The sequence below is a fragment of the Virgibacillus oceani genome (assembly GCF_014638995.1).
GTDB lineage: Bacteria > Bacillota > Bacilli > Bacillales > Amphibacillaceae > Virgibacillus_E > Virgibacillus_E oceani.
In genome coordinates, this window is the sequence record NZ_BMFR01000002.1 from 217,217 (window position 1) to 274,887 (window position 57,671).

The following is a 57,671-nucleotide window of genomic DNA, read 5'->3' on the forward strand; positions in this document are numbered from 1 at the left end:
AGTACCGATTCGCGGATAGCCCCCTGTTGTTTGCCGATCTGCCATCAATATGATTGGCTGTCCATTTTGGGGGATTTGTATGCCGCCAAACGGAATAGCATCTGACCAAACCTGTCCAGATGTTTGTATACCGCAAGTTTCAGATTTCAAACGATAGCCCATTCGATTTGAATTTGCATCTACGGTAAAGCTTGTACTAAAAAACATATTACGTGCTTCCTCGGTAAAATTAGCTTGGTGCGGCCCTTCAATCATCGCTGCATCAATTGATTTATCATAGGTTGGGATTAACTGCTTGGACAGTCCAATCTTTTTCCTATTACATGCTGGATGACCGCAGATGGTATCTTCCTTCTCAATAAGTCTCCCAAACCCACTGTTTACATCAGTAGATTTGCTCCCAAGCATTTCTGGAAAATCATATCCACCAGCTAAAGATATATACGCACGCACGCCTGTTTGAAGTTTTCCAAAATGAAGGATATCCCCTGGTTCGAGTCGTATAGACTGCCACATTGGTATAGACTTCCCATTAACTTGCGGCTGTATATTTGCACCAGTTATAGCAACTGCAATTGAACATTTCACCTCTAGCTCCGGGCCAATAAGTGTTGCTTCTATACATGCCTCGCTCCGTTGATTGCCAACTAAAATATTCGCTATTTGCAGTGCGAATGTATCCATTGCACCGGAAACCGGAACCCCGAAACGCTGATAACCGGATCTGCCCAAGTCTTGAAATGTCGTATACACTCCTGCTTTCTTTACACGAAAGATAGTTTGACCTTTCATAAAATCACCAATCCTGATTTTAATTATGCAAGTGTTGTACATTTTTCATTAGTTAATGCACAGGTCAGCTTTTTATTGAGCGGTTTATACTAATTAGCGCACACTTGCAAACTAGTTCTATTCACCTTCATATTCCACCATCAATAGATCCTCAAGCTATAGGGCCAACCGTAACCCCTTCACGTTCTAGCAGCATACGCAATTCCCGGGCAAATTCGACTGCATATTCACCGTCGCCATGTACACAGATCGTATCCGCTTCCATCTTTATAATTGTCCCATCAACTGTTTCTACTTCCCCATTCCGCACCATTTGTAAAACCTGTGCTACTGCAGTTGAAGTATTTTCAATTAATGCGTTCTTGTGTTCACGTGGGGTTAAGCTGCCATCTGCTTGATAGGTCCGATCAGCAAACACTTCCGATACAGTTTTAATACCGATTTCACGTCCTGCTGTAACCAGCTCACTTCCAGCTAGTCCAAATAAAATCAATTGATCATTAACATCACGAACAGCTTTGGCAATAGCAAGTGCAGCGTCTCGGTCAACGGCAGCAGCATTATATAAGGCACCATGCGGCTTAACGTGCCGCATGGTCACATGATGAATTCTGCAAAATGCATCTAATGCCCCAATTTGATAGATTATAAATCGATATATCTCCTCAGGGGTATATGTGATCAAGCGCCTGCCAAACCCAGCAATATCTGCAAACCCTGGATGTGCACCGATAGAAACATGATGACTTTTTGCCAAACGGACGGTCTGATTCATTACATTAGGATCTCCAGCATGGAAGCCACATGCAATATTGACAGACGTGACGTATGGAAGTAATTTTTCATCCGAACCAATTTTAAATCTGCCAAAGCTTTCGCCCATATCACTGTTAAGATCGATTTGCTTGTTGATCATTAGCAGAAGCTCCTTTCCTATTAAGGATCTCTAGTTTGGCATTGTACTTTCCCGCGGCTGCCGCTTCTTCCATTTCCAAAAATTCCACTTCATCCACTTCATAAAATCGCACCAAATCACCGGCTTCAAACAGGAATGGATGTACTTGGTTAGTTAAATTAACTAAACGAAGTGGCGTTCTTCCAATAATATTCCAGCCACCTGGCGATTCAACTGGATAAATTCCTGTTTGTTTATATGCAATTCCAACTGATCCAGCAGAAACGGACCTTCGGGGATTTTCCATACGGGGGGTTGCCAATTTAGTCTTAAGTCCGCCCAAATATGGAAAACCAGGTAAAAAACCCAGCATATAAATGAGATAATCAGGCTTCTGATGCAGTTCAATCACCTCCTTTACAGAGAGGTTATTATACTCGGCCACCCCCTGCAAATCCGGACCATATTCACCACCATAAACAACCGGGACTTTTATCAATTGCTGCTTTTCAGGCTTGCAGCTAGAATCATCTATGTTTATAAGTTTAAGTTTGTTATAAATGTCACGATACGTTATTTTGAATGGCTGATAATAAATGGTAACTGAATTATAAGCAGGCACGATTTCTACGGCACTACCAATGTTTAATTCTGTAATTCTATTGCAAAAAATCTTTATTTTCCTATTTAGTTGAGGGGTAACATCCTGCAGAAATTGTACTTTCACCGCACAATCCCCAACAGCTTTAATTGAAAAATCCATCCATTAGCCTCCGAAACTACAGTGATTAAATAAAATTGTAGCACACTTTAAGTGAAATTTTCGAATTTAGCGAAAGAATGAATTTGGAAAACGTATTCCATTCGCTAGTAGCCTTTCCTTTTCTTAACTTTACCAGCCCGAATTGCACATACACTTATCTATTGTCATTTGCTATTAGCTAATAGATCCGTAACCGCCAGCAGTTTCCACTTGTTGAAGTTTTTATTAATTTGTATAATAATAAAGATTCCGATATATTAAAATCAAGTTCTCTGATAATTGGAATTATATCATTCATAAAAAATGCAAGGAGGAATATCATGGTCACAACTGCATGGAACTGGTTATGGGACAAGCATGATCAAGCAAAAGAATTACTTAGCTTCTTTGTTAAACCAAACAGCTCATCAATTAGTTCGAAAAATAGCTCAGGTACTGCTCAAACAGGTAAAAACGGCGGCAGCAACAAACGCACCTACAAGCCCGCACAATTATTCGGACTTATTTTAGGACCTCTATTATTTATTTTGACATTGGTATTTTTCTCACCAGATGGTCTTTCATCAGAGGGGCAGGCTATACTAGCAAGTACACTTTGGATTGCAGTATGGTGGATGACAGAAGCAATTCCGATTCCAGCGACATCATTATTGCCTATTGTCCTGTTCCCGTTAACAGGCGGCTTAGATATTGATGCAACCACATCATCGTATGGTGATGACACAATCTTTTTATTTATGGGCGGTTTTATGATTGCGCTTGCAATGGAAAAATGGAATCTTCATAAACGAATCGCTCTTAGCATTATTTCCATTATAGGAACGAACACAGATCGCATTATTCTTGGTTTCATGGTTGCAACCGGATTTTTATCCATGTGGATTTCCAACACGGCGACTGCCATGATGATGGTGCCGATTGGCTTAGCAATCATTTATCAGGTTTCAGAAGCCTTGAAGGATGATCCCTCTATTGATACAACAAAGGAAAACTTTGGATTCGGAAAGGCATTAATGCTAGGGATTGCTTACTCAGCTTCATTAGGTGGAATTGGGACTTTAATTGGAACACCTCCAAACACATTGCTTGCAGGTGCAATTGAAAAAACATATGGCGTAGAACTTTCCTTTGCAAAATGGATGCTTTTCGGTGTTCCAATAGCTTGGATATTTATCATCATCGCTTGGGTTTACCTTGTAAAAATTGCCTACCCGTTAAAATTAAAGCAGCTTCCCGGTGGAAAAGAGGTAATCCATACAGAAAAGAAGAAGCTTGGACCAGCATCGTACGAAGAAAAAGCTGTATTTATCATATTCGTTTTAGCAGCATTAGCTTGGATCACTCGATCATTCCTGCTAGCGCCTTATATTAATGAAAGCATTAACGACGCAATTATCGGAATGGCGGCAGCAGCAATTCTATTTATCATCCCATCCAAAAATAAGCTGGGCGACAGATTGCTAGATTGGGATACAGCGGTTAAACTGCCGTGGGGGATATTGTTACTTTTTGGCGGTGGCCTTGCAATAGCTGCAGGATTTGTAGAATCTGGCCTTTCCGATTGGATTGGCGGCCAGTTAACAGCACTTCAAGGAATTAATATTTTTGTTGTATTGCTAATTGTTACGGCACTCGTTATTTTCCTAACCGAAATAACATCTAATACGGCGACCGCGTCCATGATGTATCCAATTATGGCATCACTTGCCGCAGCATTGGGTGTCCATCCATATGCAGTTATGGTTGCAGCAGGGGTGGCAGCATCATGTGCATTCATGCTGCCGGTTGCAACACCGCCAAATGCTGTTGTATTCGGATCAGGCTATTTACGAATTCCCGATATGGCAAAAGCTGGATTTGCCTTAAATATAGTTGGAATAATTTTAGTAACAGCAGCAATTTATTTCCTATTACCTGCATTTTGGGGTATTGATCTGAAAAGTGTTCCAGAAATGTTTAGAGGATAGCGTATATCAAAAAAGGAAGAACTCGCATTCACACAGCGATGTTCTTCCTTTTTCTAGTGCTTCCTCTTATTGCGAAAATTCCTAGGTAATGTGAACGCAATAATAATGATTCCTGCTCCCAAAATTACATAATGGAATAGATTTGGATCATTATCAAAAATAAAATAAGCACCAATACCAGCTATAATCCAGCCAATTGCTTCAAACAATAACCACATATAAACACCACCCATACTACTCTGCCATATTTTTTCTAAAACGGCTTGACATTACATTTACAAATATTATATACGCTATTGGCAACAACCCTGTCAGTGCAACCAAACCTGTCCAGCCTGCTGCACTCCACAACGGTCCCAGTGCTGAGCTGCCTGCCGCAACACCAATATAATATGCAACTAAATAAAGACTCGACGCACTGCCTTTATGGTGTGTTGCCTGTTCACTAACAGATGCTGCTGTAAGGGAATGTGCCGTGAAAAATCCCAGGCACGAAACACACAAACCGATAATAATAACGATTACCGACTGGCTAAGCGTCATAAGTATTCCAATGGATAACGTAATAATCCCAGCAATCCGAATTTTCCTTAAGCCTATATTTACGGCAAGCCAGCCTGCAAATGGGGACCCAATAACCCCTAATCCATAAGCAAAAAATGTATAAGAAATGGCCTGCAGCGAAAGGGAGAATGGTGGTCCCTCGAGATGAAATGGCAAGTATGTCCAAATCCCCGTAAATGACATTTGCAGAACAATTCCTAATCCAAATACAAGTAATATTGCAGGGTTTTTTAAATGAAAGAAAAATGCTTCCATATCACGGGAAAATGATAGGTTGCTAGGTTGGAAAAGCCGTGATTTCGGCAACAGTATAAACACTGCTGCTAAAATGAGCACACCAAGTCCTGCTAAAAAATAAAATGCCGCTTCCCATGAATAATGATCTGTAATATATCCTGTCAGCACCCTTCCCATCATTCCTCCAAGTGCATTACTGGAAATATAAAGTGCTGTTGCAACACCGGCACTCCGCTTGTCGATTTCTTCACTAATATATGCAAGTGATGCAGCAGGTAATCCGGCAAGTGCAAATCCCTGAACCAGGCGCAACACTAGTAAAAGCACAAAGGAATCAGTCAATGGAATGAGCAAAAATGGGATAACTGATCCTACAAGGGAAATTTTAATAAAAATGGTCCGTCCAATTCGATCTGACAGGAATCCGAGAATAATTAAACCGACTATTAAACCAATAATTGTCAGTGATATAGCTAAACTTGACGTTGATACAGATACGTTAAACTTTCTGACAAATACAGGAAGAAGCGGCTGCACCGAATACATACTGGCAAAAATGAAAAAAGAGGCAAGTGCCAAACTCAGTGTAATTTTCCAAAAATAAAAATCCCGGATTGAATAAGTCTGATGCTGCATGGTGTCACTTCCAATTTTAGAATGCTAAATTCAGTATAGCGGATTTTTAAAGATAAAACATCAGTCAAGCACGTATTTATCCCTGCCAGCACCAAGACCGAAAATAACAACGAACAGGGAAACGCCAATCAATGTAACCAGCGGGATAGTCCAGACATGTGTCAGATCAAATAAATAACCAATGAACATTGGACCAACCGCAGCCAAAACATACCCTAGCGACTGTGCCATCCCCGACAATTCTGCCGCCTGTTTTGCATTACGTGCACGCATCCCTAAAAACGCTAAGGCTAATGCAAAGTTACCACTTAGCGCAAATCCAATTAATATCGTACTGATTACCATTACAGCATATGAATCACCAAGAAGGAGCCCGCCGTAGCCACTAACCGCAAACACCCCCAAAACGAGGATAATTCCACGCTGCTGAGAAAATTTCGCCGCAATCACAGGAACAAGAAAGCTTGCTGGCAGTCCGACAAATTGTGTAAAGGAGAGCATCCATCCCGCGGTAGCCATACTCACACCGTAATCATGCAGAATTTCCGGCAGCCAAGAAATCGTCACATAAAACAAAAACGATTGCAATCCCATAAACGATGCAACCTGCCATGCAAGCGGAGAATGCCACATTTGATTGTTCCCATCGCTGACATATGTCATCTCAACAGTTGTTTCTGGCTTACTATTCTTACCTAAATAAACCCAAATCACAATACCAAGAATTGCCGGAATCATCCAAACAAGCAATGCAATTTGCCAGCCAAGTCCCATTCCCTTAGCAAATGGAATACTTAGGCCAGAAGCTGTCGCTGCAAAAATCCCCATAGCCGTCGAGTACACACTTGTCATCAGCGCAACTTTGGCGGGGAATTTTTCTTTTATAACTCCGGGAAGCAAAACATTACATATTGCTATTCCTAAACCAACTAACAATGTGCCTATAAACAAAAGTGCAACAAAGGAAAACGAACGTACCGCAATACCAATAGCAAGCAAAATTAATCCAATTAATAAAGCCCGTTCATTTGTTACGCGATTCCCAAGCCTGGGGGCAATCGGTGACATTAAAGCGAATGCAATTAATGGCAGACTCGTTATCAGACCGGCACTCCAGTTTGATAGTCCTATATCATCACGAATAATACCTATTACCGGTCCTACCGAAGTTATAGCTGGCCGCAAATTAAATGCAACAAACACAATACCGGTTATCAATAAGAATTGGTATAGCCGTTTTGATTTGTTTGATGTTAATACCTTTTGTAGATTCATGCAATGTGTTCTCCTTATGTAAAAATGTATAATCAATAGTATTAATAATAGCATACTTGTATTAGTCAATGATATTAATCGGTGGCATTTCAGAAGGTGTTTCTTAGCGGGATTCCGTGCAGTTTGCCGAACAATCCGGAAGTACATTAGCTGATATTTCTGAACCAATCGGAGAAATGCAATTGGAAACAAAGCAAACCGTAACATTAATCGGCAAAACCAATGACATCATAGAAACACAGTCAAAATCTGTCGGTGAAACGGAATGGCATTCTGCAATATTCAACAAACAATGGAAGCAAACAACACGCTTTAACAAGGTGATGGACGTTATGGAAGCGATTATCAACCAAGAAAAAATCATTTCCATTAACACACAAAGTATCGCATCGATCAGTCAGGAAACAGCAGCAGGAACCGAGGAAATTTCTTCATCCATTGAACTGCAAACCGCATCAATGCAACAATCAAACCATGTAGCAAGGGAATTGGAAACTTATTCGTTGGAAATGAAGAAGCAGATTGATAAGTCTAAATTATAAGGGACTGGGACATAACTAAATTGTTTAATCCAAAGCCAAACATTTCACCATACTGCAGAAGGAAATACACGGAGACTCCTGCGGGATGAAAAGCCTAGGTGAGACTACGCAGAGCGATAGCTCGGAGCAGGCTCAGGGCAGCCCGCGGAAAGCGTAGTGTATTTCCGTAACGGTATGTATGCACCAACTATGTTCGGATTTTATTTTGGTTAAAACACTTTTGTCCCAGCCTCCATTTAAAATATAGATTCACTAAGGAATATTGCCCAGGAAATATAGGTCGATTGATGCCAAATTTTGCACTGCTTTTTTAGCGGTTAATCCTTCAAAATCAGGTAACTATTGGAAATTTGTACAACAAGTTCTTTTCCCTTTTCAACACCCATTTTTATGGTATAATATAGGTAGAAATATGCATATACTTATAAGACCACAGCTGCAACTGTGGTCTCAAGATAAGTGGTTCCCCCAGGGGATCTGCTATCCAAGAATAGACTTCCCATCCATAACTTTTGAGGGTTAATAGGGAGGTCTATTTTTTATTGATCATTTTTATTACGAGTGTCAACAAGGCAATCAAGAATGTGCCAAATGCGAACATGACCATAAATACCTCGTAAATGCTCATTGGCATCACCACCTTTTTATAAAAAGGGCTAGCCGACCAATCCCTAAAAGAACATTATCTAGTACATAGTATATCATATAAATAAGGTAAATAACCACAAAAACAGAACATTTGTTTGTGTGTTTCGTTTATATACAAACTTTTGCTAAGCCATTTGACATTCATGTATAGTTTTTTTTATTTTTGGATACGCTCTATAGTTTGCTGGATTTTTGATATACATTGTACCAAGTATAACAAGCCATAGAGCTTGTATAGTTTAGTATATGCAATCGATTGGTAGAGTTAGCATTGCATTTGCGGGAGAATAGATGTGGAAATTATATTAATAGGTAAAATAGAGGGATCAAAGTATAGAAAAGCGTTCACCATTATATCGTGAACGCTTTTCATGTCCATTTTTTATGAACCAGCAATAATATGAAATCCTGAGTCAACGTGAAGCACATCACCGGTAATACCGCGGGACATATCACTTAGTAAAAATACTGTGGCATCCCCTACCTGATCCTGGTCAATCTGTCTGCGAAGCGGTGCCTTTTCCTCAATGACAGTCATTTTATCATTAAAACCTGATACACCTTTTGCGGAAAGTGTGCGAACCGGTCCTGCAGAAACAGCATTTACGCGAATACCATATTTTCCTACATCCTCAGCCAAATAACGGACGCTGGCTTCAAGTGCCGCTTTGGCAACACCCATCACATTATAGTTAGGTACAACGCGTTCAGCACCTAAGTAAGTTTGCGTAACAATTCCGCCACCCTCGGTCATTAACTTCTTTGCCTCTCTCGTTACTGCCACTAGGGAATAAGAGCTGATATTCTGTGCGAGTAAATAGCCTTCACGAGAAGTATTAGCATACTCCCCCTTTAATTCATCACGATTTGCAAATGCAACCGAATGAACGACACCGTGAATCGTACCAACCTTTTCACCGATTTCCCGGAAGGCTTGAACAATACTTTCATCATCAGCCACATCACAGGAAACGATTAATTTCGGCTCAATTTCATTTTCTGCTAATAATTTTTCCAGCTTTTGCCGGGATCGTTCCTGGCGATTAGTAAAAATCAGGTTGGCGCCAGCATTTTGCAGGGATTTCGTAATCCCCCATGCGATGCTTCGATTATTGGCGACCCCCATAACTACTATATTTTTATTTTGCATTAGATTGTTCATATATGTACCTCCATAAAATAATTATGTATTTACTATAGTGTTATTGTAATGTATTTCTTTATGGATGTACAAAAAATATTCCTGGATTCGCTTCGTACGTCAATTTCTACTTTTTATATTACCAAGTAGGGTCTAAACATTTCTTCCAGTTTGTTTATCCAATTTTTATATCTCGGTATGAGCGTAAACTGCAAAATTTCGTGAATCTTACCGTAATCAGAGGCTTCAAAAGACTCCACTACAAGCTCCAAAGCATCTCTCACTTTTGTTGTTACCCCTTGTATGCCTTCCGACAGAATATCATCTGGCAAGGTCAAGATGGATTTTTCAACAGATGAAAAGGCACGTACAATATTTTGAAACAATGGAATAGTTGCTTCAAACTTCCCTTCCTTCAATAAGTCTTGCATGTGCTGAAGCCCTTCGTATACGGTTTCCTGCAATTCCTGTGAATGTTTCATCATCTCTATGTATTTTTCCATTAAAATCCACCCCTTTGATAAAATATGCCCCACTCGCTGCTTGAATGGGGCATGTAGTTATTCGTCAGTATTTAGGCTCCTCCGCCGAATTGCTGCATTAAGTACATTGATTGGGAATTCATTCGCTGGATTGCCTGCTCCATTGCTGTAAATTGGCGCCAGTAACGGTCTTCCACTTGGGCAAGACGATCTTCAAATGCTTCAATTCGTTCGTCCATATCTTCCAGACTTTTCCCCATTGTATATTGGTTTTCCGTCTGAAACGAATTACCTGCCTTTTCAGTTATTCGGTCCATTACATTGTTTACCGATTCCGTCAGACGCTGTAAAATTCCTTTCTGTTCATAAGAAGAACTGTCGGCAGTGAAGAGATCTTCAACCGCTTCCGGATCTTCCTGGATAGCAGACTTCAATTTCGCCTCGTCTATTTCCAGCTTCCCGCCTTCTAAGTAATTAGAAGTGGTTGTGATGCCAATGCTGGCCAAATGCTGGAACATGGATGGAATATCACTGTTATCAACTTCTGAATAAAAATCACGACGCATCTGGTTTAACGCACTTGATAATGTGTTATCACTCCGAAGCAAACCACTTTTCGCCTTTTCCTCCCATAGTTCCTGCTGTCTGTCAGATAGTTCCTCCCGCTGTTTATCCGTCAGTGGCCTGTAATCGCGGTAACGGTCCTCCTGCAGCTTATCCTGAACCTTGCCGATCAGTTCATTATATTTATCAACAAATTCTTTAATATTTTCAAAAACTGTTCCACTATCGTTGGCTACATTTACGGAAACTGTCTGATCAGAAAACGTTTGCTTCAAATTAAAGGATACACCGGATACTTCAAATGAATTAGATGTTCTCGATGTAGTTAGTCCATTTAATGTAAAATGTGCATTAGCTCCGCCGGTTTCCTCTGCATAATTAAAACGCATTTGAAAATTGGCAAATTCACCGCTGGTAACGATTTCATGACTGCCATAATTTTTTGAACCAGTATCTGGGTCATATTCATCCCCATTGAAGTTCCCGGTTTCCGTTCTTGTCAATGTCATTTGTCCTGTGACATCATCATAGAAAATATCGACTCCATTGTCAGCACTGTTGATTTCATTGATCATTGAATCAAAAGACTGCGTTGCCTTGATGTTGAATACTTCATCCTTAAAGCCATCTTTCGTATGTGCGCCAATTCGAAAGCTTGTATAGTCGTATTGATATTTTACCGTAACCTCTGTTTCAGCAGGAATTTTGTTGTCATCGTTCATGGTAATGGTGCCGGTTTCTTTATTAAATTCACCAACCGCTTCTGTGGGGTTATTTTTATTATAGACAAGTCCATCATTAACCTCATATTTCTCATCGCCAATTGTCAATAATAAACCTTCCTCAACAACCCCGCCGTTGGAAAGCTTAATGGTTGTTCCTTCCTCCGCCGTTGTCATTGTATCAATCTGGAAATCAGTCGTATACTGAACCTCAATCTCTGAACCTTTTGAAATGCTATTCTTAAATGTCAGTTCTCCAGTTGCTGTATTTACAAGTACTTCATTGTCTTTAAGCTGATCTGGGGTTTTCGCATTGGAATCAACAACATTGTAGTACTTGCTGCCGACTTTAACAGACATTTCCCCAATATCATTAATAGCTGTTCCTTCCTGCAATTCCAGTTCAAATGAATTCGAATCTGTTTTGGCAGAAACTGACTGACGATGGACGCTTCCCTGTTTAAAATTAAATGTGTTGTAAACAAACTCAGATTTTAGTTCAGCAAGGCTTTTACTTGTATCAACAGTTGAAGAATCTGTAAAAATACTTGCATTATTCACTTTGGTCGCAGCAGATGCAAGCTGTGACACTTCTGTAATATTGTATGTAGATAAACTTGCAGCACTGGATGCAGTCGCCGATACTAAATTTTCATTTGTAGATGATGTCATTCTCGCACGAAATGTATTCGACATCTTCATATCCGTTAATGTTGAGCGAAAATTCAGGAACAGCGTATTCATTTCACGGTATGCATCACGCTGCCACGTAAGCCATGTACGATCCTGATTCATTTTCTGAAGCGGCAACCGTTCTGCCTTCATTAAATCAGATACGATGGAATCGATATCCATCCCTGATGCTAGACCGCCAATTCTCATATCCATAAGTGTTCACCTCGTTGGTAATAATTTTATATGTTTTAGATTTCATTTGTAGAGCGCTTTTTATTTATATCGGTGAAATAAGAAGAAAGTTTAGGAATCGGGGGAAAATAGGTATAATATCTCATCCATTCCAACAGTGCTTTTCAAACGGTTAGGATTGTATTTTATTTTACTATTTAATAAGATGATTATTTATATTATACTCTTCGTGAATATAAATTAAATATCACTTCCATCCAACACCTGCTATAATTCAACTAGCAGCTCATTTCAAAATTAGACAAACATATAATGGAATAAAAAGGGGGAGTAAAGTTTTGATGAAATCATTAACATCATTTTTCGACCGCATGGTTCAACGCTATTTGCCTGATGCATTTCTTTTTGCAATCATATTAACGTTTGCAGTGTTTCTATTAGGAATCATTTTCACCGATAGCTCGCCAATTCAAATGGTAGAATATTGGGGAACGGGTTTTTGGGATCTTTTGGCTTTTGCCATGCAAATGTCACTCATTGTTGTAACTGGTTATATTCTTGCGAGTACACCGATTGTAAAAAAACTATTATCTAAACTCAGTAAGCTGGCAAATACACCTGAACAAGCAATCCTGATCGTCACATTTGTTGCCTCTGTTGCGTGTTTAATCAACTATGGGTTTGGTCTCGTAGTTGGGGCGCTATTTGCCATCCATGTAGCAAAACGTGTTCCAACAGTTGATTACCGGGTTCTGATGGCGAGTGCTTATAGCGGCTTTTTGCTGTGGCATGGTGGACTATCAGGATCAATTCCATTACTTATCGCAACACCTGGGCACTTTTTGGAAGATACAATTGGAACGATTCCAGTATCTGATACTTTGTTTAGTGGTTTTAACCTATTTATCGTTTTTGTTTTATTATTTACACTTCCATTCTTAAACCGATTTTTAATGAAGTCACGTGATCCATTAAAAAACACGGATGCATTACAATGGAACACTTCAACGGTTGAAGATGTGAAAGTAGATGAGAATACCCCTGCAGATGACCTGACGCCTGCAGAACGGTTGGAAAACAGCCGAATTATTTCGCTCCTCGTTGGAATCATGGGGCTTCTATTCGTCATTTATCATTTTGTGGAAAATGGTTTCGATTTGAATATCAATATCGTAAATTTTATCTTCTTATTCCTGGGAATTATTTTTCATAAAACGCCACGAAGGTTCTTAAACAGTGTAACAAGTGCCGTTAAAAATGCGGGAGGGATCATTGTACAATTCCCGTTTTACGCGGGAATTATGGGCATGATGGTTACTTCCGGTCTATCGGAACAGATGTCATTATGGTTTGTCAGCATTTCAACTGAATTTACGCTGCCATGGTTTACATTTATCAGTGCTGGATTGGTCAACTTCTTTGTTCCTTCAGGCGGCGGGCAATGGGCTGTTCAGGGGCCAATCATGATCCCAGCTGCACTTGAAATTGGAGCAGATACTGCAAAAACAGCAATGGCCGTTGCCTGGGGTGATGCTTGGACGAACATGATTCAGCCGTTCTGGGCATTACCGCTTCTTGCAATCGCAGGTTTAAAAGTTCGCGATATCATGGGCTTTTGCGTAATGATTCTGTTATATAGCTTTATTCCAATTTCTATCGGTCTATTATTCTTTTAAAGTCAAAACATCCTCGTGGAACTAAATTCTCCGAGGATGTTTTTTTGAAATTTGCGAAACGACTATACCTATAATGATCAGTCCTGAACCAGCCACGACACCAGCCGACATTGTTTCACCAAGAATGAAACTGCTAAGAACGAGTCCAAAAATCGGTACAAGCAATGTGGATAGTGTAGCAGAAACCATATCAATAATACTTAAGATCAGGAACCACACCGTAAAACAAAGTGCAGAGGCAAGAACACCGGTAAATAAAATATAATAGATGCTGTGCATGTTAAGCTGAACTGGCTGACCCCATTCCGCAAAAAGCGTAACCGCGATAATTCCAATGGTTCCAAACAGCATTTGATAGGCGTTTACTTGGAGCTGTGATAAACCATTCAAATTAACTCGATAAAAGATATTGGAAACTCCCCAAGAAATCGCCGCAATAATGATAAGTATTTCACCAAAAATAACATCAAAGCTTTGCCCAACCCAAATATCCCAGCCTAATACTGTTAGGAGCCCAATCATTCCAATGAACAAACCAAGAAATTTTGCTGGTGTAAATTTTTCATCCAAAAATTTCACTGCAAGAATGCTGCTCCACATTGGCATCGAATATAAAAGCACCGATGATTTTCCAGCATCAACAAAACGCAGGCCGTACATAACTAATAAAAATACTATGGATGTTTGCAAGATACCGAGAATCACCAGTTGCCTCCAATAACGTTTTGGTGGAAGTCCTTTCTTTGACAGTAAAACAATTAATACTAGCGTTATTGAACCAACTCCAAAGCGAAATGAAGAAAATGTAAATGGGCCCATGTAGGCAAGAGCTTCCTTCATAAGAACCCATGCGTAGCCCCAGAGAATTGTAATTGTAAGGATTAAAAACCAGATGAGTATTTTATTTTTCTGTAATTTAGCAATGAGGGAATGCGATTCTTTCAACATGCTCATCCTCCTATAATATGAGTTTCTATAAGGATAGCAGTTTCAATAATTGAAGACATACTAATTTAACTGCAAAAAAAATAAGCCTGCCCATGCACGCTCTAGTTAACCGCTTTATGTATTGCCGTTGGTCTAGCTACCCTAATTTTGGAAAGCTCTTTTACCACTAATGTTACGTTCTTATCAATATTACGAACATTTTGCTGCAGTCCGTTTAAGTCTAACGCTACATTATTGATTCTTACTTCTATATCCGAAACTAACTCATCCAATCGACTTCCGCTTCGTTGCAATTCCTTTACTTCACCTGACATGTGTATGATCGTCTGAAGCAAATCATCAATCATTTCTCTATTCAATCAATCCCCCCCTATGTCGTGCTTATCTTAGCATGCGCTACCCCTGGCTACAAGTGTCTTTTGTACTATATGTGCAGCAGGATACAATTTTCCATTCTTTCCTTTTCAAACAATTTATTGGGTTTACTTGTTCGATATGCTGTCAAATTTATGTGTCACAATTTAGCATGATTAGGGTATCGTTTCAGTAACCGCTGTGCCATTCACAGTCCATCTGGATCAAAGTCCTTTGCGTAATGCAGTATGCACACTTCCTTATAGCATTTTTTCACCCTTAAATTTAACAAAATAATCTTTATTTCAATTCCAATTAATCCAATTGACCCGTAACATTTGTCGTACCTTTTCAAACTTTCCCAATATTTTTAGTGCTAATGCGCCATAGACGATTCTATCATTTTTCAATTATCTTAAATAATGTAAGCACTTTCATATACTAACTAATTGGGAGGTTCGCTATGAAACAAAATTTTTACTCTGCCTCACTGTCAATGGTGCTAATTTCATCTATGCTACTAACCTCAGGAATGTCAGTAAATGCTGAGAAAGGCAATAATCACAGTCCTACTATCGAAACCCATGGAAAAAAACAACCGCAAGAACGTCCACATCCTGTATTTTCATGGGACAAACCAGGTCCAACATCACCTGTCCTGCATCCCGGTTCTGTAAAAGGAGCGGGCATGTTAAGCGAACCATTAGACGAAATTGACACAGTTATGGAATCCATGATTGATAATGGTGTAATGCCTGGAGCAGTGACGTTTGTTGCTAGGCGCGGTCATATTGTTCAGCACGAAGCATATGGGGATGCCGTTCGCTACAAGGATGATAATGGAACTGAATTCGACAAGCCAATTGCCATGAAAGAGGATACTATTTTCGACCTTGCCTCCCTAAGTAAAATTTTTACTACAACAGCAGCCATGAAGCTTTATGAAGAAGGATATTTTGAACTTGATGACCCTGTTGCAGAATATATTCCGGAATTTGCCCAAAACGGCAAAGAGAATGTAACGATTAGACAATTAATGACACATACATCCGGATTTAAAGCCTGGGTATCACTATATACCATTGGAGAGACCCGGGAAGACAGACTCCAATATGTTTTCCAGTACCCACTAGATAACCCGCCAGGAACGACTTACACATATAGTGATCTTAACATGATTACATTAGGGGCAATAATCGAAAGACTATCAGGGAAACGACTTGATGAATACGTTCATGAAACACTGACCGGACCACTAAAAATGAAAGACACCATGTATAATCCACCAATGTCATTAAGGAATAGAATTGCTGCAACCGAATACCAGCCATGGACAAACCGAGGACTCGTCTGGGGTGAAGTACATGATGAGAATGCATGGTCTCTTGATGGTGTTGCTGGACATGCTGGTGTATTCTCAACGGCCAACGACCTTGCAAAGCTCGCCCATATGTTTATCAATGACGGGCGCTACGGAGGAAAACAAATTCTAAAGCCGGAAACCATTCAGCTCTTAGTTGAAAATCAAATTCCTGAATTTCCAGGGGATGAGCATGGCCTTGGCTGGGAGCTTGCACAGGGCTGGTATATGGATGCATTATCCGAAGCATCCACAATAGGTCATACAGGATATACCGGAACCTCCATCGCAGTAAACTTAAACAATGACACAATCGCAATTCTTTTAACAAACCGAGTACACCCAACTCGTGAAACGGTATCAACAAATCCGGCAAGGCGTCAATTTGCGAGGAAGGTAGCTGACGCAATTCCAGTAGCAATGCCAACGAAAAAAGGGGATGCATGGTTCGCTGGATATGGGGATAATCTAAATCAAATGCTGACAGCTAGGGTAAATGTTGATGTGGAATCGTCGCTGACATTTGATACTTGGTACAGAATTGAGCAGGGCTGGGACTTTGGCACAGTTGAAGTTTCCAGTGATGGAGCGCAATGGACAGAGGTAACGGATCCATTAACAGGTACTAGTATTGATTGGCAAAAAAAAGAAGCTCAAATTCCAGCAGGTACAAAGTTTATTCGCTTCAGCTATCACACCGATGTTGCAACAAATGCTAGAGGCTGGTACGTAACAAATCTTCAATTGGATGGAGAACCTGTAAACTTTAAAAGCGACGATTGGGAAAAACGAAATTATTAGAATTCAAAATTTGGAAGGAGCGAACAGGAATGAAAAAATCGATTATCGGATTCTTGACAATCGTTCTGATACTCTCTTCACTTACAGCAGTTTTTGCGGATAACGGAAATGGGAAGGGAAAAGGCAAAGGGAAGCATAAAAAATTTGAGTTAGGTGTAGAGGTTCTACTAAAAGATCATAAGAATTTAATTGAAGGGAAGCGCGTAGGATTAATCACAAACCCTACTGGTGTTGACCAAGATTTAAACAGTATTGTTGATATCCTGCATAACGATCCAGATGTCGAGTTAACCGCTCTCTATGGTCCTGAGCATGGTGTTCGTGGAAGTGCGCAGGCTGGAGAATATGTAGAATATTACATTGATGAAGAAACTGGATTGCCTGTTTACAGTCTGTATGGACAAACCAGAAAGCCAACACCTGAAATGCTGGAAAATATTGATGTGTTATTATTTGATATACAGGACGTTGGGACTCGTTTTTACACGTATATTTATACCATGGCATATGCGATGGAAGCTGCAGCGGAGAATGACATTCCATTCATCGTTTTAGATCGTCCAAACCCGCAAAGCGGAACTAAAGTAGAAGGACCTGTTCTCGATCCGGACTTTGCTTCTTTTGTTGGAATGTATCCTATTCCGCTTCGCCATGGAATGACTGTAGGGGAGCTAGCAAAACTATTTAATTCGGAGTTTGATATTGGTGCGGATCTCACTGTAGTCGAAATGAATGGCTGGAAACGAAAAATGTACTATGATGACACTCAATTACAATTTGTTATGCCATCACCAAACATGCCGACACTTGATACTGCACTTGTATATCCTGGAGCAGCATTGATCGAGGGTACAAACGTATCGGAAGGACGCGGAACGACAAGACCATTTGAATTAATCGGAGCACCTTTTATTAATAGTACTGACCTTGCCTCTGAACTGAATGCCTTGCATTTGCCAGGTGTAACATTCCGTGCAGCATCGTTTACACCTGCTTTCTCAAAGCATAGTGGTACGTTAAGTCACGGGATACAAATTCACATTACACACAGAAACGCTTTTCATCCAGTTGAAACCGGACTTCATATCGTCAAAACCATTCACGATATGTATCCTCGGGATTTTGAATTCCGTGCTGAAAACAGCGCCGGGGTATCCTTTTTTGATAATTTAATCGGAAACGGCTGGATCCGTGAAGGTATTGAGGAGGGTCGTTCTGTAGATTCTATGAAGGAACAGTGGCAAGATGAGTTAAAAGAATTTAAGAAAATTCGAAATGACTATTTACTTTATTAAACTAGGAATACAGCAGGGTAAACATATTTCGTTTGCTCTGCTATTTTTGTGTAAATAGACCCCATATTGGAGCGGAAGGACGATGAACAGTATATCGTCATGGGAACAGGAACTAACATTATTAATGGCTAGGCGCATCCAGCAAGGTGTATGTTCATCTGGCAGCTTGAAGACCGCAAATGGAAATTAGTAAGGGAATATATTGAGTTAGAAAAATAGTAAACACGCTTGGAATCAAATTCCAGGCGTGTTCCTGCTAATTTTATTTAAACCATGCGGACGTAACCTCTTTTGGTTCTTTTTCGCGATATTCAATAATCTCGGCGTCATCCATAGATCCGCCCCAGCCAACATAATTCACTTTCCATTTTTCCTGTTTTTCATCATAAATAAGTTCATATCCAACATCATCTGTCGCTTCTTCTAACTTTGGTTCTTCATCGCCATACCATGAATCTTCTTCATAATATGTTTTTGTATCAACCCCGGCGACCCATCCTTCACCATAATTGCTGATTACGAATGATTCTGAATTAAAATCAACCCCAATAAATTTACCCTTATAGTAATACTCATTTTCTTTATCATATTTTGCATCGTCAATTATATCTGTTACAACCTCTTCTGTTGCAATCGTAAATTTCTTTTCATCAGCTGTTGTAATGGCAGCTAATAATTCTTTGTTATATTGGACAATAGTATCCTGAATCGCTTGTTTAACCTCATCACTTGCGGTAAACTTTGCTTCAACATAATACGAATCAATTGGAACTTCCTCTGTTTTCATTGTTCCCCAGGGAAAATCTGCCTCAAACGAAGCTGTCATTGATCCATCCGCAAGAATAGGTCCCACAGCATCCTGTTTCAAAATATCGATTCCGGAGTCGTTTCCATTGATAAATAGTTTTACACTATCCAATCCATCATTATAAGGAAGACCAAAAGTCACTTCTTCCCCATCTATAAATAGGTCGACATCATCCGTATATCCGGGATCAAAATTTGTGCTTTCTTCTTCTGCAGTCAATTCAACATAATCATTCTTATACGTTGCGGTAAATGTGTATGTACCAGGTAAAAAAGGACCTACCTCTTTTGTAAAATCCTCTTTATCAGAAGTTGCAATAACCTCACCATTTAGAGATATTTCAGTGTCATTATAATTTGTATAGACATTAAAATATACTGGACTGACCTGGATATCAAAATTGTCATATACAAACGTTTTTCCGTCTTTTACTAGATTAACAGCATACGAATAGGTAGATTCTCCAGCTGCCTCAGCTGCTTTAGGATTTGTTTCATATTCTTTAGCTTGGTTTTTCAAGTGTTCCATCATATAATCCATTTCGCTCGGATTTTCGGAATAATAATTTATAAATCCTGTTACAGTATTGTTATTAATCTCGATTTTTTTACTCGCTGCAAGTAAATCTGCTACAGTCTTAGAATCTTTCTTAATCATGGCTTCCTCAAATTTTTCAATGATTTTATCCTTCGAAGTCATTGAAGCTCCAACCTGATAGGCGGCAAATAATAAAACAATAAGTGCTCCCGCAATAGTCATCATAATCTTTGACTTCTTAGACAGTTTAGAAGGTTGACCGTGTCCTGATTTCTTGGAAGCCGCTAACCCGCCTTGCACTGGATTCTTGGATTGGACAGGATTATTGTCAAAACCTATGTCATCCGACTGTTCACTTTCAATTAGCGGATCAAGTTTCTTATCGTTTTGATGATTTACCTTCTCCACAAATTCTTCTACCTTGTCCGTTTGATCTTCTGAATTATTCGTGCTTTCCCCGGACAAATCTTGACCACAATGCTTACAGAACTTTGCATTAGCGGAAATTTCTCCTCCACAATGCTTACAAAACTTCATTTTACTCCTCCTTGCATTTGACACTTTTTATAATGTTTAGAAAACGATAGTGCTATTATACTATATAAACTGGAATTTATGTCGATATTTTACATGAAAACAAAGAAATAGTTCTTACTCCATCCGAAATCCATGCATAAAAAAAGCAACAACTAATTCTAGCCATTGCTATTAATCTACTACTTATAACTATGTTGCTTTTCATTCGCAGTTTGCGTTTATTGTATAAAGGGTAAAATAGCCTAAATTGAACAATTAACCTTTTATAGCTCCTTCTGTCATACCTTTTGCAATACGCTGCTGGAAGATGGCATAAAGAATAATCACCGGTACGATTGCGATGACGAGGCCTGCAAATAATGTACCCCAGGCATTTGTATATTGTGCTTCATTACTAATGAAATCAATAGCTAATGCCAATGTATAATTATCCTCCGTCTGCAAGAAAATCAATGCCATGAAATATTCGTTCCAAAACTGAATAGCATTCATGATTGTTACCGTAATGATTCCCGACATGCTAAGCGGAGTAATGATTTTCCACAATACACGGTATGGAGACATTCCATCCATTGCCGCTGATTCCTCCAATGACTTAGGAATCGTACTTATAAAACTAGTTAATACAAAAATACTAAATGGCAGCTGACTAACTGCATATACAATTGCCAAACCGTATATATTATCTAGTAAACCCAAATCGGATAGTAAGAAGAACAATGGAATCCATCCTAAAACCATTGGAATCATCATTGCGGAGACATATAGGGTAAATAAAAATTTACTGCCGCGAAAATTCAGCCTTTCAATTGCATATGCAGTCGGAATTGCAAGTACCAACGTCAGTACCGCACCTACCACCGTTACGATTAAACTATTAAAAACACTCGTATCTATATTATAATTTGTCCATGCATCAACAAAGTTTTGAAAGTTCCATACCTCTGGAAAGCCCCAAGGATTCTTGTAGATCTCAGCATTAGATTTAAACGACCCGATAAACATCCAGAAGATCGGATACAATACTGCCAACGTCCACAGAATCAGTGGAATTCGTATCCCTGTTCGTCCTAAAATCTGACCGACAGATTTCTTCACTTTCGTTTCCTCCCTTTCATTTCATCAATACCGTCCGATTCCGTTTGCGAAATCCGCATTAATATTCAACCTTATCTCTTCGCATAAAGAATTGCAGAATTAGCACAGTTATTAATGAAAGAATCAAAATCATTACACCAATGGTTGCACCGTAGCCAAAGTTATATTGCTTAAATGCCTGTTGATAAAGGTACGAACCCATAACATGTGTAGCGTTATTTGGTCCACCGCCTGTCATGATTTGCACAATAATAAATGAACCATTAAGCGTGGTAATTACAATGTAAAGGACGGAAATTTTTATTTGTGGCCAAACAAGTGGTAAGGTTACTTTCCAGAATTGCTGCCATTCATTTGCCCCATCTATTTCGGCTGCCTCATAGTAGCTTTTCGATACGTTCGCTATACCACCCATCAGCATTAGCATGAAAAGTCCGATACCTGCCCATATAGATGGTAAAACGAGACTCGGCAGTGCCCACGTCTCATCACCTAGCCATGGCTTGGCCCAGCTTTCTAAACCGAGAAACTCCAGACCAGAATTTATGAACCCCATGCTTGGGTTATAAATAAATGTCCATAAGATACCAATAACTACAACAGACATAATGTTCGGAAAGAAAAAGATAATCCGATAGAATGGCGCTTCTTTGATTTTTAGCTGTGTTAAGGCTACAGCAAAAAACATTGCTAGAATCATAATTCCAATAACCTTGGTTACTACTAGAAAGTAATCATGAATAATCGTATCGGGGATTATTGCATCATTCAACAAATGTATGTAATTATCTATACCAATGAATTCTTTATTTTCTGCTGACCCTGACCAATCAAAAAACGAATAGTACAAACCGCTAAACAAAGGATAAAGGGTAAAAATAGCAAACATAATAAAGGTAGGAAGTAAACAAAAAGCTAGAAATAAATATTTTTGCTTCTTAGACTGTACCATCCAATCACCTTTCTTCTAAATAAATGGGTATGGAAGATAGGTGGACATTCCAAGCCCTATCTTCCATACCGCACATCAATTACTTACTGCTACGATATTGCTCTGCAGCTTTTTCTGCTTCTTTCACAAAATCTTCTGCAGAAATATTGCCTAACATCAATGAAACAAGAGAATTACTAATTGGCGTTTCAAGATCTGCACTCATTGGATGTGGCTTATTATAGATTTGTACCTGTTCAGGATCGTTAATCATTGCATTCGCATCGATTAAATATTCCGGTACATTTTCATTCGTAGATAGATCCACACCAGTTAAGTTCATAATCGCACCAGTATGCTCAGAGAATAATGACGCATATTCTTTTGTGAAGACAAACTCTACAAACGCTTTGGCAGCTTCAGGATTTTCCGCTTCTTTTGCAATTGCAAGCGGGCGTAAATCCGGCACAATTGCGCCTGGCTCACCAGCATCATTCATCGGTGATGGAATGAATCCATATTTAAAGTCTTCAGGAGCATCTTTTACCATTTCATTAGGTAACCAGAAGCCTACCGGAATAAATGCATTTTCATGAAGCAAGAAGTTCATTTGTGATTGTGTATGATTCAATGCACCGAAACCTTCATCAATATAGCCTGCTTTTTGCATTTCTTCAACCTTTTTCATAACTCCCAGTACAGCATCACTTGACCAAGCACCTTCAGCACCATCAATTACGTTAGCAAGCAATTCCTCACCGCCAGCTGCTGCAAATGCTGGGTAGAGCACCCCTCGTAAGAAGTAATATGGGTATTGCCCAGTTGTTACAAATGGGTCAATGCCTTCTTCATCTTTAATAGTACCCATAGTACTCATAAATGCTTCAAAATCCATTGGAATCTCATAGCCTTTTTCTTCAAACAATGTTTTATCATACCAAGTTCCCCATGTATCAAATACCAATGGCAAGCTATAGATCTTACCATCGTCATATTGAGCAGGGTCCACTATGAAACTATCCATTAATGGTGTTCCATCTTCCAATTTCACACCATTAACCCATTCCGTTAAATCCATCAATTGTCCATCTTCAACCATTTGTGTTTCACTTGACCCTGCACCGTCAATGTATACTACATCAGGTGGATCACCGGATACCCAACGGGAACGCATTTCTTCATTAATATTTGGACCTGCATGTTCGATAACGTTTACGTCAGGATATTTTTCTTTAAAGTCTTTTATAACCTCTTTCCACCAAGAATCACCATATCCTCCAACGAAGTACTGAATTTCCAGGTCATTACTACTTGAACCTTTGTCTTTCTTGGTACTAGCCTCATCGTCTGATGAACATGCTGTAACTAATGCTAGCGTTGAAATAGCTACCAATAGAAACAATAAACGGCCATTAAATAATTTCTTCACCATATTTGCCCCCTTTGTTTTTTAACTAATATATGAAACGCATTAACAGTTCATGTACCTGTTAATGGGGTTTCCAAAATAATTATTTCAAGTAATCTATTGCCTTTCTCACATAGCCATTGCTTTTATCAATAGCTTCCATGGCTTCATTTAATGCAACTCCAGCCTTTATCATAACGATGGCTGGTTTTACTTCATTATTTGTAAGACGAAGAACATTTTCTGCTTCCTTGTATGATACATTTGTAACTTCCATAATTGTACGCTTTGCACGTTCCATTAATTTGTAGTTACTTGCGTGTACATCTACCATAAGATTCTCATGTACCTTTCCCAGCTTAACCATCGTAGTTGTACTGATCATATTGAGAATCATTTTATGTGCTGTAGCTGCTTTCATTCGCGTCGAACCAGTCAATACCTCTGGCCCCACTACGACTTCTATATTACAATCTGCAAAACTACTAATTAATGAATTTTCATTACATGATAACGAAATAGTATAAGCACCAATGTCACGTGCTAATTTTAATGCACCAATTGGATAAGGTGTTCGACCACTTGCGGTTATGCCAACTACAACATCATTTTTTGAAATTCCTCTATCTTTCAAATCGGCAGATCCCTGTTCTTCATTGTCCTCTGATCCTTCAATAGCATGAAAAAAAGCCCCATTGCCTCCTGCCATTACCGTTTGGACCATTTCTTTAGAAGTCATGAAAGTTGGCGGGCATTCAGACGCATCCATCACACCTAGTCTTCCACTGGTTCCAGCACCTACATAAAATAATCTGCCACCATTTGATAATGCGTCCACAATATGATCGACAGCAACTTCCACTTTAGGTAAAACAGCTTCAACAGCTAATGCCACTCTTTTGTCTTCCTCATTAATCGTTTTTAAAATATCAGCCGTTGTCATTTCATCAAGATTCATAGTATTTAGATTTCTTTTTTCAGTAGTTAGATTACCTAATTCCATTTTCCTATTATTCTCCTTGTTATCATCCAAGTGGTATGTAAAAACGCTTTCAATTTCCTGAATTGATTTAGTACTTTTATCACGAATTTGATTTTATTATAATACAATGAATTATTTTGTCAATAAAACGTCTTGAACACAGAAATAAAATTTCAGACAATCCATAGCTAAACCAAGTATATTCCATCTTTTTTTTCTAAAAGTTTATTTTTTAGAATATTTCTGTATACGTTTTCCCTGTAATGCATCTTCCCTAAAAAATGCAATTGCTTCCCTTGTTTCATCTAATCGATTTATTGTTTCTTCATATTCTTCAGATGCCAAACACATAAACAAAATATCAATAATATGAAGCTGTGCTATTCGGGAAGATGTCGCTCCACTTCTAAATGTAGCTTCTCTTGCAGCAGAGGTATGCAATTTTATGTCCGAGTATTTAGATACCAACGAGTTTCCATATTTCGTAATGCTAATTGTTTTTGCTTGCTTTTGTTTTGCAAGCTCCAGTAATTTTGCTACTTCTTGCGTATTGCCTGAGAATGAAATACCAACAACAACATCATCGGTACCTTTATTTGCGATAGATGTTGCTGCCATATGAACATCAGAAAATGAGTTTACTTGCTTGTCTATTCTTAAAAACTTTTGTTCCGCATCCAATGCAGCAATATAAGATGCCCCGAATCCAACAAAGATAATCGTCTTTGCATTTGTTAATGCGGTAACAGCTTCCCGTAAATTTTCCACATTCATGATATCTACTGTCTCTTTTAATGTTTGTGTTGTATTCGATGTAACTTTTTCAATGATGTTTTTATATTCATCGTGTGGTTCAATATCCCGGTAACCAGCAACTGTCTGTTCACGCATGTCGCCCGCTACACGAATTTTCAGTTCTTGAAAACTGTTAAAGCCTACAGATTTACAAAGTCTTATTACCGCTGCGCTGCTTGTTTTACTTCTTTCGCCTAACGTTTGAGCAGTCAACAATATTGATTCTTCGGGATTCTCTAAAATATATTGCGCAATTTTTTTCTCTGATGGCGGCAATGTATGGATCAGCTCTTTTAATATTAGGAGTCCGCCTTTTACATGGGACATATTAATCACCTGCTTTTTCATATGTATTTGTAATATTGGTTATTAAACCCTTTTTTGGTTTGATTCCATTCATTATATAAGCCCCAATAATAGATCCGCAAACTGGGGCTATTTCGGGAATTACTATCTTTAAACTAGTATATGTTTGTAATTTCCTATCAATTAATTTTGGCACTATTTCCCTTTCATTAAAAATCCCGCCGCACAATACAACCTTTACCAATTCATCTGTTTCAAAGAGTTTTGAATATAATGTCTGGATATTAAGAACCAATTCTTCAACAACGTTATACAGGATATCATTTGCTGCACTATCGTTTAATTTATATGCTTGAAACACAATTTTTGATAGAGGGGAGATTTCTTCTTTTGGCATTGGGGAATTGTATATGTTTTGAATTAAACCATAGACATTGTCAACGTTAAAATGTGAGAGCATCATTTTCAGCATCTTCGTTTTCGGTCCCCTGCCATCAACAGATTTTAATACAGAAATAATCCCTTGTCTTCCGATATCATAACCGCTGCCCTCATCACCAAATAAGTATCCCCAGCCACCAACACGGCAATGTTTTCGTTTACCGTTTATTCCGTATGTAATAGAACCTGTTCCGGAAATTTGTACAATCCCGGGGTCTCCATATGTACCAGAATATAACGCATTTATTGAATCGGGTACAACCTGCAATTCCACATCTTCAGTTAATAGTTGTTTTATAATTTGTTCAATATCTTTTTGGTTTTCTGCATTTCCAGTACCGGCTATACCGGCAAATAGACTTCTCAAATTCTTATATTGTACTGGGGCTTGTTGTTCAAGGTCCTGAAGTAACATTTTAAATGTATTAATAAGTGATTTTTTGGAAACGACATTAGGATTGGAAGGACCTCCCGTGGATCTTGCTACGATTAATCCTTGCATGTCAGCGAGAACAGCAATTGTTTTTGTTCCACCACCATCAATACCAACTACATAGTCCATATATTCATCATTCCTTTAATGCCTGATAACTCAATAGTATATAAATAATAGCGGATACACAAGATTTTTAAAATTTAATTTCACCTAACCTTTAACTTCCCGAATAAAAATTACAAAAAGCTGAACCCAAAGGATCCAGCTTCAACTCTGTATTTTTAAACCATCCAATCCCTTAACCCCGCAAGCATTTCTATCACCACGGGCAAATGTTCCTTCACTTCCACATTCAAATCTAAATAATCTATTAATGGTCTAACAGTTGCAGCTGTTTTTCCATCCATCAAAATCAATTCGGGAATTCCTTCAATCGCAGTCAGCAAATTTAATAATTCAGTTTGCTTTGCACCTGGTTCTGATTCACCTGTAAGCATATTTTGATAAAATATTATCCCCTGATTATGATCAGCCCCAACGGATAATAGCGGGAAAGCCGGCCGATCATTAGGATTATTCTGTACCGGCATTTCTACATACTGCAGGGAAAACTCAACAGTTGACGGAATTACATCTTTTATACGTCCTATTCTCTTTAAATCAAATTCCGAGAGAGATAATGGAACTTGCATTTGTTCCACACCATAGTCTTCTAATGATAATACTTCATTTTCAAATAGGATTTCATCATGTACCTTGTACGGGACTTTTGCATATATTTCATATCCCTCATACATATCAGGAATTCTTAATCCATTAGCGATTTCATTGCACACATCCATTGCCTGTTCCAATGCTATCTTCAACAGGCGGACTTCATCGGGATTTTCTACAAACCAAGGTAAAAACCCCGGCATGAAACTACGGAATTCCGGCCATGCTTTTCGCCCACGAAATGGTATGCTATACGATTTAATTAATTCATAATCGTCCTTTTCCAAATCCTCTCTGTCCTCAAAGCTTACAAGCAAGCTTCTCTGTTTTAATAAAATTTCAAAGTTATCCGGTATCTTTCCGCTTATTATATCCTTCAATGTAGCGTAACCTTCTTTAACTATATAAACGGCCATACCATAATTTTCACCCGCTCCACCAAGGATGGAACAAAATAAACGCTGCTCAGTCATTGGGTCAATTACTGCAAATATGCTGCTGTCATCCATATACTCCCAAGGTTTCAATTTTTGAAACTCTTTAGCTTTTTGAAGTACATCCCCCCAATAGTCCACCTCATGATCTATGGTCTCACCAATCGCTTTCGTTTGCATCCCTGCTAAAGCCTGCAAATCAACATTAACCTCTTTTACCAGCTGCTTAGAATTAGCATGGGTAAGATCAACTGTACCCATGATTACTTCCCCGCGACTATCCTCTTCAGGAGCTATGTTTCGCGCACCAACACAACGTGGATATTCAACACCCTTTTCAGCGGCAAACATTTTCATTAAAACAATTTCATGCTGCCAATCATCACCAAAATCGTAGGTGTACATTATTTTATCATTTGTTTTTTTAAACCAGTTAGCTAGTACCTCTTCGTTTTCATTGTATTCGTCAAAAAATGATGGCATACCAAATTCCATTTCATAGTCCCCGGATTTAATTTCTATGTTGTCCGTTTTTACACCATCCATCTTACGTACAAAAAAACTATGCAAATGTGAATTTGTCCAGTCAAATGCCAGCTGCAGAATTTCATGCAGTTCGTTAAACGTTGCTCTGCTATCAACACGAAGCTTACGCCAAACAGGTACACCGACATCCTTTAAAGTTACTTTTAATTCAAGAATCATCATAATCACCTCATTTCGTACAGTTTAACATACAATTTTAAAAAACACGCCTGGTTTTCCCAAACGTGTTACTTTCATCAAACGTCAATTTGTTTAATTATCTTCGCAGGATTACCGCCAACAACAACATTATCCGGCACATCCTTCGTCACTACCGCCCCAGAGCCAATAACCACATTGTTTCCAATGTTTATTCCCGGATTAATAACCGATCTGCCGCCGATCCAAACATTATCACCTATACATACAGGCTTTCCAAATTCAACCCCTGAAGTTCTTTCATACGGGTTCAGCGGATGTGTAGCGGTATAGATATGAACTCCCGGAGCAATGAAACAATTATTTCCGATTCGAATCTCGCATACATCTAAGAATACACAATTGAAGTTGACATAAAAATTTTCACCAACGTGAATGTTATAGCCATAATCACAACGAAATGTCGGTTCAATGTAGCTATTCTCCCCGATTGCACCAAACAATTTACGTAATAATTCCATACGTTCTTTTTTTTCCGTTTCCATTGTTTGATTGTATAATCTGGTCAGTTTTCTGGCATTTGTACGTTCCCTGATTAAATCCGGATCTGCCGGGTTATACAAATCTCCATTAATCATTTTTTCTTTTTCTGTTTTCATGCTGCTCACTCCAATCAGCTTTTCTTACTCACCGATCCTCGATAAACAATATCATAAGGGATAATAATTCGCTTAGCAGGTTCTGACTTGTTAGTTGTTTTTTCGATTAACGCTTTTGCAGACTGTGCACCAAGTTCATATATCCTAACATCGACTGTTGTTAGCGCAGGTCTTGTTATTTCTGACAAATAGACATTGTTAAAGCTGACAAGCGAAATGTCTTTTGGTACGGAAAAGCCTGATTCTTCAAGTGTGCTTAAAACTCCTAAACTCATTAAATCATCACTGACAACAATTCCGGTCGGCTGTTCCGATAACGCAAATAGCTGACTTACGGCATCACGACCTCCAGATTTTAAAAACTCCGCGTGGATTTTATATGATTCAGGATAGGACAACCCTGCTTCTTTCATTGCTGCCTCATATCCTGCCTCCCTGTCCATTGTTACAAATAAATCCCTTGATCCACCGATAAATGCAATTTTTTTGTGACCTTGCTTAATTAAATGATTCGTAATTTCTTTTCCCGCAGAAAAATTATCATTATCAACATGTGTAATTTCACTTATATAATCATAAGGTTTACCGACAATCACAAACGGAAAACTTTTCTCCATTAAAAAATTCATGACACTGTCGTTCAACCGTGAATAAAGCAGGATAACCCCATCAACATAGCTACCGTAGACCATGCGCTGCACTTCATCTAAAATCTCTTCATCTGTTTCCCCAGTTGACAAAGTCAATGAATACTGCATGTCATGTGTTACGGAACCAATACCACGTAAAATCTCTGGAAAAAAGGGATTTTGCAATGCTTTATCGGCAGAAGATGGCATAATAACGCCAATTGCTTTTGTTGATTTAGCAACTAAGTTTCGTGCATTTACGTTCGGATGATAGCCCAGATTCTTCATGGCCTTCCGAACCTTTTTTTTCGTGTCTAAACTAATCCTCGGATTGTCGGCAATCACTCTAGATACAGTAGAGGGTGATACACCTGTTGCCTTTGCTACATCTTTGATTGTTACCATTCACTTCACCCTCTACATTTTTATTTTTCTAAAGAAATAATTTGTTTTTTAGTATTACCATTTATTGTAACAGTTTGTCCATCCTTTAACCCATGAATCCTAATCTGCAGCTGTTTATAGCTAGGCACATAATTACCATTTTGAGTTAATACTTTTACAGCAACAGTATCATGCGAAGTAATTACTTCCATATCCAGTAAAACAAACTCACCATTTTCATATGCAAATGTTTCCCCGTCATCATCATAATACGTAAAACGATACGATTCGTCTATATTTTCTGCAAAAATATCGATAGTTACCTGACTAGATGTTTTGTCCATATTGGATGTCCAATCCCCGCGTACAATTGCAGTTCCGTTTTTAACAAACACAGGTAAATGTTCAATTTCGGCATGAACTAAATGTGTCTTTTCACCTTCATACACATCTCCATTAGCAAGATCCACCCATTCTCCAGCGGGCAAATATACTGCACGATCCGTTACAGAAGGTGCCAATATCGGAGCCACAATAACATTATCACCTATCATAAATTGATCGTTTATGTTATATGTTTTCGGATCATTTGGATATTCCATCAATAATGGACGCATAACAGGTAAACCCGTCTTGCTTGCTTGATAAAATAATGAATACAGCTGCGGCATCCACTCGTAACGCATTTGAATATACTTTTTCATAATTGCTTCATATTGCTCGCCAAACTGCCATGGCTCCTGATAGTGCGTTCCAATAGCCGAGTGATTACGGAAATATGGTGTAAACGCACCAACCTGTGTCCAGCGTGTTAACAATTCAGCATTTGTATCATGAGCAAACCCACCAACATCAGGGCCAGTAAACGGTACTCCTGACAACCCTAAATTCATGACCATTGGCAGTGACATCTGCAAATGCTCCCAAAAGCTGCGATTATCACCAGTCCAGACAGATGCATAGCGCTGCACACCTGCATACCCTGCACGTGTTAGCAAAAATGGCCGCTTGCCGTTTAGCTGCTCTTTCATTCCTTCATAAGTTGCTTTCCCCATCATCAATCCATAAATATTGTGCAGCTCACGATGGGTAGTTGGCTTTCCGTCATTTTGATGCAATACAGAAACGTCCATTGTTTTCGTTTCATTGAAAACAGCTGGTTCGTTCATATCATTCCAAATACCTTCAATACCGAGTTCAGTGTAAAATGCATGTTTGTCGCCCCACCATTTACGAACCTTTTCATCTGTAAAATCAGGAAAAGCACTTGTGCCAGGCCAAACATCGCCAAAATAAATGTCTCCTTCAATATATTTACAAAATTGATCCTGGTTAACACCTTCCTGATAAATTGGATATTCTGAATTCTTTTTTACACCGGGATCCACTATTGGAACAATTCGAATACCCATCTCGCGCAAATCTTTGATTAACTTTTTTGGATTTGGAAATTTTTCTTTATCGAACGTAAACACACGATACCCATTCATGTAATGGATGTCGAGGTGAATTACATCTACTGGAATATCACGATCAACAAAATTTTTCGCAAGCTGACGTACTTCAGTCTCCGATTCATAGCTGTACCTGGATTGATGGTAGCCAATCGCCCATTTTGGAGGTAAAGGCATTCGTCCAGTAAGGTGTGTATACTGCTCCAGGACTTCTTTCGGTGTTGGTCCAGCCATAACATAATAGTCAAGCTGCCCGCCCTCCGCCTGAAACGAATAGTAATCCGATTCCGATTTCATATCAAATATCGTTCGAAACGTATTATCAAAAAACACACCATGTGCACGGCCATTTCGCAGTGTCATGAAATATGGTATCGATTCATATAATGGGTCTGTTTCGGGATTATGTGGTGCATACACATCGGTGTTCCACATTTCATATTTCTCTCCGCGTTTATCAAGAAAACCGGATTTTTCACCGAACCCATAAAAGTGATCGTCTGGGTGCATTGTTGTAAATGTAATTACTTCACCAGAAGATTTTATTCCAATTCCTCTGTCACCATCATTGAGCAGAATATTTCCATCGTTATCCTGTATTTTCACATGAAATGGCATTTGTAAAATTTCTACTTCTACTTCACTCGTACGCAATACAATTTTGTCTTCTATTCTTTTTTCCGAAATAGCTAAATCCTCTTTAGCAGCGATTACAGCCTTTGACAAATCATATTGAGGAAGCCCCTTTGGGTTCATCACGATACGTACAATGGACGTTGTAAAAAACTGTACCCCAACTGTTCCATTCTCGCAATGAAATAAATATGTCCCATCTGCCGACTGATAATCCATAACATTCCCGATACGTTGATACGTTATGGATGCTGCATGTTTTTCTTTTCCTGGATGTATTGCAAAGCTCGTATCCTCTAACATCTATTTCTCTCCTTCTCTTTCGCTTTATTTAATAAACTCCCTATCCTTTTATTCCACCTGCTGTTAAACCAGACACGAAGTATTTTTGTAAAGACAAGAACAGGATGGCGATTGGAATTGCGATTAAAATACTGCCTGCTGCAAATAAGGTGAATTCACTTCCATACTGCCGTGCTACCAACTCATACAACCCAACTGCGAGTGTATACTGCTCTGGTTGTCTTAATAAAACTTTAGCCAAGATAAAATCGGTGAATGGTGTAATAAAAGAAAATACTGCTACTACCGCAATCATCGGTTTGGCAAGCGGCATTACAATTTGCCAGAAGATCCGAAAATGACCAGCACCATCCATTCTGGCGCTCTCATCCAATTCTTTCGGTATCGAATCCAGATACCCTTTCATCAGCCACGTATTCATCGGTATTGCCCCGCCAATGTAAATTAGGATTAAACCAAGGTGTGTATTTACTAATCCTGTCACATTTGCCAATACGAAAATAGCTATTAGTGCAGCAAAATTCGGTATCATTTGCAGGATCAAAAATGCCTGCAAACCATTTTTTCTGCCGACAAATCGATATCTGGAAAATGAATAAGCCATTAAACTAATCGTGATAACAGAAGCAACCATCGAAATGATACATACTTTCAACGTATTCCAATACCAAACTAAATAAAGACTTTTATCCGTATCAAAAATATGTTTATAATGCTCCCATGTAGGATTCTTTGGAATAATGCTAAAGGTTGAAAGACTAGTACCTGGAGTCAGAGATGCACCAAATACCCAAATAATCGGATAAATGATAACAACTGCCATAATAGCAATTACAAAATAGGTTCCTGTCAATCTGAGTATCTTCGTTTTTTTCATATCCATATTACATCATATCCTCTTCTTGGAATGACCTTGTGCGTCTAAATTGCCAGATTGCTATAATAATAACAATCGCTGACATAATCATGGTAATTGCGGCTGCCATACCGTATTGCTGTGTCGTCATCGTTAAATTGTATATCCACGAAATCAATATGTCTGATCCACCAGCATTCTGACCTGGCATTGCCGGTCCGCCACTATTAAACAGGTAAATCACATTAAAGTTATTAAAATTAAACGTGTATTGAGTAATTAATATTGGTGCGATCGAAAACATTATTAACGGGAATGTGATTTGCTTAAACTTTTGCATCGCACTTGCCCCGTCAACAGTAGCAGCTTCATATAATTCATTTGGAATGGCCTGCAGAACTCCGGTAACCATTACAAAGATAAACGGAAATCCTAACCAGGTTTGAATCATTATTAACGCAATTCTTGTCCATAAAGCCTCGGTCATCCATGGGATTGCATCAATTCCTAATGCATCCATAATAACTGTATTAATAGCCCCGAATGATTCGTTAAACATTCCGGAAAAAATCAAAATAGAAACAAATGCCGGAACTGCCCATGGTAAAATAAGTAATGTACGGATAATCGCTTTTCCTTTTAAATCTTTTTGATTCACCAAAATCGCTAAGAATATTCCAAGAGCTATTTGTAATGTAGTGGCACCAAATGTCCAAATAACTGTCCAGGCAAACACACTGATAAACGTTTCACGCCAAACATCTAATGTAAATAAGTTTGCAAAATTATCAATACCTACCCAGTCTGATAATTGCGCTGGCCACGTATGGTACAGGTCGTAATTAGTGAATGCCAGCAAGAGTACAAATATAATCGGTAAAATTACGACAAATAACATTAGAAAAAATCCAGGTGTTAGCATTAGATATGGAAATCCGCTGTCAATTAAATTTCGATATTGTCCGCTTATCGTATTTAGTTGCTGCCCCATATCCCGTTTTTGCCCATTTTTATATGCATCACGCAAGTTAATAAACATAAAAATAGCAGCTAGCAAAAGCAGTATGATAGAAATAATTCCATACACCATTAAAAAAATAGAATTATCACGAGGCACCTGCTCACCAAGTGTTACAATCCCCCATATACCAATATCAATGAAGTCCCAAAAAGCAACTAAAAAAGAAACAGCTACGATGAAAAATAGTGTCCCCTTAAGCAGCTGACGATTATAAAATTGCCCAAATCCCGGAATGACCGATAATATGGCGGCGATTTTTCTATGGTTTGATTGATATACATTATTCATTGAAAGAGACTCCTCTGTTTAAGACGTTACAGTTCAGAAACGAAAAGCAAGGATCGATAGTGAGAACTCGGTGATTATTTTACCTTAATCCATCATTGACTCACACGCTCCTTTAACAAAATGCAGGCAGTATCTTTGTTTAAAAGATACCGCCTCCTGTTCTGTTTAATTAGCCCCGCCGTGATTCGTTTCAATATTTTGTTTAATCAGTTCAACTGATTGATCTAAGGCTGCTTTTGGTTCCGCTTTTCCAGTTACAACAGTTTGTACCGCTTCAGCCATTGGATCCCAAACTACAGCCATTTCCGGTACAGCAGGCATTGGAACAGCATTTTCCGATTGTTCCATTACAGCAGCGGCTCCTTCATTTTCGCTGACCCATTGTTCGTCTTCAATTAAGGATACCAATGGTGGAATTTCACCTGTTAATTCATAACGTTTTTTTGCATTTTCTTCATTCGTGATAAATTCTACAAACTTCTGTGCCCAATCTTTATTTTCACTAAAGTTAGTAACAAACCAGCCTTTTACACCCATGAATGTACCGACATTTTCGCCATTTGGCAGCTTCGGCATTGGTGCAATTCCCAGGTTAATTCCAGCATCCTGATAATCTTTAAATGCCCAAGGACCATTTTGAACTGCAAAGGCTTTCCCCTCTTTAAACAATGCATTCATTTGGTCATTTGATTTCTCCCCAATGATACCGCTCGGGAATAATCCTTCTTCATACCACTTATTAATGTATTCCATTGCTTCTACGCCCTGTTCGTTATTCAAACCGATATCCATCACATCATCACCGAATACATAACTTCCAAAACCATGGAAAATACCATGACTATGATAGAAATCATCCCAGATTGCTAGAAATCCGTAATTACCATCTTCTGCTGCTTCTTTTGATAATTCGTATACTTCTTTCATAGATTCAGGGACTTCTGGCAGAAGATCCTTGTTATAAATAAATACAGGTGTTTCTGTCGCTTTTGGCAAACCGTATAGCTTGCCTTCATATGTTAATGCATCAATTGATGAGTCTGTATATTGGCTAAGAGCATCATCATTTACTTCAATTGGTGAGATATACCCTTTAACAACAGATGGGCCAACACCATCATGTGACATTGTAACAACATCCGGCGCATTGTCTGTATTTCCATCTAATGCTAGATTTTCTTGCATTTTTGTGATGTTATATTCTACATATTCAATTTTGATACCATATTCTTCTTCAAACTTTGCTGCAGCATCTTCCAATGCAACACCTTTGTCCTGATCTTCCCAAACAATAAGTTTTTCAGGTTTCTCAGTTTTTTCTGTGTCGCCTTCAGCTTTTTCTGCTGTTGCGTCCCCACTGTCATCTGGACCGCAAGCAGCCATTATGCTAATAATCAGCGCAAAAACAAAAAATAATCCAAATACTTTTTTCATGTAAGACCACCCTTTACTTTTAATAGTTAAATCTGTGAAAACGATTGCGCAAATTCTATTTTTTATTATACACATCAATTTAATTAATGCAAGCGATTTCATTAATATTTTTTTCGTGTATAATAGATAAATATAGAACATATTGCTATTCAGCCAATAGCATATTAATTTTTTGCGCAAACGATTGTACTTTGTTTATTAGTTTTTAGAAAGAAGATATTATGAATAAAAAATGGTGGAAAGAAAGTGTCATTTATCAAATTTACCCTAGAAGCTTTTATGACATCAACGTAATTATTGAGAAACTGAATTATTTGCAGGAGCTGGACGCAGCTTACCATGTCCTAGCTGAATAGCGCAAAATTTTATACTTCTTTTACTTATTAAAATAAATAATTCTTCCATCCCAAATTATATTTGGTAAAATAAATACAATGATGTGTTAAAAGGGAGTGATTACTTAATGGAAGACATTATCGTCGGGGTTGATATTGGTGGAACAACTAGTAAAATTGGTCTAATAAATAAGCGTGGGGCTATCTTACATAAATGGGAAGTTCCAACACCAAAATCAGAAAACGGGATTTCTATCATACGAGATATTTGGAATTCTGTTCAAAAAAAGCTAAAATCTCTTTCATATAATAGAATATTAGGGGTGGGAGCAGGTGCACCTGGTTTTATTGATGGAAGTACCGGGCTAGTTTATGAAGCTGTGAACATCGGCTGGAAAAGTTTCCAATTAAAAGAACAATTTGAAGCCATTGCTGACGTCCCGGTTTTTGTTGAAAATGACGCTAACATTGCCGCTCTTGGGGAAAACTGGAAAGGTGCTGGTAATCAGTCTGAAAATTTAATTGCCATTACAATAGGAACGGGGGTTGGCGGCGGCATTATAGCAAAAGGTAATATATTAAATGGCGTAAATGGTACCGCTGGTGAGCTTGGCCATATTACCGTAGACCCTAACGGCTATCACTGTAACTGCGGAAAGAAAGGATGCTTGGAAACAATCGCCTCTGCAACGGGAATTGTACGGCAAGCGATGGAACAAATAAAGAAAGATCCTTCTAGTAAACTAGCAGTCTTTTCTAAGCAAAATGGTACATTGACGGCTAAAGATGTGTTCGTTTTAGCCGATGAAGGTGACCCAATTAGTCAATCTATAATTGAGCATACAGGTGATGTTCTCGGATTTGCCATTGCTAACCTAGCAACCGTCATCAATCCTTCCAAGGTTCTTATTGGCGGGGGCGTTTCCAAAGCCGGTGATCAATTAATATCAGTTATTGAAACAGCATTTATTAAATATGCCTTACCACGAGTAAGTGAGGTTTGCGAACTTAAAGTTGCCCAGCTTGGTAATGATGCAGGTATTATTGGGGCTGCATACTTAGTCCAGCAGCATACAACATAAACTTAAATAGGGTTCGCATTAGGTGTGAACCCTATTAAAGTCACTAGTTAATTTTCCCCAAAAACCCTTCCGCAAATTCCCTCAAGCGCTCAATATCTTTTTTATCCGGCTCAAGGTCTACCTTCAGCCCTTTATCATATAACATTCCTCCACGATCCTTCACCTTTGCTGCCATTGTATCAATCGCTCCGCCAAAACTATCATAAAATGAATCACATGATCCAAAAACTCCTATCATTTTGCCCGTCAGCTCTATATCATCCAATTCTTCATAGAAGTCTTCCACTTCATAAGGCAAATCTCCTTCATCATAAGTGTACGTACCAATTAAAATCCCATCGTAATTCAACAATTCGTCAATCTGAATAGGGTCAAAATCGAATGACTTTTTGACAATTTCATGATTCTTCCCTTTTATATAATCAAAAATAACATCAGCCATAATTTCTGTATTTCCTGACATGCTTGCATAGATCATTAATATCTTTATCATCAGCCTTACACCCTTTCAAAAAAGCTAGCTTACTCTCATCATATTCTAATTGAGAATGATTTTCAATTATATACTAAATTATCTACAAAATTGTCATTTATATTATGACAAACTGCTGACACTTTTTAAAAGGCTGGTTACCATACTCATTATGCAGAGATAAGTACATCTAAAAATAATGGACATATATATATGCATATAAAAGACAAAGCTTCGACTAGTTTACCGTTCCTAGAATAAACTATTTTCCACGCTTTTAGTTAGTGCAAAATTTAAGAAAACTAGATATAATTAATGTAACAGTACTATTTACATGGAGATAGTACATTTCGATTCACAAAGGAGCAAACAATATGACTAAGGTCAAAATGAATGTTCAGACTGCTTATCATGGCGAATTGCTGCGGGCAGGGAAAGAATATGAGGTCGATGATTCTACTGCAAAACGCTGGAATGCAAGTAAAATAGCTGTAATCTTAAATAGCGAAGATAGGAATTAAAAATGGACTTTCCCATAATTGGGACAGCCCATTTTTTTTCGTCATCTTCACCAAAAGCGGCCAAATATCGAATCAATAATTTGATTAATGAGTGATTCTTTATTCTTTCCAGCCACCTCTTCACCGAGGGTATCATTTAACACATTCATCAACAATCAGCCTTTCAAAGCTGATGTTGCATCAATTCAGTCCATCGCGATAACAGGACCTGACGAGATTACGGCGCGAAAATGCCCCAAAGGATGCTGTTTCCAATTTCACTTGATTCGGAAACAGCTTTTTAATAATGGACCGGTCATTGCAACCTAGCTTATGCAGTCTAATTACTTCTTTTTTTGTACGCTGTAAATATTGCAATTTACGATTCATCATTTCTTTTCCGTTCGTAACAATCCCCTCATGTCCGCAAAATAAAGTTTGATAATCTAACTTATTTAATTGTTCAATCGAATCTATATAGGAGGATATGGATTCCTCCTTTAGAAATACCTTTGGATAAGGCGTAATGTATAAATCTCCCGTAAATAACCATCCATTGTACGGTTCAAATAAACACACGTGATCAAATGTGTGTCCAGGGGTATCTATTGGGTAAAATTGATATCTGGGGGTCTCCACCACTTTTGGATATGGTCTGCCATTAAATGCTAAGCGCGGTCCGGAAAAAAGGGTGCGATACCATGGAAGACTTGCATTTTTATGTGCAATTGGAACCATTTTCTCATGGCATAAAATTTCAGCCGAAACATGTTTATCAATCCATCTGGCTAATCCAGCGTGATCCTCGTGGTGATGCGTAATCGCTGCATAACGAATGTCCCACTCCTTAAATACAGGCAAAAGATTACGCTTTTGAATGCTTGGACCCGTATCAACAAGAATTCCATCGATAAAATATAAATAAACATTCATTATCGGGAAAACTGGATTAACAGTAATTTTAACAATGTCTATATCATCATACCGAAACCGCTCCATCTATGTACCACCCCATTTATATATAGTTAACAACAAAAGAAAGAAAAATACCGTTTCCACATATGTATTAATACGATAAACACTAAAATTGAGTCCTAAGCAACTTTCAAATATCACTAACTTTCTGTATAATAATTAGATATCTATCACAATTTAATAGAGTTTTATCCTCATTCCATTTCATCTATAGCAATATAAAATGGACTATTCAGTAGTACGTTCAGATTCCCTACTGACCAAAAAATCAACTAGAAAGGAACTACTATATGAACCTTACAAAAAAAATTATTATTGCCCTCTTGCTTGGGGTACTTGCAGGGATCATTTTAACCTTTGCCCCAGGGGATGTATTTTCTGCCATTGATAACTATGCATTAAATCCGATTGGACAAATATTTTTAAATTTAATTATGATGCTTGTTGTTCCGATTGTATTCATATCTATTGTACTTGGAACTGCTGGATTGGGCGAACCAGCAAAATTAGGTAAAATCGGAATGCAAACGATATCCTTTTTCCTTGTAACAACAGCAATTGCTCTTGTAATTGGTGTAGGATTAGCCTATCTGCTTGAGCCCGGAACAGCGGGTGTATTTGACACAAATAATGCGGAATATAAAGAGGATTCTGCTCCACCAATTATGGAAACCATTATTAATATCATTCCCGAAAATCCAATTGATTCCATGGCTACTGGTGACATGCTGCAAATTATTGCATTTGCAGTTTTCATCGGTATAGCACTCGCAGTTTTAGGTGAAAAAACCGCCGGAATTTATCGTTTATTTGAACAGGCAAATGAAATATTCATGTATCTCGTAAATGCTATTATGAAAACTGCCCCATATGGTGCATTTGCCCTGATAGCATCGGCAATTGGCGGTGCTGGCCTTGATGCTATTGGCTCAATGGCAATGTACATGATTACTGTTATATTAGGATTAATCCTTCATGGCGCAATTACGTACAGCTTGGCAATATGGGCTCTTGGAAAGGCTAATCCTCTGAAATTTTATAAAGGGTTCTTTCCCGCTATGTCAGTGGGATTCAGCACTTCCAGTTCCAGTGCAACATTACCTATTTCAATGAAAACTGCTCAAGAAAACCTTGGGATAAAAAAATCAATAAGCAGTTTTGTTCAGCCGCTTGGTGCAACGATTAATATGGATGGAACGGCGATTATGCAAGCAGTTGCTGCAGTATTTATTGCACAAGTATATGCTATTCCATTAGAATTCACTGATATAATCATGATTATTTTAACCGCAACGTTAGCAAGTATTGGTACAGCGGGAGTACCTGGCGTAGGGCTCATCATGCTTGCAATGGTATTAAAGCAAATTGGACTGCCTGTTGAGGGAATCGCACTGATCATTGGTGTAGATCGTTTATTAGATATGCTGCGTACTTCATTAAACATAACAGGTGATGCAACATGTGCCTATATTATTTCTGAAAATGAAAAACGGAAAGAAAAAGACACTCAACTTACATCTTAATAGCAGTAAAAGACACGTTTATCATATAAAACGTGTCTTTTCTTATAAATAAAAAGGCTGCTGATCTATTCCAAAAGGTATGATCAACAGCCAAAAATACTATTTTAAAACTACTCTATTCCTTTGGCGGCTCCTTGAGCTCTTCTCCATTTTTACCTTCATATCTCAATCCCCAGCTGGTAAGTGCAGCTATTAACATAACAATTACTAAGAACCAGCCCTGAAATACAAATGGGAATACATCTGTAGGATCGACTATTGGCAGCCAATCATATTGTTTATCTTTCATCATTTTGATTGTCGACCAGCCTAATAACACTGGTGCTCCCCACGGGAAAATGTAACCGAGGGCCGACGTTACCGCATCAAGCATATTTGCTCTACGGTAACGGTGAATCTTATATTTTTCGCCAAGTTCTTTAACAAATGGTGCTGCTGCAATTTCTGCTGCTGTGTTAATAGTAATGGCACTGTTTAAGAGCGCAACAATTGACCAAATAGCAAGTTCGGCACGACGAATAGAATTTTTAATCCATTTTACCAATCCCTTGGTAATTGCGTCCATTGTTCCGCCAAGACGCATTATATGTGCCCCTGCAACAATTAGCAGGATTAGAATTGCCATATTCATATATCCTGCTACACCGTCAATTAAGGCACCCTCTACAATTGCGTCTGAGTCTGGATTAAAGGTGATAATTTCATTAAAATCTGCTAAACCCAAAAACACAATCAGTGGAATTGCAGATAGTATTCCCCATGTCAATGATGTAAGTAAATGGTGTCCAGACAGCGCCAGAATAAGTACAATGGCAAACGGAACCAGCATTATTAACCCCGTTGGACTTGTGTTTTCCATCATCGCCTCTTGTCCAGCTTGCGTTGTACCGCCTCCTCCAAAAATAGCAAACAAGATAACTGCAGGTACAGCAGCAACGATTGAATACTTTACACGGGAGCGTACAACACCTGGAACATCTGCATCCTGCGTTGTTGCTGAAACAATTGTGGTATCCGATACAGGTGCCAAATTATCCCCAAATACCGCACCAGCCAGGATCGCTGCAAAAAGCATTACAGGTTCTGCTCCAACTGCAATTCCTGCTGGATACATTAACGTACAGAACGCCACAGTCGTACCATAACCTGTTCCAACAGCAGTAGAAAAAGTGGATGCTAACAGGAAGGTTAATGCTACGAATAAACCTCCTTCAAGACCAGTCACGGAACCTATCCACACAAGGCCTTCCACTAATCCGCCAACCTGAAGCACACTTGCGAACATGCCTGCAAAAAACCATGCGACCATCGCAATAACCCCAACAGGTTGTGCTAATCCATCAAACAACCCTTGTGCATAATCTTCCCATTTACTTTTACAAAAAAATAAACCAAGTGCCAAACCTATAATCGCACCCATAACTAGTCCAATTTCAGATGACATTTGAAGCACACTCGTTGAAATCGCCCATATAACAAAAAACACCAAAGGTACAGCTGCACCAAATGCCCCGATACGAAAGTCAAGTCTATCAATTTGTTTCGTTCCTGTTGCACGTGCTAAATCTTCCTTGTCTGACATTATTGCCCTCCTTGCTGTTCTTGAAATATACTTCCTTTTTAACTATGTAAAATTTCTTTTTCTAGCTTATCATAAATTGTGATGGTTATGAATATAACAATTTAATCAAAAACTCTAAAGATGTATAAATAGATCTTTAGTCATATATTGTGTTTATATATTTTTGTCACCAGTATAGTCTGTGTATAATTTCGTTTAATTATAAGGGTATAATTTGATTCGTAGAGAGTTTTACCACGTAACACAATAAATGGAATTAACCAAAAAAGAAGACCTCCTGCCCTAACAGAAGATCTTCTATCCTGGAATACTATTTATCCGTTACTATTTGCTATTTTCTTTTTCCGAAACTTAGCAAAAGTCTCGTAAACTATTGGAACAATTACAAGTGTTAATAAAGTAGAACTTGTTAGCCCGCCAATTACGGTAACACCTAATCCTTTGGAAATAAGTCCTCCACCTTCAGCCCCAATTGCCAGCGGGATCAATGCCCCTATAGTAGCTAGAGCAGTCATTAAAATTGGACGTAAACGAACAGATCCCGCTTCAAGAAGTGCTTCTCTAGTAGAAAGTCCTTCTTTTTCTTTATGGATTACACGATCAATCAGCACAATAGCATTCGTGACAACAATACCAATTAGCATTAATGCACCTATCATCGCTGATACACTTAATGGTTCATTTGCTATCCAGAGTGCAACTAAACCACCAATGATTGAGAATGGCAGTGAAAACAGAATTGCTAATGGTGCTAAAGCTCCACCAAATGTCACCACAAGTACAAAGTAAACTATTGCAATTGCAGCTAGCATTGCAAGACCAAGCTGTGTAAATGATTCGTTAATTTGTTCCGTCACACCACCGAACTCAGCTTTCACTCCGCTAGGCAATGTAAGTTCATTTACTTCATTCTCTATATCAGCCGATACTCCTGCAGCATCATTGCCCGATACTTTAGCTGTAATAGATGCGTACATTTTACCTTGTCTGCGTTGAATTGTATCAGGAGATTTTCCTTCTTCCACTTCCATTACATCTTCAATGGCAACAGTTGTACCCAATGGAGTTTCAATCTCCGTATTTTTTACGTCATCAATACTGTCATATGCTTGTTTTTCAATTTCTACATATACGTTCAGTTCTTCTCCTTCATTTTTCACCGTTGTAAGTACTGGAGATTCACCTTTGTCACTTAAATTCATACCGATTTGTCCTGCAGTCAATCCGTACTTACTTAATTTCTCTTGATCAGCAACAAGCGTATATTGATCATATGATTCTGAAATGCTTGATTCAACATCTTCTAATGCACCATGATTTTGCATAATTGGCATCATTTTTTCAACTGAACTTTGGATGTCCTTCATATTGTCACCATAAACAAACAGCTGTAATTCATTCGCACCCATGCTGGCAAAATCGATTGTTCCCCATTCACCTGCATCCGTATTTTCGTTAAGCTTATCAACAACCTCTTTACCTTCACCGCTGAAGTTTGCAAAATCACTATCGTACTCCATAAAGAATAGTGCAGAATTGTCACTGCCACCCATCATTCCACTCATAGGACTGCCGCCGCCTAATGAGTATTGATAGGTAGTTACACCTTCACGATTACTAATAAATTCTTCGGCATCAAGAGCAATCTCCTCTACTTCTTCTCTCGTTTGCCCTGGTTCCGGACTATACGTTGCAACTACCATTTTCTGTTCCTCATTTGGTAAAAAGCTAACGCCAATTAATGGAACTAGAAGAAAGCTCAATACCAAGACGATGACAGACCCGCCAAAGGTAATAATTTTATGGTTTAATGCCCAATTTAAGACTCCTTTATAAAACTGAGCCAATTTCCCTGGTTTTTCATCATGTTTTACTTTTTTTGTCTTTCCTTTAATTCCTTTATTAAACATAGAATGTGCTAGCATAGGAACAATTGTTACTGCAACAATCAGAGATGCAGAAAGTGCAAAGACAACCGCTAGTGCAAACGGTAAAAACATTTCTCCTACTTGACCACCAACTAATCCTAATGGCAAGAACACTGCGATCGTAACGATGGTAGAAGAGGAAATCGGAACAAACATTTCACGTGTTGCTTCACGTACCAGATCTTTGCCTTGAAGCTTCTCCCCGGTGAGAGCCAATCGCCTGTATATATTCTCAATAACAACGATGGAGTCATCAATAACGCGTCCAATGGCAACAGTCAGCGCACCTAGTGTCATAATATTTAGCGTTATATCCATTTGGTTTAGTAAAAATATTGCCATCAAGAGTGATAGCGGAATGGAAACAATTGAAATAAGTGTTGTTTTAAAACTTCTTAAAAACAGTAAAATTATAACCACTGCAAATAAAGCACCAAATAAAGCTTTACTCAGCATCGTTTCTACAGATTTCTCAATTGGTTCGCCCTGGTCCAGCGTAGTAGTAATGGATAATCCATACTCATCTTCTAAATCAGCAATAGAATCCTTAACACTGTTGACAACCTCTACCGTATTTGCATCAGCGGCTTTAACGATCTGAATGCCAATAGACTCTTCGCCATTTGTTCTGGAGATCGATTCAGCTTTTTTGACAACTTTGATATCGGCAAGGTCATCTAATTGAACTGTTGGCATTTCCATAGATCCCTGTGTTTGCTGATTCACCTTTCCCTTTTGAGCAGACTGATCCTGTGCTTGCTTTGAAGTCGCACCTTGTTGGGAGCTCCGATCGTTTTGTTTTGGCACAGCGGGGATCTCCAGTGCTTTTAAATCTTCCAACGTTTCAATATTTCCGTCTATGATTAAGTTTTTTAACTCATCATCAAAATTCGTTAATCCTAATGGAAAGGATACATCCGAACCTTGTATTAATTGTTTAATCGTTTCTTGTGTTAATCCATACTTAGTCAATTTATCTTCATCAAAATTAATGTTAACTTCCTGTACTTGCTGACCCGTCATCTGGACATCTGCAAGCCCTTCAATTCCTTCTAATTCAGGTAAAACATTATCTTCTACTACTGTAGTTAAATGCTCCAAAGAATGATCCGCATCACTGACACTCAATGCCAGTACGGGAAATGCATTTAGACTTAACCGGGATATTTTAGGTTTCTCTACACCTTCGGGAAATGTTACATCCGACAATGCATTCTCTACCTCATCAACTGCTTCGTCCATGTCCTTATCAAAATTATATTGTATTTGAACAGACGATGAATTGGCAAAAGAAGAGGAATTAACGATATCAACACCATCTAAATTCTCAATTCTTTGCTCAATTGGTTCTGTAACTTCCTCGGCAACCTCATTCGGTGCAGCTCCAGGGTAAACGGTCATTACCGACACATTTGGTACTGTTATATCAGGCATTGTCTCCTGCTTCATATTTAAACCAGAATACAGACCTGCTGCAACGACCATAATAGTCAAAATCCATATCGCAAATTTGTTATTCATCGAAAAATCTATAATCTTTTTCAACTTCCACACCCCTCATTTTACCTCTTATGACCAGTTGGTCAGTTCAACACATAAATAGACTCATCACGATATGTAATGTTATATGACTTACCGGTCATTGTCAAGAATGATATTTTATATCATAATAGATATAATGTATTGTAAAGAACCTAAAGAAAGGTGTTAAAGATGGACAAAAAAAATACCATTATAGAATCCGCGACAAAACTTTTCGCCCTTAAAGGATTTGCCTCAACATCTATCCGGGAAATAGTAGAGGAAAGCGGAATATCCAAGGGAGCATTCTATCTTTATTTTAAATCAAAAGACGAACTGCTTATTGCAATCTTAGAGAGTAACTTCCAGAAGATTGAATCGGAAGTTTTCTTATATGAAAATAATAAACTAAATCCCCAAGAAAAATTCAGCATACAATTAACCATGCTATTTAATATAATTATGGATCATAAAGAAATGGTAATGATGCTGTCTCGAGAACAGACATTACCATTTAAAGATGAAATTAAAAAAATGGTATATGATCAGCAAATAAAGACACAAAAATTCTTTCAAGAGAGCTTGTCTACCATTTATGGACAAAAAATCAAAAACCATCTGTGGGATCTATCTTTAATGCTGGAAGGTCTCTTTCAACCATTCCTTATGTTTATGGTATTTGACGAGGAAGCATTACAATTGGAATACTTGTCAAAGTACCTATTAAGAAGAATTGACAGTATGGTAGAAGATTTAATTATCGATAAACCTTTATTGACTGAGGAAAAAGTTTCATTCATGATGGATCATTTCAAGGATGCAACTAAAGTTGAGTGTACAATAAACAAGATGAAAAATGAAGCAGAAAATTTAAAAGACAAGAAAGATTTGATTGTTTCCATTGAGGTATTAGACGAAGAGGTCAAAAAAGAAGATCCAAGAGCTCCAGTAATTTCAGGTATGTTACTTAATCTAAAACAAGAACCTTCTCTAAAAAACTATTGTTATACAATTGCTGATTACTATAAGATAAAATTGTAATGATCAAGCGTTTACAATGAAACTGAATTTAGTACCATGGCGGTTTTTAACTTGCCATATTTAAAAAGTGTCTTCTGCAGCAGCAGAAGACACTTTCAACTTTATTTCTTCAATTTCGCCAGCGCATCAGCCAATGCATTATTCTTAAAGCCATCATCCTGCTTTTTCAAATACTTGTTCACATCTTTTTTTGATACCTTATGTTTCTGCTCACGTTTCTTGCGTTCATTAAATGTTGAGAGTTTTTCCCTGTGTCCGCATTTGCACATAAACATTTGTCCTTCGCCTTCACCACGAAGTTCCAGGCGTTTATGACATTTTGGACAGCGCGCATTTGTCTGTTTTGCAATGTTTTTCTTATGTCCACATGACCGGTCTTGACATACGAGCAATCTTCCATGTTTATTATTAATTTCAAGCATGAGCTTACCACACTCGGGACACTTACTGCCCGTGATATTATCGTGTTTAAAGGTATCACTGCTTGCCTTAATTTCTTGAACTACTTCACGCGAATAGCTTTTCATTTCAGCAATAAATTTATCCTTTTTCAACTTACCTTCCGCAATCAATCCAAGCTTTTGTTCCCATTCAGCAGTTAGTGCAGGTGAGCGCAACTCCTCCGGGACTAGTTCAAGCAGCTGTTTACCCTTTAAGGTTATGAAAATGTGTTTACCCTTCATCTCCATATAAGAGCTATTAAATAGTTTCTCAATAATATCAGCACGTGTTGCAACTGTGCCTAGTCCACCAGTTTTGTTAATGGTTCCAGCTAAATGCTTCTCGTCTTTTGACATATAGCGGACAGGATTTTCCATTGCCTGAAGTAAACCACCTTCCGTGAAGCGCTCTGGCGGTTTCGTTTCACCACTTGTTTGAGAAATTCGCAAATCTGAAAACACATTGCCTTTTTCAATCACAGGCAGACGCTGATCCTGAGATTTATCATCTATATCATCATGGCGATTATCATAAATTTCTTTCCACCCTTGCTTTTTAACCATCTTTCCTTTAGCCGCAAAACGTTCATTACCAATCTGCGCAATTACTGATGTCTGCTCATATTCATGCGGGTCTGACAATACCGCCAAAAACCGCTTCACTACCAGATCATAAATTTTACGTTCTTTATCATTCAAATCTGCTAGCATTACCGGCTGTTCAGTTGGGATAATCGCATGATGGTCCGAAACCTTTGCATTATCCACAACTGACTTCGAAAGCTTCAAATCCCGCTGCAGCACTTTTCCAGCAATTTTAGCATATTGATCAACTCCGCAAGCCTTCACCCGAACTTTCAATGTTGGAACGATATCTGTTGTAATAACACGTGAGTCTGTTCTGGGATAAGTCAATACTTTGTGCTGTTCATATAATTTTTGCATAAGTGATAAGGTTTGTTTACCCGAGAAGTTAAAAATTCGGTTGGCATCACGCTGCAACTCTGTCAAATCGTATAGCTGTGGCGCAAATTTCTTCTTATACGACTTATCAACCTGAACAATTTTCGCAGGCTTATTTTTTATCTGTTCAAGCAGTGTATCTGCTTTCTCTTTCGAAAACATGCGACTGTTGTTGTCAGCACCTTGCCATGTAAGCTTAAACCCTTTTGTAGTCTTTGCTTCAATTCCATAAAACTTCTGTGGCTTAAAATCTTTTATCTCTTTTTCCCTAGCAGCAATCATAGCTAATGTCGGTGTCTGCACACGTCCACTGGAAAGCTGTGCATTAAATTTCGTTGTTAGTGCGCGAGTTGCATTCAACCCGACATACCAGTCTGCCTCAGAACGGGCTACAGCCGAAGCATATAAATTTTCATAGTTTTTGCCCGGCTTCAACTGCTTAAAACCATCCCGAATTGCCTTGTCCGTAACAGATGAAATCCACAGTCGCTTGATTGGTTTATGCACCCGTGATTTTTCAATAATCCATCGTGCAACAAGCTCACCCTCACGACCGGCATCGGTTGCTATAACAATTTCATTAACGTCCTTTCTGTTAAGCTGTGCCTTTACCGAATTAAATTGTTTGCCGGTTTTCTTTATAACTACAAGCTTTAAATGACTCGGAAGCATTGGTAAATCATCTATACGCCATGTCTTATATTTATCATCGTAAACCTCTGGATCCGCCAATGTCACCAAATGACCGAGTGCCCATGTTACAATATAGTTTGATCCCTCTATGAAGCCATTGCCTTTTTTATGACAATTCAATACGCGTGCAATATCTCTTCCAACAGAAGGCTTTTCTGCTAATACTACCGTTTTGCTCATTTAACTAACCCTCTCTATTCATTCTCCATCTACTTTAACATATTTTACAATTATTTTGCGGAATGAGGAATTGCCAATCAAGGCACACCATTTTCTAAATGCCATACAATAATTTAAAAAGAATTAAAGGATTGATTGGCTTGCTCTTTTATACTGGATTAATTCTGCTCGTTATTGGTGTGAGCTTGGACAGTTTCGGTGTCGGCATAACATATGGAATGAGGCGAATTTGGGTCCCATTTTACGCATTAGTTATTATAATGTTCTGCTCGGGAATCACGGTTTTATCATCGATGACTATCGGGAATTTAGTAAGCTCCTTTATCACACCAGGTCTTGCAAAATTAATTGGAGGTGCAATTCTAGTAATAATAGGAATTTTTTGTTTGTATAATGTTTTCAGATCAAAAATGAAAAATATCGAAAATCAGCAATTAACCAAGGTTCAAGATGATGAAAAATGGGAACAGTTTAAAACGGTTATGAAAAAACCGGAACACGCGGACTGGGATCACTCGGGCACAATTTCGATAAAGGAATCATTAATTCTTGGATTTGCACTTGCATTAGATGCATTAGGGGCGGGGATAGGTGCTGCCATGCTTGGATATTCTGCACTATTAACAGCCATTCTTATTGCATTAATGAGCGGGACTTTAGTATTTTTCGGCATTAACATAGGTGTCATGTTATCCGAAAGAAAGTGGATACGAAAATTAGTTTGGTTACCGCCGTTTCTATTAATAATGCTCGGAATCTTTAATATGATGTCATAATAATTTAGGCTCTATTAATTTAAAACCGCTTAATGGAACAGCACCATTAAGCGGTTTTTCAATACCAGATTAAAACAATGATATAATCCAGCCAATCACGACAATTGCTCCGATTATCATGAGAATTGTACGCAGCATTTTCTTCACCCTTTCAATTAGCTCCTATCCATTTATTACCCAAAAAGGGGAAGATAAAAACGAAAATGCTGGATCATGCAGCTATATTGTATTAAACACACTACCTATCTTTAAAAAACTCCTCAGCTTTCTCTAAATACACTTCCTGCTTCGGGGATAAGTCATATTCCTCTTCTATCGCATCGACAGGGCAAACTGCTTTACAAGCACCACAATCAATACATACATCTGGGTCAATATAAAATTGATCTGGTCCTTCTTCTATACAATCAACGGGGCAAACGCTGACACATTCAGCAGACTTTTCGCCGCCGCAAGGTTCTAAAATTACAAAAGCCATTTTACAATATCCCTCCTCATTCAAAAAAATAAGGCTCCATTTTCATTAAATACTAATTTATTCTACTTTTTCAAGTAATGCGCTCAAAATATAGGTGATAATGCAGAGAACAGCCTGAATTAAATGAGGCATTGCAAATTGGACATTTTGCATTACTATTTAAATAGGCATCGATCGTTAATTCACTGCTACAACTGCCACATAAAATTGCTTTCTGGTCAAATTTTGACTTTGGCCAAACTTTTGTTCTTCCACATCCATGTTCGGCATGACACTTATAACATGGAAAATATTCTCCACAGCAATAAAATTTAATAGCAATTCTATCATTTTCATTATGGTAATGTCGGCACCGTGTTTCATTGTCAATGGAACCTTTCATTATTACGCTCCTATTACTCATATATTAACTCCTCGGAAAAAGCTAATTTAATTATAACAATACCATGAAGCCAGTATATACATTATTTACTAAAGGAAAATTAATTCAACTTGACAAATTAACTATTATATGAGATTATAGGTTAGTTAACAAAATAAAGTAACAAATAAGTATTCTGGCATTCTACGTAATGTTTTTCGAAGATGCTTATTCACACTGGCGCGACTAAGGGGTCGCAAGGACGTTAGAGCAGGTAGGGCTGACGTTGCTTAAGTTAGAGAACACCCAGTGGAACAATGACCGCGGATATAGAGAAATTCGAGAGATTCAGCTTTTTATTTCTGAGTCACTATAAAACGTTTATAACATGCTTTAAACCTGAAATCAATGCTTTCTTAAAGCAACATTAAAATGAATTTCCACCCGATTGATTCGGGATAAAAAAATTAAAACTTATGTGTTACTTTAGCAATCAAAGGGGTACTCTTACAAATGAGGGTACCCCTTTTCCAATCATACATATTTGAAAGAAGGTTAGATGATGAACTATTTACCGACTGGCACAGTTCAAACCATGACAGTGCTTCGAAAAATTGATACAGGCTATGTGTTAGGGAAAAATTCTACCGAGGCATTATTGCATCATAACGAAACGGAAAAAGAGCTAGACATTGAACAAGAAGTGGATGTGTTTTTATATCAGGATAAAAAAGGGCAAACAGTTGCTACAACAATTCTGCCGACCATAAGATTGGACGTATTCGACTGGGCAGAGGTTGTTGAAGTCATCCCGAATTTAGGGGCATTCGTTGATATCGGAATCGCTAAAGAAATTCTTGTTTCTAAAGATGATCTGCCATTATTTGAGGACGTTTGGCCAAAAACTGGTGACATGCTTTACGTCTCGTTAGGAAGGGATCGAAAAGAACGCTTGCTGGCTATTCCTGCAACAGAAGGTATTTTTAAACGCGAGTGGGAATTTGCCCCGGAAAATACCTTAAACGCACAGGTAAGCGGCCGAGTATACCTCACGAGCAAGGAAGGCACTGCCATTATAACTGAAGAGGGTTATCGCGGATTTATTCATCACACCGAACGAAAAACAGAACCACGTTTGGGTGAATGGGTTAAGGGCCGGGTAATTGAAGTAAAAGATGATGGCACAGTAAACATTTCACTTAGACCACTTAAGCAATACAGTATGACAGAAGACGCGGAGATCATCGTAAACTTTCTGGTAGAAAACGGTGGTGTCATTCCATTCAGCGATAAAAGTGACCCCGATGACATTCGAGGAACCTTCAATATTAGTAAGGCTGCATTTAAACGTGCATTAGGAAAGCTGATGAAAGATGGAAAGATTGAACAGCGTGCTGGAAAAACCTTTTTAATAGAATAAGAAAATTTCTTAATGAATAACTGCGCTAATCATTGATTACGTGGTTATTTTTTTTGCCTTCATCACTTTCATATAATTCGAATTTTCTAATATAGACATGAATAAAATACTATAACGAAGGGAAAATTGCATTATGTTTTTGCTCTATTTTTCATCTTATAATGATGATTCCCTTTTCTCAAAAGAAAGGAGGACACATAAATAAGCCACTATTAAAAAATGAGGAGGTTTTACCTTGAAGAAAAGTTTAATGTGGCAAATTGTCGGAGCATTTGTTCTTGCGATTATCGTTGGTTTGATTTTTGGGGAAAGAACCACGTTTATTCAGCCACTTGGTGATTTATTTCTACGGTTAATTAAATTCATTATCGTCCCATTAATTTTATCAACGATCATCGTCGGAGTTACCAGTGCCGGCGACATGAAAAAATTAGGCAGGCTTGGCGGTAAAACAATTTCTTATTATCTTGTTACAAGTTTTATTGCTATCACAATTGGATTAGTCGCTGGATTTATCTTCCAGCCTGGAACTGGCATGAACCTTGAGACGAATGGAGCTGCGGTTGAACCAAATGAAACAGGCGGTGTAGTGCAAACACTTCTAAATATAATTCCAATAAATCCAATAGAAGCATTAGCAACGGGAAATGTTTTGCAAATCATCTTTTTTGCCATTTTTATTGGTCTCGGAATTCAATTAGTTGGTGAAAAGGCAAATACTGTTCAACGCTTTTTTGATGGATTTGCTGAGATTATGTACAAAATAACTGGAATCATTATGACATTAGTTCCACTTGGCATATTCGGATTATTAGCACCTGTCGTTGGTGAATATGGGTTGTCGGTCCTATTACCATTAATTAAATTAATTCTGGCTTTAATTGTAGCGTGTATCGTTCATGCGGCAGTAGTATATTCTTTCGCAGTAAAATCACTTGGTAAAATGAATCCTCTTGATTTTTTCAAAGGTATTTTTCCAGCTGCTGCTGTTGCGTTCAGTACATGCAGCAGCTCAGGTACATTACCGGTTACAATGAAAAACACACAAGAAAACTTAGGTGTCTCCAAAGAAACAAGCAGTTTTGTGCTTCCGCTTGGGGCAACCATAAACATGGATGGAACAGCTATTTATCAAGGTCTTACGGTAATATTTGTTGCACAATATTTTGGGAGTCAACTTTCTATTTCGCAGCTTCTGACTGTTGCTCTGGTTGGAACGCTCGCCTCAATTGGAGCTGCAGGTGTTCCGGGTGCAGGATTAATCATGCTTACAATGACTTTAGCTGCTGTTAATTTACCGCTAGAGGGGATCGCTTTAATCGCTGGAATTGATCGAGTTCTTGATATGTTTAGGACCTCGGTTAATATTATTGGTGACGCTTCCGCTAGTGTTGTTGTTGAAGCATCGGAGAAAAGAAGGAATTCCAGTGGACCAGCAGCGGAAGCATCATAAATAACCATTGCTTAAAGTAACCACACTTAAAAGGTGCTGGTTACTTTTTTTGTGCAAATGATTTCTACAAGCTATACTTATTTAGATAGTGAAAGGATGAGGTGGACATGTGCAATATAACTGACAAACCATTGGATAAGAAATTCTATTATCAGCCAACACTTGAACTTGCTAAAGCATTGCTTGGATGTTTACTTATAAAAGAAACACCAAATGGAATCACTTCAGGCATTATAGTTGAAACCGAAGCATATATGGGACCAGCAGATAGGGCAGCACACAGTTTCAACAACCGCAGAACTATGCGAACTGAAATTATGTATGGAAATCCCGGCCATGCCTATACCTATTCCATGCATACGCATTGTTTGCTTAATGTTGTCAGTGGTAAAACTGATGAACCCGAAGCAGTTTTAATCAGAGGCGTTGAGCCATATACTGGTCAAAATCTGATGGCATCAAGAAGACCGAAAGCGAAAAACGAACGGCAATGGACAAATGGCCCCGGTAAATTAACGAAAGCCCTGGGAATCACAATGGCTGATTATGGACACCCACTTACTGAGAGCCCGCTTTGGATTATGGAAGGTCGTAAAATCGAGGCAACACAGATAGTATCAGGGCCAAGAATAGGTATTGATAACACTGGAGAAGCAAGGGATTATCCTTGGAGGTTTTGGTTAAAAGGAAACAAGTATGTATCCAAATAATGCAAAACTCCAAAGAATACTTTGGAGTTTTGCATCTGGAATAAGATACCGAAATTTCCACCTATTCTGTAACTACCCTCCCAACCTGTCCATCTTCTAAACGGACCTTTATTCCTTGGGGATGGTACTGGGAGTTCGTAAGTATTTCTTTCACAATACCTCCCGTTTTTAGACCAGTACGCTGATCCTTTTTTAACACAATGTTGACCTCTAAACCTGGATATATATTTTTCCGATGCCTGCCATCAATTATCATGATCATTCACCCTATCACTTCTGAATCTCAAAAATATCTTCTAATTTTGCGCTTATAAATGCATGACTATCCTCTACCCCAATATTATAAAACATCGGTGCAAGTTCATTCATAAAAAATTCCAGCAGCATTCCCGCAGCCAGTTCACCCAACTGTTCATCGCGTTCTTTTTCAAAATAACCTTGAATTAACCCGATCATTTCATCTTTCTGTTCTTTTGATAAATCAAATTTTGGTTTCATTTATAGCCCCTTCTTTCCTTAAGAATCACATCGTCCTTATTCTACATGAGAAAATACAGGAATCGAAACAATACAAATTGTCACCTGATTATAAGCAGGAATCCTAATAATCTTGTCGAATTATTATATATAATAGGGAGGGTCTTTTATGCAAACATTTGAGAACTATACATATGAACGACCAGATTTACAAGAAGAAAAAGCGAAATTTGCGGGACTGTTAAGTACTTTTCAAAGAGCTGCGTCTGTTGAAGAAGCATCAAAAGCAATTGAGCAAATTAATACTTTTCGCAACAGACTATCCACTTTATTCAATTTAGTGTATATCCGTGCGTCTATCAACACAAATGATGAATTTTATCAAAATGAACGTGATTTCTTTGACGACTTAGAGCCTGAGATTAAAGCAATGAATACGGACTTTTATAAGGAATTGATAAAATCCCCTTATCGGAAGCAGCTTGAAAAACAATGGGGGCCGCAGCTTTTTCAGATTGCGGATTTGGAGATAAAAGCTTTTTCCAATGAGGTTATTAGCCTGCTCCAAAAAGAAAATAAATTAACCTCTGAATACTCAAAATTAGTAGCCTCAGCACAAGTAGAGTTCAAGGGCGAAATATATACACTGGCACAGCTTTCTCCTTTTGCACAGGACAAAGATCGTTCTGTTCGAAAACAAGCCATCGAAGCTAGTGCCGGTTTTTTCGAACAAAACGCTAAGAAGTTTGATGATATATATGATCAGTTAGTAAAAGTCCGCCATGAAATTGCAACGAAACTCGGCTACAAAAATTTTGTGGAGCTTGGTTATATACGGATGCTTCGTATCGATTATAACGCGGAAATGGTGAATGTTTTCCGAAAGCAGGTTCGTGATTCAATTGTTCCGCTTGTCAGCAGGCTATATGAAAAGCAAGCTGAGCGAATCGGGGTGGATTCTCTTAACTATTACGATGAATCATTCCAATTTAAAAGCGGTAATGCAAAACCTAAGGGATCTCCTGAATGGATCATTGATAACGGTAAGAAAATGTATGAGGAATTGTCGACGGAAACAAATGAATTTTACCATTTTATGCTTGATCGGAATCTAATGGATTTAGAAGCGAAAAAAGGAAAGGAAGCGGGTGGCTATTGTACATTTATTGAGGATTATCAATCACCATTTATTTTTGCAAACTTCAATGGAACTTCAGGTGATATAGATGTTCTGACACATGAAGCCGGACACGCATTCCAATTTTATTCCAGTCGAAAAATCGGGATGCCTGAATATTTGATACCAACTTCAGAAGCTGCAGAAATTCACTCGATGAGCATGGAATTTTTCACATGGCCCTGGATGAAGCTATTCTTTAAAGAAGATACAGATAAATATAAATACTCCCATTTAGCGGATGGACTGCAGTTCTTGCCATATGGTGTTGCAGTAGACGAGTTCCAGCATCTTGTTTACGAAAATCCGGAATGGTCACCCGAAGAACGTAAACAAGCATGGAGGAAACTTGAAAAGATTTATTTACCGCACCGTGATTACGATGGCATACCATATTTGGAAGCTGGTGGATTTTGGCAGCGTCAAGGGCATATTTACGAGGTTCCTTTTTATTACATTGATTACACGCTGGCGCAAATATGTGCATTTCAATTTTGGAAACGATCTCGTGAAAATCGGGAAGAAGCGTGGAATGATTATATAAATTTATGTAAATTAGGGGGATCGAAGTCATTCCTTGGTCTTGTAGAGTCTGCTAATCTGCGTTCTCCATTTAAAGAGGGTTGTGTTGAATCGGTTGTCGGGACAATTGAAGAATGGCTGATGTCTGTAGATGATAAAGCATTGTAAATAAGTATGGCTGACTAACTGCCTAATAAGGTATCTGACCTTGTTGGGCAGTTTTATTATTTTCTAAAAAATTGTTGTATTAAACACAGAATACATAAAATGCGGGGTAAGTACTATGTAAATTTCGCATTTTATAATAACTCTCCTATCCCCAATAATTTCCCTGCATGAAATATACTCCAACAGGGAAATACATAATAAGATAATCATTAATAAGGAGTATCATTCATGATTCGAATCATAGCAGTTACAGCAAACAATGAAAAAATTACAGACCTGACGATTGATGAGGCTGATTTCAAAAAACACAAATGGTGGTGGATTGATTACAGTAATCCGAACGATGATGAAATCAGTAAACTGAAAACAAAGCTTCACTTTCATCCGTTGGCAATTGAGGATTGCATACATAGCCAGCAGCGCCCAAAGCTCGATTATTATGATAGCTTTGCATTTTATGTAGCACATACAATTGGACCGAAACATTATGATAAACATGAGATTGACTTTTTTATTGGCAGTAATTTCATCGTTACATTTCATCATCGAAATTTGAAAGAAATAGATCAGGTTTGGAACATTCTAATGAAACG

Annotated in this window: 51 protein-coding genes (2 of these 51 running past the window's edge); 16 read left to right on the top strand and 35 right to left on the bottom strand. The window is 38.3% G+C overall.

The genetic code is table 11. The annotated features are described in order from the left end of the window. The 3 genes from IEV74_RS04640 to pxpB form a co-directional block, all read right to left on the bottom strand. Positions 1-792 carry the 5' portion of a 5-oxoprolinase subunit C family protein gene (locus IEV74_RS04640; protein ID WP_188454170.1) on the bottom strand. It extends 153 nt beyond the left edge of the window, so only the first 792 of its 945 coding nucleotides appear in the window; its start codon is at positions 790-792; its stop codon lies off the left edge, out of view. Between the two features lie 151 nt (positions 793-943). Beyond that, on the bottom strand, positions 944-1,708 hold the full coding sequence (locus IEV74_RS04645; RefSeq protein WP_188454171.1) for a LamB/YcsF family protein: 765 nt from the start codon (positions 1,706-1,708) through the stop codon (positions 944-946). Then, positions 1,683-2,450 carry a 5-oxoprolinase subunit PxpB gene (pxpB, locus tag IEV74_RS04650; RefSeq protein ID WP_188454172.1) on the bottom strand — a complete coding sequence of 256 codons (768 nt, stop codon included), beginning with the start codon at positions 2,448-2,450 and terminating at the stop codon, positions 1,683-1,685. Before pxpB ends, IEV74_RS04645 begins: the two co-directional genes overlap by 26 nt. 320 nt (positions 2,451-2,770) lie before the next feature. Between pxpB and IEV74_RS04655 the strand changes: the two genes are divergently transcribed. Then, positions 2,771-4,417, top strand: a complete 1,647-nt coding sequence (locus IEV74_RS04655) for an SLC13 family permease (RefSeq protein ID WP_188454173.1) — start codon at positions 2,771-2,773, stop codon at positions 4,415-4,417. Between the two features lie 53 nt (positions 4,418-4,470). Here IEV74_RS04655 and IEV74_RS04660 read toward each other — a convergent pair whose 3' ends face one another. The 3 genes from IEV74_RS04660 to IEV74_RS04670 are packed head-to-tail and all read right to left on the bottom strand — an operon-like array spanning position 4,471 to position 7,129. Next, the gene (locus tag IEV74_RS04660; RefSeq protein ID WP_188454174.1) at positions 4,471-4,635 is read right to left on the bottom strand and encodes a hypothetical protein; all 165 of its coding nucleotides are present in this window, start codon (positions 4,633-4,635) and stop codon (positions 4,471-4,473) included. Between the two features lie 16 nt (positions 4,636-4,651). Continuing rightward, positions 4,652-5,854: an MFS transporter gene (locus IEV74_RS04665; RefSeq protein WP_188454175.1), complete on the bottom strand. Its 1,203-nt coding sequence runs from the start codon at positions 5,852-5,854 to the stop codon at positions 4,652-4,654. Between the two features lie 60 nt (positions 5,855-5,914). Next, a complete protein-coding gene (locus tag IEV74_RS04670; protein WP_188454176.1) occupies positions 5,915-7,129 on the bottom strand; it encodes a CynX/NimT family MFS transporter in 1,215 nt (404 codons plus the stop codon). Positions 7,130-7,245: 116 nt separating this feature from the next. Between IEV74_RS04670 and IEV74_RS04675 the strand changes: the two genes are divergently transcribed. Then, the gene (locus tag IEV74_RS04675) at positions 7,246-7,671 is read left to right on the top strand and encodes a methyl-accepting chemotaxis protein (protein ID WP_188454177.1); all 426 of its coding nucleotides are present in this window, start codon (positions 7,246-7,248) and stop codon (positions 7,669-7,671) included. Positions 7,672-8,203: 532 nt separating this feature from the next. On the opposite strand, the gene IEV74_RS04680 is transcribed toward IEV74_RS04675, so the two are convergent. The 4 genes from IEV74_RS04680 to fliD form a co-directional block, all read right to left on the bottom strand. Continuing rightward, positions 8,204-8,299, bottom strand: a complete 96-nt coding sequence (locus tag IEV74_RS04680) for a putative holin-like toxin (protein ID WP_188454178.1) — start codon at positions 8,297-8,299, stop codon at positions 8,204-8,206. Between the two features lie 402 nt (positions 8,300-8,701). Beyond that, a complete protein-coding gene (gene fabI / locus IEV74_RS04685) occupies positions 8,702-9,481 on the bottom strand; it encodes an enoyl-ACP reductase FabI (RefSeq protein WP_188454179.1) in 780 nt (259 codons plus the stop codon). A gap of 113 nt (positions 9,482-9,594) precedes the next feature. Then, positions 9,595-9,963, bottom strand: coding sequence for a DUF8042 domain-containing protein (locus IEV74_RS04690; RefSeq protein WP_188454180.1), 369 nt, complete (start codon positions 9,961-9,963; stop codon positions 9,595-9,597). Between the two features lie 71 nt (positions 9,964-10,034). Then, the gene (gene fliD, locus IEV74_RS04695) at positions 10,035-12,116 is read right to left on the bottom strand and encodes a flagellar filament capping protein FliD (protein ID WP_188454181.1); all 2,082 of its coding nucleotides are present in this window, start codon (positions 12,114-12,116) and stop codon (positions 10,035-10,037) included. A 320-nt stretch (positions 12,117-12,436) separates the two neighbouring features. Here fliD and IEV74_RS04700 point away from each other — a divergent pair, with 320 nt between their 5' ends. Further along, a complete protein-coding gene (locus IEV74_RS04700) occupies positions 12,437-13,771 on the top strand; it encodes a short-chain fatty acid transporter (protein ID WP_188454306.1) in 1,335 nt (444 codons plus the stop codon). A gap of 21 nt (positions 13,772-13,792) precedes the next feature. Here the strand turns inward: IEV74_RS04700 and IEV74_RS04705 are convergent, their stop codons facing one another. Beyond that, positions 13,793-14,719, bottom strand: a complete 927-nt coding sequence (locus IEV74_RS04705) for a DMT family transporter (protein WP_188454182.1) — start codon at positions 14,717-14,719, stop codon at positions 13,793-13,795. Between the two features lie 101 nt (positions 14,720-14,820). Continuing rightward, complete coding sequence (locus IEV74_RS04710; RefSeq protein WP_188454183.1) at positions 14,821-15,078, bottom strand: hypothetical protein; 258 nt, start codon at positions 15,076-15,078, stop codon at positions 14,821-14,823. Positions 15,079-15,536: 458 nt separating this feature from the next. Between IEV74_RS04710 and IEV74_RS04715 the strand changes: the two genes are divergently transcribed. Together IEV74_RS04715 and IEV74_RS04720 are read left to right on the top strand one after the other, a co-directional pair. Next, positions 15,537-17,234, top strand: coding sequence for a serine hydrolase domain-containing protein (locus tag IEV74_RS04715; protein ID WP_188454184.1), 1,698 nt, complete (start codon positions 15,537-15,539; stop codon positions 17,232-17,234). A 29-nt stretch (positions 17,235-17,263) separates the two neighbouring features. After that, a complete protein-coding gene (locus IEV74_RS04720) occupies positions 17,264-18,529 on the top strand; it encodes an exo-beta-N-acetylmuramidase NamZ family protein (protein WP_188454185.1) in 1,266 nt (421 codons plus the stop codon). Between the two features lie 262 nt (positions 18,530-18,791). On the opposite strand, the gene IEV74_RS04725 is transcribed toward IEV74_RS04720, so the two are convergent. The 14 genes from IEV74_RS04725 to IEV74_RS04790 all read right to left on the bottom strand — a co-directional run bounded on the left by IEV74_RS04725 (position 18,792) and on the right by IEV74_RS04790 (position 36,301). Continuing rightward, entirely contained in the window at positions 18,792-20,411 is a 1,620-nt protein-coding gene (locus IEV74_RS04725; protein ID WP_188454186.1) for a zinc ribbon domain-containing protein, read from the bottom strand. A 255-nt stretch (positions 20,412-20,666) separates the two neighbouring features. Next, entirely contained in the window at positions 20,667-21,509 is an 843-nt protein-coding gene (locus IEV74_RS04730; RefSeq protein ID WP_188454187.1) for a carbohydrate ABC transporter permease, read from the bottom strand. Between the two features lie 58 nt (positions 21,510-21,567). Continuing rightward, positions 21,568-22,461 (bottom strand): carbohydrate ABC transporter permease, encoded by an 894-nt coding sequence (locus IEV74_RS04735; protein WP_188454188.1) that lies wholly within the window; start codon positions 22,459-22,461, stop codon positions 21,568-21,570. Between the two features lie 79 nt (positions 22,462-22,540). After that, the gene (locus IEV74_RS04740; protein WP_229683062.1) at positions 22,541-23,869 is read right to left on the bottom strand and encodes an ABC transporter substrate-binding protein; all 1,329 of its coding nucleotides are present in this window, start codon (positions 23,867-23,869) and stop codon (positions 22,541-22,543) included. 82 nt (positions 23,870-23,951) lie between these two features. Further along, the gene (murQ, locus tag IEV74_RS04745) at positions 23,952-24,881 is read right to left on the bottom strand and encodes an N-acetylmuramic acid 6-phosphate etherase (protein ID WP_268233830.1); all 930 of its coding nucleotides are present in this window, start codon (positions 24,879-24,881) and stop codon (positions 23,952-23,954) included. A 174-nt stretch (positions 24,882-25,055) separates the two neighbouring features. After that, positions 25,056-25,952, bottom strand: a complete 897-nt coding sequence (locus IEV74_RS04750; protein WP_188454191.1) for a MurR/RpiR family transcriptional regulator — start codon at positions 25,950-25,952, stop codon at positions 25,056-25,058. A 1-nt stretch (position 25,953) separates the two neighbouring features. Then, positions 25,954-26,934, bottom strand: coding sequence for an N-acetylglucosamine kinase (locus tag IEV74_RS04755; RefSeq protein ID WP_188454192.1), 981 nt, complete (start codon positions 26,932-26,934; stop codon positions 25,954-25,956). Positions 26,935-27,089: 155 nt separating this feature from the next. Beyond that, positions 27,090-28,661: a plasmid pRiA4b ORF-3 family protein gene (locus tag IEV74_RS04760; protein ID WP_188454193.1), complete on the bottom strand. Its 1,572-nt coding sequence runs from the start codon at positions 28,659-28,661 to the stop codon at positions 27,090-27,092. Positions 28,662-28,738: 77 nt separating this feature from the next. Continuing rightward, complete coding sequence (locus IEV74_RS04765; RefSeq protein WP_188454194.1) at positions 28,739-29,299, bottom strand: sugar O-acetyltransferase; 561 nt, start codon at positions 29,297-29,299, stop codon at positions 28,739-28,741. 14 nt (positions 29,300-29,313) lie between these two features. After that, positions 29,314-30,333: a LacI family DNA-binding transcriptional regulator gene (locus IEV74_RS04770; protein ID WP_188454195.1), complete on the bottom strand. Its 1,020-nt coding sequence runs from the start codon at positions 30,331-30,333 to the stop codon at positions 29,314-29,316. A gap of 20 nt (positions 30,334-30,353) precedes the next feature. After that, the gene (locus IEV74_RS04775; RefSeq protein ID WP_188454196.1) at positions 30,354-32,702 is read right to left on the bottom strand and encodes a glycoside hydrolase family 31 protein; all 2,349 of its coding nucleotides are present in this window, start codon (positions 32,700-32,702) and stop codon (positions 30,354-30,356) included. 40 nt (positions 32,703-32,742) lie between these two features. Then, positions 32,743-33,585 (bottom strand): sugar ABC transporter permease, encoded by an 843-nt coding sequence (locus IEV74_RS04780; protein WP_188454197.1) that lies wholly within the window; start codon positions 33,583-33,585, stop codon positions 32,743-32,745. Between the two features lies 1 nt (position 33,586). Further along, positions 33,587-34,867, bottom strand: coding sequence for a carbohydrate ABC transporter permease (locus IEV74_RS04785; protein ID WP_188454198.1), 1,281 nt, complete (start codon positions 34,865-34,867; stop codon positions 33,587-33,589). Positions 34,868-35,032: 165 nt separating this feature from the next. Continuing rightward, a complete protein-coding gene (locus IEV74_RS04790) occupies positions 35,033-36,301 on the bottom strand; it encodes an extracellular solute-binding protein (protein WP_188454199.1) in 1,269 nt (422 codons plus the stop codon). Positions 36,302-36,522: 221 nt separating this feature from the next. Here IEV74_RS04790 and IEV74_RS19860 point away from each other — a divergent pair, with 221 nt between their 5' ends. Continuing rightward, the gene (locus tag IEV74_RS19860) at positions 36,523-36,657 is read left to right on the top strand and encodes a hypothetical protein (protein WP_268233831.1); all 135 of its coding nucleotides are present in this window, start codon (positions 36,523-36,525) and stop codon (positions 36,655-36,657) included. 107 nt (positions 36,658-36,764) lie between these two features. Beyond that, the gene (locus IEV74_RS04795) at positions 36,765-37,718 is read left to right on the top strand and encodes an ROK family glucokinase (protein ID WP_188454200.1); all 954 of its coding nucleotides are present in this window, start codon (positions 36,765-36,767) and stop codon (positions 37,716-37,718) included. A gap of 43 nt (positions 37,719-37,761) precedes the next feature. Here IEV74_RS04795 and IEV74_RS04800 read toward each other — a convergent pair whose 3' ends face one another. Next, the gene (locus IEV74_RS04800) at positions 37,762-38,211 is read right to left on the bottom strand and encodes a flavodoxin (RefSeq protein WP_188454201.1); all 450 of its coding nucleotides are present in this window, start codon (positions 38,209-38,211) and stop codon (positions 37,762-37,764) included. 353 nt (positions 38,212-38,564) lie between these two features. Between IEV74_RS04800 and IEV74_RS04805 the strand changes: the two genes are divergently transcribed. Continuing rightward, on the top strand, positions 38,565-38,711 hold the full coding sequence (locus IEV74_RS04805) for a hypothetical protein (protein WP_188454202.1): 147 nt from the start codon (positions 38,565-38,567) through the stop codon (positions 38,709-38,711). 180 nt (positions 38,712-38,891) lie between these two features. Here IEV74_RS04805 and IEV74_RS04810 read toward each other — a convergent pair whose 3' ends face one another. Further along, positions 38,892-39,689 carry an MBL fold metallo-hydrolase gene (locus IEV74_RS04810; protein WP_188454203.1) on the bottom strand — a complete coding sequence of 266 codons (798 nt, stop codon included), beginning with the start codon at positions 39,687-39,689 and terminating at the stop codon, positions 38,892-38,894. A 266-nt stretch (positions 39,690-39,955) separates the two neighbouring features. Here IEV74_RS04810 and IEV74_RS04815 point away from each other — a divergent pair, with 266 nt between their 5' ends. Further along, entirely contained in the window at positions 39,956-41,188 is a 1,233-nt protein-coding gene (locus IEV74_RS04815) for a dicarboxylate/amino acid:cation symporter (protein ID WP_188454204.1), read from the top strand. A gap of 115 nt (positions 41,189-41,303) precedes the next feature. Here the strand turns inward: IEV74_RS04815 and IEV74_RS04820 are convergent, their stop codons facing one another. After that, positions 41,304-42,770 (bottom strand): Na+/H+ antiporter NhaC family protein, encoded by a 1,467-nt coding sequence (locus IEV74_RS04820; protein WP_188454205.1) that lies wholly within the window; start codon positions 42,768-42,770, stop codon positions 41,304-41,306. Positions 42,771-43,084: 314 nt separating this feature from the next. After that, positions 43,085-46,243, bottom strand: coding sequence for an efflux RND transporter permease subunit (locus IEV74_RS04825; protein ID WP_188454206.1), 3,159 nt, complete (start codon positions 46,241-46,243; stop codon positions 43,085-43,087). A gap of 168 nt (positions 46,244-46,411) precedes the next feature. Between IEV74_RS04825 and IEV74_RS04830 the strand changes: the two genes are divergently transcribed. Then, a complete protein-coding gene (locus IEV74_RS04830) occupies positions 46,412-47,260 on the top strand; it encodes a TetR/AcrR family transcriptional regulator (RefSeq protein WP_188454207.1) in 849 nt (282 codons plus the stop codon). Positions 47,261-47,361: 101 nt separating this feature from the next. On the opposite strand, the gene IEV74_RS04835 is transcribed toward IEV74_RS04830, so the two are convergent. Next, entirely contained in the window at positions 47,362-49,536 is a 2,175-nt protein-coding gene (locus tag IEV74_RS04835; RefSeq protein ID WP_188454208.1) for a DNA topoisomerase III, read from the bottom strand. 98 nt (positions 49,537-49,634) lie between these two features. Between IEV74_RS04835 and ytaF the strand changes: the two genes are divergently transcribed. Next, positions 49,635-50,312, top strand: a complete 678-nt coding sequence (gene ytaF / locus IEV74_RS04840) for a sporulation membrane protein YtaF (RefSeq protein ID WP_229683063.1) — start codon at positions 49,635-49,637, stop codon at positions 50,310-50,312. Between the two features lie 238 nt (positions 50,313-50,550). On the opposite strand, the gene IEV74_RS04845 is transcribed toward ytaF, so the two are convergent. Continuing rightward, positions 50,551-50,790 (bottom strand): ferredoxin family protein, encoded by a 240-nt coding sequence (locus IEV74_RS04845; RefSeq protein ID WP_188454209.1) that lies wholly within the window; start codon positions 50,788-50,790, stop codon positions 50,551-50,553. Positions 50,791-50,860: 70 nt separating this feature from the next. Further along, positions 50,861-51,193, bottom strand: a complete 333-nt coding sequence (locus IEV74_RS04850) for a CHY zinc finger protein (RefSeq protein ID WP_188454210.1) — start codon at positions 51,191-51,193, stop codon at positions 50,861-50,863. 520 nt (positions 51,194-51,713) lie between these two features. On the opposite strand from IEV74_RS04850, the gene IEV74_RS04855 reads away from it, so the two are divergent. From IEV74_RS04855 to IEV74_RS04865, 3 genes are all read left to right on the top strand, one after another. Next, the gene (locus tag IEV74_RS04855; protein ID WP_188454211.1) at positions 51,714-52,571 is read left to right on the top strand and encodes a CvfB family protein; all 858 of its coding nucleotides are present in this window, start codon (positions 51,714-51,716) and stop codon (positions 52,569-52,571) included. A gap of 235 nt (positions 52,572-52,806) precedes the next feature. Continuing rightward, positions 52,807-54,024, top strand: coding sequence for a dicarboxylate/amino acid:cation symporter (locus IEV74_RS04860; protein ID WP_188454212.1), 1,218 nt, complete (start codon positions 52,807-52,809; stop codon positions 54,022-54,024). Between the two features lie 107 nt (positions 54,025-54,131). Then, the gene (locus IEV74_RS04865; protein ID WP_188454213.1) at positions 54,132-54,734 is read left to right on the top strand and encodes a DNA-3-methyladenine glycosylase; all 603 of its coding nucleotides are present in this window, start codon (positions 54,132-54,134) and stop codon (positions 54,732-54,734) included. Between the two features lie 61 nt (positions 54,735-54,795). Here IEV74_RS04865 and IEV74_RS04870 read toward each other — a convergent pair whose 3' ends face one another. Both IEV74_RS04870 and IEV74_RS04875 read right to left on the bottom strand, forming a co-directional pair. Further along, a complete protein-coding gene (locus tag IEV74_RS04870) occupies positions 54,796-54,990 on the bottom strand; it encodes a YwbE family protein (protein WP_188454308.1) in 195 nt (64 codons plus the stop codon). Between the two features lie 14 nt (positions 54,991-55,004). Continuing rightward, the gene (locus IEV74_RS04875; RefSeq protein WP_188454214.1) at positions 55,005-55,232 is read right to left on the bottom strand and encodes a DUF2164 domain-containing protein; all 228 of its coding nucleotides are present in this window, start codon (positions 55,230-55,232) and stop codon (positions 55,005-55,007) included. Between the two features lie 148 nt (positions 55,233-55,380). Between IEV74_RS04875 and IEV74_RS04880 the strand changes: the two genes are divergently transcribed. Then, positions 55,381-57,078, top strand: a complete 1,698-nt coding sequence (locus tag IEV74_RS04880; protein ID WP_188454215.1) for a M3 family oligoendopeptidase — start codon at positions 55,381-55,383, stop codon at positions 57,076-57,078. 228 nt (positions 57,079-57,306) lie between these two features. Then, positions 57,307-57,671, top strand: the 5' portion of a protein-coding gene (gene corA / locus IEV74_RS04885; RefSeq protein WP_188454216.1) for a magnesium/cobalt transporter CorA. 595 nt of this gene lie beyond the right edge of the window; only the first 365 of its 960 coding nucleotides appear in the window; its start codon is at positions 57,307-57,309; its stop codon lies off the right edge, out of view.

Coding starts and splice junctions, on each gene's coding strand:
- IEV74_RS04645 (WP_188454171.1), bottom strand. CDS start 1,708: ATGATCAACAAGCAAATCGATCTTAACAGTGATATGGGCGAAAGCTTT.
- pxpB (WP_188454172.1), bottom strand. CDS start 2,450: ATGGATTTTTCAATTAAAGCTGTTGGGGATTGTGCGGTGAAAGTACAA.
- IEV74_RS04655 (WP_188454173.1), top strand. CDS start 2,771: ATGGTCACAACTGCATGGAACTGGTTATGGGACAAGCATGATCAAGCA.
- IEV74_RS04660 (WP_188454174.1), bottom strand. CDS start 4,635: ATGTGGTTATTGTTTGAAGCAATTGGCTGGATTATAGCTGGTATTGGT.
- IEV74_RS04665 (WP_188454175.1), bottom strand. CDS start 5,854: ATGCAGCATCAGACTTATTCAATCCGGGATTTTTATTTTTGGAAAATT.
- IEV74_RS04670 (WP_188454176.1), bottom strand. CDS start 7,129: ATGAATCTACAAAAGGTATTAACATCAAACAAATCAAAACGGCTATAC.
- IEV74_RS04680 (WP_188454178.1), bottom strand. CDS start 8,299: ATGAGCATTTACGAGGTATTTATGGTCATGTTCGCATTTGGCACATTC.
- fabI (WP_188454179.1), bottom strand. CDS start 9,481: ATGAACAATCTAATGCAAAATAAAAATATAGTAGTTATGGGGGTCGCC.
- IEV74_RS04690 (WP_188454180.1), bottom strand. CDS start 9,963: ATGGAAAAATACATAGAGATGATGAAACATTCACAGGAATTGCAGGAA.
- fliD (WP_188454181.1), bottom strand. CDS start 12,116: ATGGATATGAGAATTGGCGGTCTAGCATCAGGGATGGATATCGATTCC.
- IEV74_RS04700 (WP_188454306.1), top strand. CDS start 12,437: ATGAAATCATTAACATCATTTTTCGACCGCATGGTTCAACGCTATTTG.
- IEV74_RS04705 (WP_188454182.1), bottom strand. CDS start 14,719: ATGTTGAAAGAATCGCATTCCCTCATTGCTAAATTACAGAAAAATAAA.
- IEV74_RS04715 (WP_188454184.1), top strand. CDS start 15,537: ATGAAACAAAATTTTTACTCTGCCTCACTGTCAATGGTGCTAATTTCA.
- IEV74_RS04720 (WP_188454185.1), top strand. CDS start 17,264: ATGAAAAAATCGATTATCGGATTCTTGACAATCGTTCTGATACTCTCT.
- IEV74_RS04725 (WP_188454186.1), bottom strand. CDS start 20,411: ATGAAGTTTTGTAAGCATTGTGGAGGAGAAATTTCCGCTAATGCAAAG.
- IEV74_RS04735 (WP_188454188.1), bottom strand. CDS start 22,461: ATGGTACAGTCTAAGAAGCAAAAATATTTATTTCTAGCTTTTTGTTTA.
- IEV74_RS04750 (WP_188454191.1), bottom strand. CDS start 25,952: ATGTCCCATGTAAAAGGCGGACTCCTAATATTAAAAGAGCTGATCCAT.
- IEV74_RS04755 (WP_188454192.1), bottom strand. CDS start 26,934: ATGGACTATGTAGTTGGTATTGATGGTGGTGGAACAAAAACAATTGCT.
- IEV74_RS04760 (WP_188454193.1), bottom strand. CDS start 28,661: ATGATTCTTGAATTAAAAGTAACTTTAAAGGATGTCGGTGTACCTGTT.
- IEV74_RS04765 (WP_188454194.1), bottom strand. CDS start 29,299: ATGAAAACAGAAAAAGAAAAAATGATTAATGGAGATTTGTATAACCCG.
- IEV74_RS04770 (WP_188454195.1), bottom strand. CDS start 30,333: ATGGTAACAATCAAAGATGTAGCAAAGGCAACAGGTGTATCACCCTCT.
- IEV74_RS04775 (WP_188454196.1), bottom strand. CDS start 32,702: ATGTTAGAGGATACGAGCTTTGCAATACATCCAGGAAAAGAAAAACAT.
- IEV74_RS04780 (WP_188454197.1), bottom strand. CDS start 33,585: ATGGATATGAAAAAAACGAAGATACTCAGATTGACAGGAACCTATTTT.
- IEV74_RS04785 (WP_188454198.1), bottom strand. CDS start 34,867: ATGAATAATGTATATCAATCAAACCATAGAAAAATCGCCGCCATATTA.
- IEV74_RS04790 (WP_188454199.1), bottom strand. CDS start 36,301: ATGAAAAAAGTATTTGGATTATTTTTTGTTTTTGCGCTGATTATTAGC.
- IEV74_RS19860 (WP_268233831.1), top strand. CDS start 36,523: ATGAATAAAAAATGGTGGAAAGAAAGTGTCATTTATCAAATTTACCCT.
- IEV74_RS04795 (WP_188454200.1), top strand. CDS start 36,765: ATGGAAGACATTATCGTCGGGGTTGATATTGGTGGAACAACTAGTAAA.
- IEV74_RS04800 (WP_188454201.1), bottom strand. CDS start 38,211: ATGATAAAGATATTAATGATCTATGCAAGCATGTCAGGAAATACAGAA.
- IEV74_RS04805 (WP_188454202.1), top strand. CDS start 38,565: ATGACTAAGGTCAAAATGAATGTTCAGACTGCTTATCATGGCGAATTG.
- IEV74_RS04810 (WP_188454203.1), bottom strand. CDS start 39,689: ATGGAGCGGTTTCGGTATGATGATATAGACATTGTTAAAATTACTGTT.
- IEV74_RS04815 (WP_188454204.1), top strand. CDS start 39,956: ATGAACCTTACAAAAAAAATTATTATTGCCCTCTTGCTTGGGGTACTT.
- IEV74_RS04820 (WP_188454205.1), bottom strand. CDS start 42,770: ATGTCAGACAAGGAAGATTTAGCACGTGCAACAGGAACGAAACAAATT.
- IEV74_RS04830 (WP_188454207.1), top strand. CDS start 46,412: ATGGACAAAAAAAATACCATTATAGAATCCGCGACAAAACTTTTCGCC.
- IEV74_RS04835 (WP_188454208.1), bottom strand. CDS start 49,536: ATGAGCAAAACGGTAGTATTAGCAGAAAAGCCTTCTGTTGGAAGAGAT.
- ytaF (WP_229683063.1), top strand. CDS start 49,635: ATGCCATACAATAATTTAAAAAGAATTAAAGGATTGATTGGCTTGCTC.
- IEV74_RS04845 (WP_188454209.1), bottom strand. CDS start 50,790: ATGGCTTTTGTAATTTTAGAACCTTGCGGCGGCGAAAAGTCTGCTGAA.
- IEV74_RS04850 (WP_188454210.1), bottom strand. CDS start 51,193: ATGAGTAATAGGAGCGTAATAATGAAAGGTTCCATTGACAATGAAACA.
- IEV74_RS04855 (WP_188454211.1), top strand. CDS start 51,714: ATGAACTATTTACCGACTGGCACAGTTCAAACCATGACAGTGCTTCGA.
- IEV74_RS04865 (WP_188454213.1), top strand. CDS start 54,132: ATGTGCAATATAACTGACAAACCATTGGATAAGAAATTCTATTATCAG.
- IEV74_RS04870 (WP_188454308.1), bottom strand. CDS start 54,990: ATGATAATTGATGGCAGGCATCGGAAAAATATATATCCAGGTTTAGAG.
- IEV74_RS04875 (WP_188454214.1), bottom strand. CDS start 55,232: ATGAAACCAAAATTTGATTTATCAAAAGAACAGAAAGATGAAATGATC.
- IEV74_RS04880 (WP_188454215.1), top strand. CDS start 55,381: ATGCAAACATTTGAGAACTATACATATGAACGACCAGATTTACAAGAA.